Here is a 57,671-nt window from a genome sequence, read left to right on the forward strand (position 1 = left end):
AGGTATCCGGAGTTAGTACTGTTTCGTAAGTTAAACGATCCACTCTCCGGTTATCATGTATTATTACTGTTGAGCAACAGGCTATTATCACTGTGAAAATCCGGATACGGTGTGCGCTCCTTCTGGTATTGCGAATATCTCTGGCTTCGCAGTCCGCGTTCGGTAAAACCCCGGGGTTACAACCAAAAGCATTTCTGCCAGTGCGATACCGGTAGGAACATAACTGTCAAACAGACGGTATCACTGCCGGCTTCCCGGCAAGTTCAGGACGGGTAACCTCCCTGTAAAGAAGGGCCTGCCTCTGTCACGGGACCGGCATATCGTATCCCCGACCGGATAATCCGGGGCCGGTTTTTGCCATTTAAGGGATTGTGTATACACTGAACCAGGTTACGTTTGCGGCATAAATAATTACGTATGCAGCAAACAGGATCCCTTATGATTTCGTCCCCATCCCCTTAAGCGGTAAAGGTAACCTGGTAAACTGCTTAAGCAATTGCTTATGATATCACAAGCAACCCGGTAAGCGGTCAACGGAACTGCGTTTGTTGTAAACAGGATCCCCTACGATTTCATATCCATTACCCTAAGCCGTAAACACAACCCGGTTAGTTGCTTAAGCAATTGCGTGTGATTTCACAAGCTAGGGGGTAAACGGTCGACGCAACTGTGTATGCCGCAAACGAAATCCCTTAGGCCGCGTACCCATTTCCTTTAGCCGCAAACGAAACCCGGTTAGCCGCCTGAGCAATTGCGTATGATTTCACAGGCAACCCGGTAAACAGTCAACGGAACTGTGTATGCCGCAAACCGGATCTCTTAGGATTTCACACCCGTTCCCTTAAGCCGTAAATATAACCCGGTAAGCCGCTTAAGCAGTTGTATGTGATTTCATAAGCAAGCCGGTAAGCGGCAAAAGGGAACAGGTAAACCGCATACCGGACCCGGTTCGGCATATACACAATCCCTTAAATGACCGTTTTCCGGCCTTTAAAGCGGAAAGAAACGGAGTGTTTTTCTGTGGGTACTGACACAGGAGGGTATGGAAAAGAAATGCGCTTAGGATGAGTACCCCGGTCTTCCGAAGATAGGCAGAGTTTTGAAAACCTGTCCGTACCTGCCGGGGTAGCAGGGGGAGTGCCATTCATACCATTCAAATCGTCACGTCATAAAAAAGTGTGGAAAGCTATGGGGTACAAGGAGTTCAAAGAACGCATATTCATTTTTAACAGACATTAGTGAACTCTTATTTGAAATGATAACTACTTACCGATCCTGAAAACCAGGGATTCTTTATCCGTCTGCCCCGCAGTAATGAGGCAAGAGATAAGTCTTAAAACAGTTTTGCTATAATTGTGTGATTATTAATTTTCTGGCAGTAAAATCTTTTTCTGATTTTTATAGGGTGTAAAAATTACATTTAATTTTGTTTTAATAAATGTTTTATTTACATTTATAATCGATTAACCACGGGATTTTTTGAAAAGGCAACACACCATGCTTCGGGAAATCTGATAACCAAAACTTTTAACTTATGAGAGAATCAGAGAGCAAAAAAGGGGGATAGCGCTTCGCAGCTATCTGTGTGCCTTGGTATATGCGGTGAATATTAAAACCGATATTCCCGGTTAAATTTTCCATAACATTACCGGAAAAGTTGTTTCGGCCATTACGAACAAAGACAAAAATGCATTTGCGGTATCGGGAGTAAAGGATTCCGAAACGGGGGACATTATCATAAAAATAGTAAACGGGGAAGAAAAAGAACTCGGGGCGGATATCCGTCTTTCCGGACTGGATATTTCAAAGGCAAAAGCGGAGTGTATTCTTCTCACAGGGAATCCTGTGGCCGAAAATACCCTTGAAGCTCCGGAAACTGTGATCCCGGAAACCAGGTCCCTCCGGATCAGTGAAAATTTTACTTACCCGGCCCCGGCACATTCCCTGAGTGTGATACGAATTAAGTTATGAAGGATATATTACCTTTAATCAAAAATAGAGTTTAAACGAGTTCATTGTTACATTATTTATAAAACCAAACTAATGAAACTAAAGTATGGCCTGTTGGCGCTGAGCATATTATGTCTTACCGGGGTTCGGGGACAATCCCTCCGGAGTTTTGCACTTTCCGAAGTAAAACTCGCTCCGGGCCCGTTTTACCGGGCACAGCAAACCGATTTGCAGTATATCCTGGAACTGGATGCAGACAGGTTACTGGCACCCTTTCGTATAGATGCCGGGCTGGAACCCAGGGCAGAACGGTATGGCAACTGGGAAAATACCGGTCTGGACGGCCATATAGGAGGGCATTATCTTTCTGCTTTGGCTTTGATGTACGCATCTACCGGGAATGAAGAACTGAAAAACAGGCTGGCCTATATGCTCGATGAACTGGAAGAGTGCCAGGATGCCAATGCTAACGGTTATGTTGGGGGCATTCCCGGCGGAAATAAAATGTGGAAAGAGATTTCCGGTGGAAAAATAGAAGCAGCAAGTTTCTCGCTCAACAGTAAATGGGTGCCATTGTACAATATCCACAAATTGTTTGCGGGTTTACGCGATGCCTGGGAAATTGCCGGTAATCCCAAAGCAAAAGAAATACTGGTAAAACTTACCGATTGGCTTGTTGATATTACTTCCGGCCTTTCCGACGAACAGATACAGGAACTCCTGGTAAGCGAACACGGGGGGATGAATGAAGTCCTGGCCGACGTATCTGAAATTACCGGGAATAAAAAATATCTCGTACTCGCAGAAAAATTTTCACACCGGGAAATACTGGAACCCCTGTTACATCAAAAAGATGAATTAACCGGACTTCACGCCAACACGCAAATTCCCAAAGTCATAGGCTTTGAACGTATCGCAGAACTCAATAATAATCCGGATTGGGCAGAGGCTTCCGATTTTTTCTGGAATACGGTCGTGAAAGACCGGAGTGTGTCCATCGGGGGGAACAGCGTACGCGAACATTTTCATCCCGTGGGGGATTTTTCGGAAATGATAGCATCTAATCAGGGACCGGAGACCTGCAATACATATAATATGCTACGGCTTACCAAAATGCTTTTTCTGTCCCATCCCGAAGGAAAGTATATAGATTATTTTGAAAGGGGATTGTTCAATCATATTCTTTCGTCCCAAAATCCCGAAGGCGGTTTCGTCTATTTTACCCCGATGCGCCCCAGGCATTACCGGGTGTACTCCCAACCCCAGGAGGGATTCTGGTGCTGTGTGGGCTCCGGACTGGAAAATCACGGAAAATACGGTGAGTTGATATACGCACACAACGGTTCGGATATTTACGTTAATCTTTTTATCCCTTCGTCACTGGACTGGAAGGAAAAAGAACTCAAACTGGTTCAGCAGACAAAGTTCCCGGACGAAGAAGGATCACAGATCACATTACAATTAAAGAAACCCACCCGGTTTAAGTTATATGTACGGCATCCGGGTTGGGTAGAGGAGGGCGCATTTTCGATAAAAGTCAATGGAAAAGAACAAAAAATACAACCCGATGCTTCCGGTTATGTAGCTATAGACCGGAACTGGAAGAATGATGATAAAGTTTCCGTAAGCCTGCCTATGCATACTACTACGGAATACCTGGAAGCCGAAAAGACAGGTACCTCACGCTGGGCTTCATTTGTACACGGACCTATAGTACTGGCTGCGGTAACAGATACTACCGACCTGGATGGCCTGTTTGCCGATGACAGCAGAATGGGGCACGTGGCCAATGGTAAACTATATCCTATAGATGAAGCGCCATTGTTAGTAGCCGAAGGAAATGAGGACCCTGCGGCAAAAGTAAGTCCGGAAACCGGAAACCCAATGACCTTTACCACGTCCGGTTTAATGTATCCGGAGGAATACAAAGGCCTGAAACTAGTCCCTTTTTATAAGGTGCACAATGCGAGATATATGATTTACTGGCCCTTGATAGAGAAGGATGAGTTGGATGGAAAACTCGATGCTATAAGAGAGAAGGAGAAAAAACACCTGGAACTTGAAGCAAGAACTGTCGACCAGGTGGCTACGGGAGAACAACAACCCGAAACGGAGCATCATTTTCAGGGTAAAGAAACCAATACCGGAATGAACCACGGAAGTTTCTGGAGAGATTCAAAAGCCTGGTTCAGTTACGAACTGAACAATGCGAAAAAGCAGGGAAAAGTGCTCCGGATTACATATTCCGGCGGAGATAAGGACCGGGAGTTCGATATCCTGGTGAACGATCACCTGCTTGCCTCTGTAAAACCTGACGGGACAAAAGGAAATACTCTTTATGAGGAAGATTACCGTATCCCCGGAGAAATCCTCAAAGCAGGGGGAGATAATTATATAACCGTAAAATTTGCAGCGCATAAAAATTCAAGGACAGCAGGAATCTACCATATCCGCCTGTTAAAAGAATAGCTGATTTTTAGAATGTGTTTTTTACAGTGGGCCCGGCATATGTAATGATGCGGGCCCTTTTTTATGAAAGTCGATCTGTGTTTGTCCCGTCATCTTATATTCTTATGGATCTGTCTGTTTGGCCAGTACAGTTTTCGAAGGTGAAAAATATGTATTACAGAAAAAACGACACCTGCAATCATAATAGGAATGGCTTCCAGAAGTACCCCATAGGCAATATAAACCAGGTTGGATAAGAGGTGCCACACGCGGAAAGTCCGCATTTCCTTTTTAGTTATGGCAAAAAAACCGGTGCCAATAGCTATATATCCTATTATTTCAGTCATCATTAAGGTTTCTTAAAGTCCTTTCTTTATAGTTTTCCATATTTAATTTTTCTTCGATGTTCTTCAACTGTTCCACAAAATCCGGGCTGTCTTCCAGGAGGTCTTTTGTGGTTTGTATACCTGCTTCCCAATACGCTTCGAAAACCGGGAGTTTGTCCAGGGTTTTTTGCGACAGGCTGAGCAGTTGTTTCCTCGAATCCTCTTCATCCGTTTGGGTGTCTACATACCCTTTTTTCTTCATTTTGTTGATGATCTTTACAACCGCAGGATGCGAGAATTGCAACTTTTCCGATATTTCGGTTATGGTCATTGTCCCGTGCTTTTGCAGTAGCAGGAAAACCAGGTTCCAGTTCGGCTCGATGTCCAGTCCTTCGGACTTATAAAAATCTCTCGTGCTGTATAAGAGGGCATCACTCAATCGTTTAATGCGGCTATGCAGCCCGGCATATTCTATTTCAATTAAAAAATCATCCATAAGGTGTAAAATGTGTAACCAGTTACGCAAAAATATGAAAAAAAGTAACTGGTTACGTATTTGTAGAAAAATTATCAATAAAAAATTGATAAATGTTACATCACAATCATATTGTCAGTTATACTATATTGTTTTTTATATTTGTTAATCTAAGGTGAGTTCGATTTAAGACAAGACCAAATATGCTGGTTATAAGGTGCTTGAGTCAAAATAGTGCTGTCACCTCGAGAATTAACGTTTTGGCAACCGCATAAATTAATAATGACGTATCTGTCGGCCCGTCCCGATGGTTATCGGGAGTAGTCGAGGGGTTTTTAAGCCCGAATGATGTCTAAAAGAGGTCTCGACTACGCTCGACCTGACAGGGATTAAGGTAACCACCTGTTATTCTGCATGATATAAATCAAACTCACGTTAATCTAGTATATGACAAAATTCAATTCCGCAGGATTTTCCTCGTCCCGATATTCATCGGGATGAGGAAAATCAGGTTCCCCTGCCGGCCGGCCAGGCTTTAGGGCTAGGGTAAAACTGATTTTTCGACAAATAGTGCCAAAATTTAATTTTGTCATATACTGAGATTTGTTAATTATGTGATTTGCATTTGTATTTATTACATTTTATAATTAGTTTTCCTTTCAGATTTTTTAAAAACGAAAAAACAGGGGATGTTTTATGAAAAGTATCCTTTCGTTCAACAATAAACCGATCTTAATGAAAAACACCAGACGAAATTTTATCCGGACATCCGCCGCATTTACGGCAGCGGTAGGTATAGGCACTACAATGCCTTCCGCATTTTCCATGATTACGGACAAACCGAAGAAAAAAATAAGAATAGGGGCCATAGGCATCAAAGGAATGGGCTGGGCCGATCTCAATGCCATTCTGAAGCATCCGGATGCCGAGTGTACTGCACTGTGTGATGTAGACAAAAGCGTTTTGGATAACCGGATAAAAGAACTGGCCGACCGGGGAATAAAAGTTAAAGGCTATGACAACTATAAAGATTTACTGGCGTCAAAAGATGTGGATGCCGTAGTGATCGGTACGCCGGACCACTGGCATTGCCTGCAAATGATAGACGCTTGTGCTGCAGGTAAGGACGTTTATGTAGAGAAGCCGCTCGGTAATTCCATAACCGAATGTGAAGCTATGGTAAAAGCGGGCAGGAAATATGATCGTATAGTACAGGTAGGACAGTGGCAGCGCAGCCAGAAACATTTTCGGGATGCGGTCGATTTTGTTCATTCCGGGCAACTTGGGGAAATACGCCTGGTAAAAGCCTGGGCATACCAGGGCTGGATGAAAAGTATTCCCGTAAAGCCCGACGGACCCGTACCGGACGGCGTAGATTACAACAGCTGGCTGGGACCGGCAGAGAAAAGACCTTTTAATCCTAACCGTTTTCATTTTGAATTCCGCTGGTTCTGGGATTACGCGGGAGGGCTTATGACCGATTGGGGTGTACATATGCTGGATTATGCCCTGCTCGGAATGAAAGCTACCAAACCGAAATCCATTATGGCCTCCGGCGGGAAATTTGCATATCCCAACGATGCCGCCGAAACTCCGGATACCCTTACTACCGTATTCGAATTCGACGATTTTAACGTACAATGGGAACATGCCAATGGTATAGACGGTGGTCCTTACGGCCGCAACCACGGGGTAGCCTTTATCGGTAACAAAGGAACACTGGTGGTCAATCGCGATGGTTGGGAAGTAATCCCGGAAAAAGATCGCATGGAAGCCGTGCCGTTTCAGGCAAAAGTGGATGACGGCCTGGACCTGCACGCAGCTAATTTTATCGAAGCCGTCCGGAAAAGAGATAAATCCTTGTTAAATTGCCCCATTGAGGCGGGAGCACATATAGCCATATTCTCTCAAATGGGAAATATAGCCTACAGGACCGGTAAAAAGATCTACTGGGATGAAGCCAAAAAGAATTTTAATGACAGGGAAGCCGATAAGCTTATTACTGCTTCCTATCACAACGGATATTCTATTCCTGCTCTGTAATATGACAAGGAAAAGACGAGGAAATATGCTGTTATGAAATGAATCATAACAATTTGAGTTGATACCTCCCGATCCCGATAATCCCGATAACTATCGGGATCGGGACTATCGGGACGAAATGTTCAATGGCGAATTACATCAGACCAATTAAAAGCAAATAAAAAAGGAACAGATGAAACACGTTTTACTGTGTGTTTTTTTATGTGCCGGTATGCTTTCCTTCGGGCAGGATGCAAGGCGTTTCCGGACAGATATCGAAGCTTTCGGCCGGCAGGACGATACCCTGAATATAAATGATTACGATGCGTTGATCGTAGGGAGCTCTTCCGTGCGGATGTGGGCAGATCCGGATGCTTATTTTCCCGGTTACAGGTTTTTGAACCGGGGTTTCGGAGGATCGCAGATGAGCGATGTGCTTTATTATGCAGATGAACTCGTTTTCCGGCACGCCGTAAAAAGACTGTTCCTTTACGAAGGAGACAATGATATAGCGTGGGGCAAAAGTGTAGGGAAGGTAAAAAGGGACTTTAAGAAACTGTTTCGGGCTGTCCGCAGACGTACTCCGGGAACAGAGGTATACATTATTTCCGTAAAGCCTTCACTGGACAGAGAAAGGGTAGGCAGAAAAAAGAGATACCAGGCTTTTAACCGTTGGGTGGAAAAGTATTGTAACAGGAAGGAAAAATTCTATTTTATCGATGTCTGGTCTTCCATGCTAAGTGAAGAAGGCAAACCCCGCCCCGAACTTTTTATAACCGACGGTATACATATGACCGATGAAGGTTATGAGATATGGGCGGAAAGAATTACACCTTTTTTGAAGTAGACCTCCGCTTTTTGCGGAAAACCCTGGTCATTATAAAAATGACCAGGTGATCGTCCTTAAAAGCTTCCCGGATTTTCTGAAATGCAATTCGCATTTGTGACTCTACAGTTTTTATGGAAATATCCATTTGTACAGCGATATCCTTGTATTTTATTCCTTCCATTTTGTTAAGCCGGACAATCTCCCGGCATTTGGGAGGGAGGGATTCCATGACCTTTTTTATACGTTCTGCCCTTCTTTCCAGTTGCTCGCTGTCTTCGGTAATTCGTTCCCGCAAGGCCTTTTCCCATAATTCGTCCAGTAGCTTACTGTATTTCTTCTCTTTCTTAACACTGTCTATGTACCGGTTTCGGGCTATGGTGTAGAGGTAGTTTTTCGGAGATCGTTCCGGGTCCAGCTTCATCCGGTCTTCCCATAAATTAATAAAAGCCTGCTGTACAATGTCTTCCGACTGAATTTTGTCGTGAGTGTAAGTAGTAATATACGCCACCAGACGATCGTAATAGCACCGGAACAAATATCCGAAAGCCGCTTTGTCGTCCTTTTTTAACGCTCTGACCGCTTCTGATTCATTCATGGTACTTGTATTAATTTTCCGGCATGTTGATAATTATATGCTGTAAATATTAAAAAAAAATTAATTCTTTTAAGGGTTTTTTAATTATTTAAAGCATTAGGGATATAAGAATAAATTTTATAGCATTGAAAAACCTTGTCACAAAACTACTTACAGGGACAATTACCGAAGAGGAGAAAGGACAGCTTTACAAGCTGTTAAAAAATCCCGACAACCGGAAGGTCCTGGAAGAATATATACGCGATGATCACGATTTGAACCTGGCCGTTCAGAAAAATGATGTAAACACGGCTTTAACCCGGGTTATGAAGGAAATAGGACATAAACCAGGGCCCGTCAGAAAACTGTTCCCCGGAATACTGAAGTATGCAGCTTTGGCAGTCGTATTGCTGGGGCTCGGTTTTTTATGCAAACAGTATTTTCTTTCCGGAGAGAACAGGGAAGGACTGGTCCCTAAAAATGAGTTCATCACCATAGACCTGGGTAACGGACAGACCCGGACCATAGATCCCTCAAAAAACGGACAATTGACCGGCACAAAGGGTAACGTGGTGGCTATGCAGCAACAGGATTTGCTGAGTTATGCTTCGGACGGGACGGGAAAAGAAGAAGAGTACAATACGTTAAAAATACCCTACGGGAAACGCTTTAGTGTAGAACTTTCCGATGGTACCATAGTGCATCTTAATGCCGGTACGGAATTAAAATACCCGGTTCGCTTTTCGAAACAGGACCAGAGGAAAGTGTCCCTGAAAGGAGAAGCTTTTTTTGAAGTGAGCGAGGATAAGGAACACCCTTTTATTGTCAATGCGGAAACGCTGGATGTAAAAGTTCTGGGTACAAAATTTAATGTGTCTGTCTACCCTGAAGATGAGGTTACCGATGTTGTTCTGTTAGAAGGTGCCGTGGCCATGTCATTACAGGAAAGCGATTCGTCTTCGGCTACCATACTGGCCCCGGGAAATAAAGGGACACTGCATCATACAGGTAAAACCATAAGCGTAACGGAAGTAAGCACCGGTATTTACACGGCGTGGATGAACGGCGAACTTGTTTTCCGCAGTATGCCCTTTGACGATATCCTGAAAAAACTGGAGCGTCATTACAATGTGGAAATAGAGAACACCAATGCGTCGTTGGGGAAAGAACTGTTTAACGCCGCTTTCAATGAAGTCCCCATAGATAGCGTGCTGAGTTTTTTCAGCGATGTACATAAGATCAATTTTGAGATAAAGGACAATAAGGTCTTTATCCGTTGAGAAGAATATCGATCAATCTATTGTTTAACCCGTATAAATCCATTTCGCATGAAGTAAGAATCAATACTGCAGCACTTCAATAAAATAGGAAACCGGAAAATGGTGGCTCATTTCCCGGTCCTGGAATGTGTGATCAAACTAAAAAAATAGAGTAACCACAACCAAACGTTTAAATGTATGAAAAATCATCCGAATGGACGGAGGAGAATATTCCCTTTGTTTAAATTTGACTTAAAGATGAGGCTTACGGTACTGTTTTTTTTGGTTGTCCTGTGCGGATTACATGCCAACAACGGCTATTCGCAGAAGAACAGGATAACCCTGGACGCGGAACACATGACAGTACGCCATGTTATAGATCATATAGAATCTACCACGGACTATCGTTTTATTTACAAGACCAGGCATGTAGATCTGGAAAGGAAGGTCACCTTTAAAGTGGAGAAAGGTGCCATAGAGATGGTATTGGACCGTTTATTTTCCGATATACTCATCGGTTACAGAATAAGAGGAACCCATATTATACTCAAACCTGTCCCCGTAAAAAAATCATCGCTTCCGGAAGGAAAAGATTCCGGGGGTACGGAACAGGACCCCGTACAGGTAAGCGGAACCGTCACAGATGCGGAGGGCATTCCCCTTTTAGGAGCCAGTGTACTGGAAAAAGGGACGGATAACGGAACGCAGTCGGACTTTGACGGCAATTTTTCCATTACGGTAAAAGATGAAAATGCCGCACTCGTTATTTCGTATGTGGGATTCAAGTCGCTCGAGATCCCGGTGAACGGCAGGACTTCCATAGCGGTTACCCTACAGGAGGACGCGGCCATGCTCGACGAAGTAGTGGTCATAGGATACGGAACACAACGCAGATCGCAGGTAGTCGGTGCGGTAGACCAGGTGGCGGATGAAGCCTTCCAGGGCCGTTCGTCGGTCAATACCACGCAGGCCTTACAGGGGAAATCCCCTGCCCTGGTAATACAACAGACAAATTCCGAACCCGGAGCGGGACTCAATCTCAATATACGCGGGGTAAGTACGCTCGGAGATAATAGTCCTCTTGTAGTCATAGACGGAATAGTTGGTGGTGATATCAATGCCCTGAACCCTGCGGATATCGAAAGTATCTCCGTATTGAAGGATGCCGGTAGCGCAGCGATTTACGGTTCCAGGGCAAGTAACGGGGTGGTGCTTATAACCACTAAAAAAGGGAGTAAGGAATCTCCCCTTACCGTAGCCTATAACGGATTGGTAGGTTACAATTCCCCTCATTATTTTACACAGCCCGTTCACGGTTACGAAAATGCCATGTTGCGGAACGAAGCGGCGCTGAACTCCAACGAGACTTCGGCGGTCTTTACGGCCGAACAGATACGGCAATTCCGTGAAAACGGTGATGAAGAGTGGTTTGCCGACGAAATTATAAAGCCCGCGCTACAGCAAAATCACAATGTATCCGTATCCGGTGGAAATGAAAATTCCACATATCTCGTATCCCTGGGATATATGGACCAAAGAAGCAATTTCGTAGGACCCTCCAAGGGAATGGAAAGATATAACTACCGGATCAATCTTACCAACGATTACGGAAAATTTAAACTTACTTCCACGCTGGCCTATACCAAACAGAAGATTACAGATCATTCTTCCAGTACCGGTACGCTTATGGTAGATGCTTTCCGGGTACCTCTTTACTACAGGCAGAAAGATGAAGAAGGAAATTACCTGACCAATGATGTCCTGCGGGAATTCAACCCGCTCGGAATACTGGAACAGGGTGGCTTCCGGAAATACGATAACGATGACGTTTTCGGGAATATCAGCGCCGAATTACGAATCACCGATAATTTCAAACTCCGGGGTGTGTTCGGAGGGCGGTTATATTCCAATAACCTGTTCAGCCGGACAAAAGAGGTAGATTTCGTGCCTTCGGGGGTTTACGGAGCCACCAGGGAAACCAACGACGAAAGCTATAAAAGCCTCGATCTCAATACGCAGTTTATTGCTGAGTACACTAAGGTTTTTGCAGATCTGCACGATGTAAACGTTTTGTTAGGCGCCTCCAACGAAAATCATTCCGACAGAAAATCCCGTATCCTCAAACGCTATACCGATCCCGATCTGGGGACGCCTACGGGTGAAACGGTAATAGTGGATACCGACTCCTACAACTCTAACGACCAATCTGCAAAAAACAGTCTGAACTCCCTTTTCGGGCGTGCATCATATAATTACGACTATAAATATTTTGCCGAATTCAGTTTCCGTTATGACGGATCTTCCAAATTCCGAAAGGAAAAACGCTGGGGCTTCTTCCCGTCCATGACACTGGGATACCAGATTACCAGGGAAGATTTTATGCAGGAATACCGGGATAAGTTCGGGAATATCAAATTGAGGGCTTCTTATGGTATTCTCGGTAATCAGAATGTGGGGAATTACCAGTACCAGACTACCTATTTCACATTTTCCAATGCCTATGGTTTTAATAATGATGCCGTGGGAGGGGCAGGGTTTAACTTTGCGAACCCTGATATTCAGTGGGAAAGGGCTGCTACCTTTAATGCAGGGGTGGATATGGATTTTCTGGATGGTGCCCTGAGCCTTTCTTTTGATTATTTCGACAAGGTAACCTCGGATATACTGGTAGCTCCCGCAGTGCCGGGAGTATACGGTACGGGTCTTCCCGATTTCAACGCCGGGAAAGTAGGAAACCGCGGTTGGGAAATAAGTGCCACCTACCGGCACTACGGGGAGCTTTTCCGTCACAGCGTTACTTTCAATATCGGGGATTCCAAAAATAAGGTACTCGATTTTCAGGGAAAAGAGATACTGACCCAGGTAGAGGAATTACAGATATTGTTGCGGGAAGGGTTGCCTTTTAACTCGTATGTGGGACTTAAAAGGGACGGGTATTTTCAGAATTACGAAGAAATATCCGGAGCAGCAGTTCCGGAAGGACTTACCGTTGTTCCCGGAGATAACCGTTATGTAGATGTGAATAAGGACGGGGTTATCGATGATGATGACAAATTTGTCTTCGGCAATCCTTTCCCGAGGTATACTTACGGATTTACCTATAATCTCGGTTTCAAGAACCTTGATCTGAGCATTTTCCTCCAGGGCGTCGGAAAAAGAACTATGATGATACGAGGCGAACTGGTAGAACCTTTTCACTACAATTACGGCATGACCATGTATACCCATCAACTGGATTACTGGACACCGCAGAACACCGATGCCAGGTATCCCAGGCTGGCCAATAACGGTTCCCCCTCCAATACCAATAACTTCCGTCGCGGGTCCGATATGTACCTGTATGACGGGGCATACCTTCGCCTGAAAAACCTTCAGATAGGGTATACCCTGCCTGCGGAAATTGCGGAAAAACTGGGGATGAAGAGTTACCGCCTGTACTTTTCCGGACAAAACCTCTTTACGTTGTCCAAGGTGAAATTCGTAGACCCGGAACTCTCCGAATTCAACAACAGGCTCGAAAACTCCGGGGCTAACAGCGGAAGGGCCTATCCTACGCTGGTGTATTACGGACTTGGTATAGATATCAGTTTTTAAAAATCAGACCGATGAAAAAAATAATCCGACATAGAATAAAATATCTTGCAGTGTTACTGTTGTTTATGGTAAGCTGTGAAGATCTTGAACTGACTCCCGAAGATGAGTTTACGGATAAAAATTACTGGACAAGCGCCGCAAGGGCCGAAAGCATGCTCAATACGGCCTATTCACAGCTTTATACCAGCAGCCGGTTTTTCTATAACGAAGCGCTTTCCGACAATGCCTTTAACGGCAGGGGAGATAATGAAGGTGCCGCTTCCCTGGCGGCCGGGACCTACGACCCTTCCCTGGGAAGGATAAAAAGCGAGTGGAACGATCGTTATGCGGGCATAAAAAGTTGTAACCTTCTCCTGGAAAATGTAGACCGGGTAGAAGACATGGAGGAAAACCTGCGGAACAGGTATAAGGCCGAAGCCCGGTTTATCAGGGCATTTCAGCATTTTCAATTAATGACCTGGTTCGGGGATATACCCTTGGTTTCCAAAGATCTTACGCTTGAAGAAGCCCAGACCATCAGCAGAACACCCCGTTCCGAAGTACTCGCGTTTATTCTGGACGAACTGGATGCCACAGCCGGTGTATTACCATCCAATACCGAATACCCTGAAGCAGACAGGGGAAGGATCACTCGTGGAGCGGCTATGGCATTAAAGGCAAGAGTGTTGCTATACGAAGGACGTTGGGAAGAAGTGGTAACCGTCTGCGAGACCATCATAAATGGAGACGAATATGGTAGTTATGGCCTGTTTTCCTCGTATGAAGGACTATTCCTGCCCGAAAACCAATATAGTAGCGAAGATATGCTCAGTTTGCAGTATGTACCTGAATTCCGTACCTGGGGGGAATTCTTCGACATGGCACCCCTTTCCGCCGGCGCCAGGCTGAATGCCCTTGCGCCTACACAGGAGCTGGTGGACAGTTACCGGATGCTGAACGGTAAGGCTATAGAGGAAAGCGGTTCCGGCTATGATGAAGAAAACCCGTATGACAACAGAGATCCGAGACTTACCTATACGGTGGTATATCACGGTTATGAGTGGAAAGAACCGGGTGGCGGAAGTTACACTATTTATATTGAGCCCGGTTCGTCGGAAGGAAATAATTCGGATGAATACGTATCTGGCTCATCGGCAAGTCCCACAGGGTATTATACCCGGAAATACTTCGATCCGACCCACCTTTCGTCGTTGAGGTCAGGCCTTAATCTCATGCTGATACGCTATGCGGATGTGCTGCTGATGTATGCCGAAGCCAAAAACGAACTCGGACAAATGGATCAGGATACCTGGAACGAAACCATAGGAGCGCTACGGGCGCGTGCCGGGTTTGAGGAAAGTGCCGCATTGGAATTTAACAGTGCGCTCGGACAGAATGCCCTGAGACAGGTGATCCGGAACGAACGCCGGGTAGAACTCGGCATGGAAGGACTGCGCATTTTCGATATCCGCAGGTGGCGTATCGCCGAAGATGTCCTCAACGGATGGGCGCATGGAGCACAATTTGATCCGGCTTCACCCGATAACGGCTATATCCGTGCCAACCAAAGGCATTTCGACCCCGGTAAACATTACCTCTGGCCCGTACCGAGAGATGAACGGCTTATAAACGGGAACCTTTCGCAAAATCCCAACTGGTAATAAAGGGAGAATGCCACCCGAATATCAAAAATATTTTAGTACATGACAAAATTCAATTTCGCAAGATTTTCCTCAATTTTTGACCCCGTCCCTAAAGGGAGAAATCGAGGAAAATCGGATTCCCTTTAGGGCTAGGGTAAAACTGATTTTCCGACAAATAGTACCAAAATCTAATTTTGTCATGTGCTAAACAAAAATATACTTTAATGAGACCGGTATGTTTAAAATAACATCAAACCTGCCTGCCGGCAGGGGTTTCATCCGACCAATAAAAAACGATAAAAATAACCAGATGAAAACAATATTCACCAAACTGGCTTTCCTGGCGCTCATAGTATTTAGCGTTACAGGCTGTAGCGACGACGATAAACTTCCGGACGTAAAAGTGTCCGCTGTAAATGCCCTGTATGCTCCCGAAGATGATCTTTTGGTAAGGCTGGAAGGAAAAGGTTCCGTCTTTTTCGAATGGGAAGCAGCCAAATCAGAAGACAACGGGGTGGTCCTTTATGATGTACTTTTTGATACTGCAGAAGGAGATTTCTCGAACCCCGTTTATGTCACGACTTCCGAAGGAAAAGGCTTTCGGAATACATTGACCTTATCCTATGAAAACCTCACCGGAATAGCAGCTATGGCCGGGATAAAAGCGGAAGCCAGCGGAAAACTCAAATGGACGGTCCATTCCTCCAGGGGACTGGATATCGTTAAGTCCGATATATTCAGGACCATAGAACTCGAGCGTCCGGAAGAAATATACATACCCGAACAGCTTTTTCTTACCGGAACTGCTACCGAAGGAGGAGAGGACCTTGCTGCGGCTACCGGCCTGAAAAAAACGGGAACGGCGACATATGAGATATATGCAGCCCTTAAGTCCGGATCTTATCAGTTTACCGATGCAAAGACCGGGACGCCGCGAACCTATTTCATTGAGGGCGACCAACTTCAGGAGGATGGTACGGCAACATTTGAAGGGGAAGAAGGCGTATACAGGATAAAGCTGGATCTCAACGATAATTCGGTAGAAATTGCCCGCGTAGATAAAATGGAATTATGGTTTGCACCTCTCGGGGAATTTTTATTCGAATTACCGTACGCAGGAAACGGAAGCTGGCTGGCGGTAGATGAAATGATAGAATTTAAGCAGGAAGACTGGGGAAGGGATGAGCGATATAAATTCCGTATGACCCTTATGCAGAACGGCAATACTCTTGAGGAATGGTATGGCAGTGTAAATAATGACAATTCACCACCCGATAGTAATACCCCCGTATCGTACTGGTATATGGTGTCCGTTACGGACGATCGATGGAACAATTGCTTTAAGTTCGCCGGAGCAGTAGATATGCACACGGTAAATGTAGAGGTAATTTTTAATGCCGAAGTAACTGACTATACCCATGAGGTTACCATAACAGACTAAAAAAACAGAAACATGATGAGAAAGCACAAATCACTTCAAAATATTATCTTTGTCATGGCAGCCCTGGCCTTTGTCATGGCATGCGATGATGAGGCTATTCCGCTCCGGGATCCGTCAGACGGTGGAGAGGAAGCAGCTTTGACCTGGGAGGAAACAGCCGATTCGTTACAATCGGCAACCTATAATACCTATCTGGGGACCGAAGGGACCTTTGTACAGGACAACCAGGGGAATACCACATTTCATTACTGGTGGAATTCACATATGCTGGATGTCCTGGTAGACGGTTACCTGAGGACGGGGGACGAAAATTATGTTCCCCGTATGAAAGCCCTGGTGCAGGGAATAAAAACGAAGCACGGCGGTACGTATACCAACGATTTCAATGATGATATGCAGTGGTTGGGCAATGCCTGTGTGAGGGCATATAACGCTACGGGTGATGTGGAATTCAAAGAAGTTGCCGAATTCGTTTGGGAAGAGATCAAGAAAAGCTGGAGCGATCTTTACGGAGGCGGAATTACCTGGAAATCCAATGAGCCGCTCGGAAAAAATGCTACATCCAATGCACCGGCTGCCATACTGGCCATGCGGCTTTTTGAAGTGGACGGAAACGAGGAAAATCTGCAATGGGCAAAAGACATTTACCAATGGCAGAAAAATATGCTGGTAGACCCCACATCGGGTCTGGTATGGGATAATATAAATGAAGTGGATGGCCAGGTAGTGATCAATAAAGACTGGATTTTTACCTATAATATAGGAACATACATAGGTGCCGGACTTAAACTGTACAAAGAGACCGGGGAACAGATGTACCTCCGGGAAGCAGTAAAGACCGCAAAGTCCATGATGACGAGTTCCAAACTTACAACCGAAGGGTTGTTGAGAGATGAAGGAGAGGGAGACGGCGGACTTTTTAAAGGCATACTGGTCCGTTATTTTACATTGCTTATTCAGCAGCCGGACTTAAACGATAGCGACAGGAAGTCTTTTCTGGACTTCATGAAATTCAATGCTAAAACGTTTTATCAAAAAGGAATAAAACGTCCGGCTATGCTTGCAGGGCCCAACTGGAGAGAAATGCCGGGAGACCGCACGGATCTTTCTACGCAACTCAGCGGGGTAATGCTTATGGAAGCGGCCGCAAAGCTAAATGAAGAAGGGATGTTGGAATAGGAAAGGTATCGGGAAACAGTTATAGTAACAGAGATAATACCGTGGTATTTATCGCTAATACATGGTTTTGGGCACTTATGAAAGAAGATAATCAAATTCTAATTCATCTATAAATACTATAAACGAAAAATGCAAAGAAGAAAATTTATCCAAAACACGGCTCTTATGGGAAGCCTGGCAATGGTAGATCCTTTTCACCTGGCAGCGGGTACGTTGCACAAACAGCAATTTCCGGAAGTAAGGACCCCCAAAGGCAAGAGACATTTTGAAAGCAAGGCCATTGAAAAAGCGATAAAAGAGTTTCAGAAAAATGTAAAGGACGAGGAGCTGGCCTGGTTGTTCAACAACTGTTTCCCGAATACCCTCGACACTACGGTTACCTATACCGAAAAAAACGGAAAACCCGATACCTATGTAATTACGGGCGATATCGATGCCATGTGGCTGCGCGACAGTTCGGCCCAGGTATGGCCATATATGGCATTTGCAGATAAAGATGACAAACTGAAAAATCTTATAGCTGGTGTTATAAACAGGCAAACACAGTACATTCTCAAAGATCCGTATGCCAATGCCTTTTATAATGATCCGCAGAAAAAAGGAGAGTGGACAAGCGATTTTACCGATATGAAACCGGGAGTTCACGAACGTAAGTATGAAATAGATTCCCTTTGCTATCCCATAAGACTGGGATATAATTACTGGAAAACCACCGGAGATACGGCCCCGTTTGATGCAAACTGGAAAAAAGCAATAGAAGCCATACTTAAAGTTTTCAGAGATCAGCAGCAAAAAGACGGCCCCGGCCCGTATTCTTTCCAGAGGGAAACGGCTAATGCCACCGATACCAGGTCACTGAAAGGTTTCGGGTACCCGGTAAAACCTGTGGGATTAATATGTTCTGCTTTCCGCCCGAGTGACGATGCTACGGTATTCTCTTTCCTGGTGCCTTCCAACTTTTTTGCCGTGGTCAGCTTAAAACAGGCTGCGGAAATGGTGGAAACACTGGCAGGTGATGTCGCACTGGCAGCAGACCTGAAAGCGCTGGCCGCCGAAGTAGACGAAGCGCTGAAAACATACGCTGTGGTAAAACACCCGGAATACGGGGATATTTACGCTTTTGAGGTAGATGGTTACGGAAATCACCTGTTAATGGACGATGCTAACGTACCAAGCCTTCTGGCGCTGCCTTACCTGGATGCCGTTGATCTCAAAGACCCTGTTTACCAGAATACGCGAAAATTTGTATGGTCGCCGGACAATCCTTTCTTCTTTGAGGGAAAAGCAGCCGAAGGCATAGGCGGGCCACACGTAGGTATGGATATGGTATGGCCTATGTCCATTATCATGAAGGGACTGACCAGTACCGATCCCCGGGAAATAAAGAAATGTATAAAAATGCTGAAGTCCACTCACGGAGATACCGGCTTTATGCACGAATCCTTCCATAAGGACGATCCGAAGAATTTTACCAGGTCCTGGTTTGCCTGGACCAATACATTGTTTGGCGAACTCCTTTGGGATACTTATAAAAAACAACCGGAATTATTGCGTTAAAAATAGGTAACCCAGGGAGAAATATCCTATACTAAAAGTTTAGGGCGATGAAAGATTAAAGAGTTTTGGAGTTGATTAGTTCTGAGTTTGGGAGATGCTTTTTTATGTTAAAAGTTAAAACCCCGCAGGCTTATGTTTTCATTGCAGTTGCCCGGGTTTCTGTAAATTTTAGTCTGCTAAAAAGGCCTATGGCCTTGCGGTGGTTTAATTTCAATTCCGAACTAATCAACTCCAAAACTAAAAAACAACCGGCCGCAATTTTTCGAATTTTAAGAAATAGTTGTCCTGAAATATAAACCGATCAAAACCGTTTTACTATGAAATTTTTTTTGAAGAGCGGGATTACCTTGCTTATCCTGTCCCTTTTGTGTTTTAACTGCAAAGAAGGACATAAGGAAAAAAAGGTTCCTGTAAATAAAACAGCAAACGATGTCGCGCTTACATCATACGTTAATCCGTTCATAGGCACGGCGCCGCTTACCGACCCGGAGATGATAGGCTATACCCCTCCGGAAAACTGGCGGGTTTGGGCGGGGCTGGTATATCCCGGCTCCTCCCTTCCCAATGCCATGGTGCAATTAAGTCCTATTACCGAATACGGCAGCGGGGCAGGATATGAATATGAAGATAGTGAAATAGTGGGATTTACACATACCAATAAGGGACACTGGAACCTCTGTAATATCCCCGTACTCCCTGTTTCGGGCAATGCCCGGCATCCCTTCAGATCTTCATTCGATCATAAAGAAGAAGCTGCTTCCCCGGCCTATTACGAAGTCCTGCTGAAAGACTACAATGTAAAAGTCCGGTTGAGTTCAACCCTTCGTTGCGGGATTCACGAATATACCTATAAGGATACTACGGACCGTAAGGTGTTACTAGACCTGGGGAGGGCCAATAACCGGGTTTCGGACTGGGAAATACGGCTCATCGGAAAAAACAGGCTGGAAGGATTTCAGCAAATGGGAAAGGAGAAGATCTATTTTTCGGCTTTGATAAGTGACGAAATAAAAAATCTCGAAAAAAAGAATGAAGGTGAAAGCGGTGGTTATACCCTGGTACAACTCAAAGACGGAAACCAACCTGTGGTATTGAAAATCGGGCTGTCTTTTGTGAGTACGGACAATGCAAGGGAAAACCTGGAAAAAGAAATAGGAGACAAATCCCTCGACGATATCCGTAAAGAAGGTGTGGGAACATGGGAAAAACTATTGTCATCCATCAAAGTTTCCGGAGGGACCGACAGGCAGAAAGAACTTTTTTACACGTCTTTTTATCGCGCTTTTTTATGGCCCGCGCTCCGTAGTGACCATAACGGGGAGTTTACCGATGAAGCCGGTAACAAAAGAAAAGAAGATTTCGGTTACTACACCATTCCTTCATTGTGGGACACCTATCGAAACAAACTCGTATTATTGGCGCTGGTTTCTCCCGATGTTACCGAAGATGTTATAAAATCCCTTACGGACAGGGGAGAAATAAGAGGATTTATCCCTACCTTTTTTCACGGAGATCACGCCGCGGCTTTTATCACCGGTTCCTATCTGCGCGGAATAAAGGATTTCGATGTGAAAAAGGCTTATGAATTATTGCTGAACAATGCCTATAAAGAAGGAGGTACAAGGCCTTTCATAGCCGAATACATAGAAAAAGGATATATCTCCGATCCGCAGATCGATAATCCGAATGTGGAGAGCAAAGGAAAAGCCGGGGTTTCCAAAACCCTGGAATATGCCTATGACGATTATGCGTTGGCCCAACTGGCCAGGGAAATGGGAGATACGGAGCACTACCAGGACCTCCTGAAAAGATCGGGTAATTATGCCAATGTGTTTGATCCCTCCGTAAATTTTATGCGTGGAAGACTGGAAAACGGACAGTGGATAAAACCGTTTAACCCGCAGTATCCCTATTACGAATATATGTACCGCGAAGCCAACGCCTGGCAGGTGTCTTTCTATGCGCCGCATGATATGCCGGGGCTTGTGGAGCTGTACGGAGGGGAAAGAGAATTTGAAAACAAACTGGATTCACTCTTCGAAGTTCCCTGGAATCCTGATCACATAGCGAGAAATGTCTCCGGATTTATGGGGCAGTACTGTCACGGGAACCAGCCCGATCACGAAGCTCCGTTTGCTTATTACTTCGCGGATAAGCCACATAAATCACAACAGGTAATCGACAATATCCTGGAAAATTACTACGGAGTCGGGGAAGACGGACTGGCCCTGGTAGGGATGGACGATGCCGGGGAAATGTCGTCCTGGTACGTATTTGCCGCTATGGGACTTTACCCGCTGTCTCCTGCAGATCCGGAATACCTGGTAACTGTACCCGTTTTTGATAGGGTGGACTTTAATTTCAAGGGACATAAACCTGTTTCTCTGCAAAAAATATCAGAGGGAAGGAGCCTGGAGGAAATACGCATCGACGGAAAAAAGAGCAATTCCTTTTTTGTACCGCACCAATTGTTCCGGGAGGGAGGAAAACTGGAAATACTTACAGGAGAGCAGTAGATGATTGAGTAGTGTTTTTGTGAATTTTAAAAGGTTTTAAAATCAAATTTGCGAAAAAAACAGATAAAATTTTGTTAAAACACTAATTGTTGTTAAGTTTATACCGATGGATAAAAGTATAGTTCCGTTTCGGTGAAAAACCCCAAAATTCATATAATAGACGACACGTTGCTAAAAGGTTTTAGCCAAGGTAATCGTGCAGCTTTTCAAACCATATTTGAACTTATGGAAAAAAGGCTGCACGGTTTTGTTTTTTCCTATACCAAATCCGAATATATAGCCGAAGAGATTGTCCAGGAAGTGTTTATTAAAATATGGGAAAGGAGAGAAGAAATAAAGCTTAAAGGGTCTTTCAGTTCCCTGCTCTACACCATGGCAAAAAATCTTACCCTGAATTATTTACGCAATGCTTCACAACGAGCGGTTATCCGGGACGAGCTCTGGAGAAATATTTCCGAACTACAGGAAAACACGGAGTCGGAAGTGATATTTTCGGAGTACCGTGATATTCTCGATGATATTGTAAACCATCTGCCACAAAAAAAACGTTCCATATATATCATGTCGAGGGAAGAAGGGAAAACCAATGCGGAAATTGCCGATATCATGGGGATTTCCCAGAAAACCGTAAAAAACCATCTCTGGAAGATATTTGAAACGATAAAAGTACAATTACAGCCTCATTTCGAAAATACCATTAAATTTTTCTTTCTCCTGTCTGCTTATCATTTCTTCTGATTTTCAAGGCTTTATTTTTTATTTCCGGTAAGAATATTTTCTGTCGGATAAAAAAATGAAAAAGTGTTGGGACTTTACAATCACTTATGTGTGTTGTTTACAGGGAAGAAGCTTCCGTCAGTTGGGAAACTTTCTTTCGAATCAAATCAACCATTACAAATAATGAAACACCCATGATAAATTTTGCTTTAACATAAACAAGCATGAATATGGGTGTTCCATCCCTCAATGCTTCGGGACAGGTCGTGACCGCTGAAAAAAAATAAAAATATACACATGAAAAATATAATTACCTGTTTCGGCATTGTTCTGTTATTGTTGTCGTGTAAAGAAGACGAAAGAACTCCGGAAGTGAAGGAAAAAAAGGAGACAGTTTCTGCCAACTATTTACAGAACAGGAAACCCTTACAACCAAAACCATACCTGGAACTACCCCTGGGAGCTATCCGCGCCGAAGGATGGCTCAAAGAACAACTATACCGGATGGCTAACGGAATGACGGGGAAAATGGATTCCATCTATTCGGAAGTAGTCGGCGAAAGAAATGGCTGGCTCGGGGGCGATGGCGACGGATGGGAAAGAGGTCCGTACTGGATTGACGGCCTGCTCCCCCTTGCATATATACTCGATAACGATACACTCAGGGAAAAAGCAAAACCCTGGATCGAATGGACACTGAACAACCAGACTGACGACGGTTATCTCGGCCCGGTGCCTTTTGAGAAAGAACCCGAATATGAGCCCGGTTTGCAGCGAGGGGCACGCAGAGACTGGTGGCCCAAAATGATCATGCTTAAAATATTGAAACAGCATTACGAAGCTACGGGAGACGAAAGGGTGATTACTGCCCTTACCAGGTATTTTAAATACCAGTTAAAAGAACTTCCGGAAAGACCTCTGGATTACCTTTCGTTCTGGGGCAACCGCAGGGGAGGGGACAATCTGCAGGTGGTCTATTGGCTGTATAACATAACCGGTGATAAATTCCTCCTGGAACTCGGAGACCTCATACACGAACAGACATTTCCATGGACAACAGTATTTCTCAACGAAGTCAAAGATACCGATCCGGGACATCCGTGGTCTTTCGGGAGCACAAAAGGTTACCCTTTTGATTCCCTGGAAATAAGCAAAATCACCCTTTCCAAACCCGGAGGTATACATACCGTAAACCTGGCACAAGGGATCAAGGAGCCCGTAGTACGTTATCAGAAAGAAACCGACGATAAATATCTTCGCGCCGTTAAAAAAGCATTCCGGGATATAAAACAATTTCACGGTCAGCCCCAGGGAATGTACGGGGGAGACGAACCCTTACACGGAAACAATCCGGTTCGCGGTATTGAGTTCTGTTCCGTTTCCGAAATGATGTTTTCCCTGGAAAGTATGGTACAGATCACCGGGGATATGGAATTTGCCGATCTGCTGGAAAAGATCACCTATAATGCCCTGCCTACCCAGGCATCGGACGATTATATGGCCAAGCAGTATTTCCAGGCGGCCAACCAGGTGGAGATAAGCGATCGTATAGATGCTGCTTTCGAAACCCATAACCACCATTTTACCGATTTCGTATACGGTACGGTAACGGGTTATACCTGCTGTACAACCAATATGCACCAGTCCTGGCCCAAGTTTGTTCAAAACCTTTTTTACGGAACAAAGGACGGTGGTGTAGCTGCCTTGCAATACGCCCCCAGCCGGGCAAAACTCAAAGTTGCCGACGGGATAGATTTAGAACTCCATGAAACCACGGAATATCCTTTCCGGGATACGGTCCGTTTTAAACTGACATTATCCGGGTCAGCCTCCTTTCCGTTCCATCTGCGCATACCCGGATGGACGGACAATCCCGTTATTACCGTAAACGGGGAGAAAGTAAACACCGGTATTAAGGAGCATATAGCCGTGATAGACAGAAAATGGGAATCCGGAGATGAAGTGGTACTGCAATTACCTATGAAAATACGAACTTCCAGGTGGTATGAGTTTTCCACCGCTGTAGAACGGGGCCCTTTGGTGTATTCTCTTAAAATACCGCATCATGAGAAAAGAAAGGACCGAAAAGACGGTTACGGGGAGTTCCGGGAATTTTATCCTGCGGCAGACTGGAATTACGGCTTATTGGAGTCTGTTATAAACAATCCTGAAGAAAATATACAGGTTGTGGAGAAAGACTGGAAAGAAAACTATCCCTGGAACCTGGAAAACGCACCCGTGGAACTGCACCTTAAAGGAGTTAAAGCAGAAGAATGGAAAGACGTGAACGGTGTACCGGTTATGCCCGGCTTCTGGAATAACGGCAAAACTTCAGAGGATGTAAAGGATATTATTCTGATACCTTACGGATGTACAACCCTGAGAATAACAGAATTTCCGACCTATAACATACGAGAGTAAAACCTGTCCGGAAGACATTGACAGAAAAAGTTTAAAAAAAATATTTTAAAGTTGGGACTTTACACGGAGCTACGTGTGATGTATATGCGAGCACGGCGAAAAGTACAGGACACTGCTGACTGTACCCACCGTAAACCATAACAGGAATATGAACAGGGAGAAGGAAATAGAAATACTATTTAAAAAATTCCGGGATAATACCATAAGTGAGGAAGAGTACCATCGGTTGATGGATTGGATCAAGGAATCCGGTTCTGAAAGCAGGATGCAAAAATGGATGGACGAACATTGGGAAGGATTAAAAAAAAACCAGGATCATCCTGAAAGAGAAATCGTATCGGATACCCGCTTCGAACAAATGCTGGAAAAAGCGGATAAGAGACGCAGAATCCATAGGCCCGGAAACGGGAAAACGGGATATAGATATTACCAGGTTGCGGCAATACTGGTTTTATTGCTTTCCGTCTCCGGGATCTGGTATTATCAAAACAAGGAAGAACCTTTACCGCCCCCGGCTATGGTTACCCAGCATATATCATCCGGAGAAAAAGCAACAATTACCTTACCTGACGGTACGGTAGTGAGACTTAATTCCAACACCGAACTGGTTTTTCCCGATCGCTTTTCCGGCAATGCCAGGGAAGTGATGCTGCGCGGGGAAGCTTTTTTTGAAGTGGTGAAAGATAAAGAGCATCCTTTTCTTGTGAAAACAGGAGAGCTTACCACCCGGGTTTTGGGTACATCTTTTAATGTAAAAGCTTATGAAAATGAAGAAGAAGTAGAAGTTTCCGTAGCAACCGGGCTGGTAGAGGTGAGTAAAGGAAAAACCGGTAAAGAGAACGAGGAAAAGCAGCATGTACTGCTCAATCCCAGTCAACAGGCTGTTTATCGTGAAGATGACCAGGATTTTATCACGAGGGAAGTGGACATAGCAAGTATAGCCATATGGAAAGATGGCATTTTGTCCTTTAACAGGACACCTCTGGATCAAGCGGCAAAAATGCTCGAACGCTGGTATGGCGTAAAGGTAATACTTAAAAATCCCGGCCTTAAAAAATGTGTAATAACCGGAGATCATAAAAATCAGGGATTGTCCAGTGTGTTGCACAGCTTCCAATATTCCCTGGGAGTTTCATATGAAATAACAAAGGATACTGTCATTATAAACGGAAAAAATTGTACCAGATAAAAACACCGATATATGAATAAACCAACCGGATAGTAATGCACATATAAACCAAAAAAATCGGCCTCCTTACCACTGTTAGCGCAATTGATAGAAGGCCGGAAACCAAACGAAACCGAAGTTTCATTTAATCTTCACAAAATTATGAAAAATAATCTTGCCAAGGCTTGTATTACCATGACTTTACGCACTGTTATACTGAGCATCTGGACATTTTCCGGATTAGCTTTTGCATCTAAAGCCACCTCGCAGAACATTCGGGATGTCTATATCCATGTGGTGGTGAAGGATGTGTCCGTAGAACAGATTCTGAAGACTATAGAAAGCAAGACCGACTTTGTTTTCTTCTATGAGGAAGGAGCTGTAACGGATATACGCGAAAAAATCACACTCAATGCGCGTAATGAAAGTGTAGCGGAAATTTTAAGAAGCATCTCAAGAAAAGCCCATGTATCCTTCTTACAAAAAAGTAATACCATAGCCGTAAAAAAGATCAGGATACCACCTCCGGTAAAAAAAACAGAAGAAAAACCACAGGAAAAAACAGTGGAAGGGACGGTGATTGATGATAAAGGAACACCATTGCCCGGAGTGAATATACTGGTTAAGGGCAAGCCTAAAGGAACCTCTACGGATTTTGATGGTAATTACGAACTCAGCGTTACCGAAGATGACGTTATTACCTTTTCCTATGTAGGGTTTATTTCACAGGAAGTAGCAGTGTCCGGAAAAACACGGATCGACGTAACCATGCAGGAAGATGCCCAGCAACTGGATGAAGTGGTTATTACAGGGTATTCCGCACAGGACAAAAAATCACTGACGGGGGCAATTTCCACGATCACCAGTGAAGATATGGAAAATGTACACGGAGGCGCTACCGTAAGTTCCGGTCTTGCCGGAAAGATTCCGGGAGTCACCTTTCGGATGGCCGATGGCCGGCCGGGGGCAAGTGCCGCCGTACAGATCCGTAATATGGGCACCCCGTTATTTATAATAGACGGTGTCCCCCAGGATGAAGGGCAATTTAATAACCTTGCGCCCAATGACATTGAAAGCCTTACCGTTCTGAAAGATGCTTCCGCGGCCATTTACGGGGTCCGGGCAGCAAACGGGGTGGTGGTAGTCACCACCAAAAGAGGAAAGAAAGGCTCCAGGAACACTGTAAATATCAATGCGTATACCGGTTGGCAGAACTGGTCGAGGTTCCCGGAACCGGTAAACGATTCTTACCAATGGATGTTGATGAAAGCCGAAGCCGATGTCAACCAGTTCGGGCAGACGAACATTACTCCGGAAGAGCTGGAAAAATACCGGGTAGGTACGGAGTATGGCTATCAGTCCTTTAATTGGAAAGATTTTATTATCAAGAAAAATGCCCCGCTTACCAGTATCAATATTAATGCTTCCGGAGGGTCCGAAAAGATCAATTATTACCTTTCCGCCACCCGCTTAAAGCAGGAGTCCGTGCTGGGAGATGAATTTACTTTTGAACGGACCAATATTCAGAGTAATGTAGATGCCAATATCTCCGATCGTCTTCGTGTTGGTGTACAGATCAACGGCAGAATAGAGATACGGGACAATCCCGGAATTCCCGGGGCCGATGATTACTGGTTACCTCGTTTCGCTATTCTGAGGAACCGTCCTTTTGAGCGCCCCTATGCCAATGACAACCCGGATTATCTCAATGATATAGGGCATAATGAGACCAACTGGGCATTGCACAATAAGGAAATAGGAGGATATGCCCTGGATACATGGCGAGTGGTCCAGACTAATTTTACGGGAGAATACGATATTCCTTATATCGACGGGCTTACTTTAAAGGGAATGTACTCTTATTACTTTGCCGATCGCGTACTCGACGGCCATGAATATACCTACGAGGCCTATACATACCATCCGGATACGGATACTTACGAGGTTACAGGAGGAAGCACCAACCCTTGGCGGGAACGCGAAAACCGGAAAGTTATCCGCCAGCTGTACCAGGGGCAACTGCATTACAAAAATTCCTTTGGCAACCACAACATAGAGTCCTTTTTTGTAGTAGAGCGGAAAGAAGACAGGAATATGCGACAATGGGTACATTCCGTACCGGACAACAATGATCTTCCCCTGATCTATTTTAAGGATATGGATACATTCGATGACAGCGATAACGAAGAAGCAAGGATAGGTTATGTAGGGAGAATAAGTTACAATTATAAAAACCGGTATTACCTGGAACTGTCTGGAAGACGCGATGCTTCCTGGATGTTTGCTCCCGGAAAACGGACCGGTTTCTTTCCTTCAATATCCGGAGGATGGCGTATTACAGATGAACAGTTTATGCAAAACCTGCTAGGGGAAAACACGGTTTTAAATGATCTGAAATTCCGGGCTTCTTATGGTGTTTTGGGAGATGATAACCGGGATGTTACCGGACTGGGGGCCTATGATTACCTGAGCGGTTATAATTATAATGTTTCCCAGGTTATCCTGGACGGAGATGTAATAGTAGGTTCGCGCAACCGGGGAGTACCCATAACCAATTTTAGTTGGTTCAAAAGTAAGATAACCAACATCGGAGCGGATTTCTACCTGTTCGATAGTAAACTCAGCGGGTCTTTCGAATATTTCTACAGGAAACGTACCGGGCTAAGGGGACGAAAATACGATATTTTGATCCCCAGTGAAGTAGGTTACGGACTTCCGGATGAAAATGTAAACAGCGATGCCCGTTACGGTATAGAAGGAGCACTTGCTTATTCCGGTAATTTCGGAGAACTCACTTTTACGGTAAGCGGGAATGCCTCGGTTTCCAGGAGCAAGTTTCTGGATAGCTATAAACCCCGTTACGCCAATTCCCTTCAGGAGTACCGCAATCGCCCGGAAGGCAGGTACGATAATATCTTTTGGGGGCTTACGGCCATAGGACAGTTCCGGAGCCAGGAAGAAATCGATAACCACCCGGTGAATATAGACGGACAGGGAAATTCCACTTTGTTGCCCGGCGATATTATCTATAAGGATTTTAACGGTGACGGATATATTAACGGTAATGACGAGAGACCGATCGGATACACCTCGTTTAACCCTAATGTCAATTTCGGGTTCAGCCTTCGGATGGCGTACAAAGACTTTGATCTTACCGCAGATTTTTCCGGGGCTTCCGGGTATTCCTGGAATCAGGAGCATGAAACCAGGGTCCCTTACCAGAATGAAGGAGCGCTAAACAGTATACTTCTGGATCGCTGGCATCGTGCCGATCCTTTCGATACGGAGAGCGAATGGATATCCGGGAAATATCCGCCGCTTCGTTATAATCACGGGGGGCACAGCAGTTACAGGAATTCCACATTCTGGCTGCATAATGTAACCTACATAAGAGCCAGGACGCTTGAACTCGGGTATACGCTCCCTAAAGCACTCCTGGACAAATTCGGTGTTCAGAAAATGCGGTTCTATATAAACGGGTATAACCTGTTTTCCATAGATAACCTGTCCAAATTTGGAGTGGATCCGGAAATATCAGATACTAACGGGTTGCAGTACCCTCCGAATAAGTTTGTGAACTTAGGTGTGAATATTTCATTATAAAGCAAAAGAACAGAGATGAAAAAATATATATATACCCTGATAGCATTTACTTTATGGTTAGGTAGTTGTAATGACGATGATTTCCTGAACCGCGATCCCACACAGATTATCCCTACGGATAAAGCCTATAACAGTCCGGAACTTACCCTGTCTATTGTCGCCGATCTCTACAACAGGTATTACGACTTTGGAACCGTAGAGTCCTGGCAGTCTCTTTCCAGCTTTAATCTGGCTTTCTGGTCAGACAATGGCAGTTACGGGGCATTCCAGAACAATAGCTGGGGATATGGCGACTGGCGTACCTGGGATTACGGATATATCCGCGATATCAATATTTTTATACAGGGAGTTACGGATTCGGAAGGTCTGGAAGAAGAAGATAAAACCCGTTTTATTGCAGAAGCCAGGTTTTTAAGGGCTTCATATTACTTTACTATGGTAAAGCGTATGGGGGGAGTTCCTCTTATCCTCGAGCCTTTGGAATATGACTATAGCGGAGATCCTGTCTATCTGCAACACCCCAGGGAAACGGAAACCGCCATATATGATTTTGTTATTGCCGAGGCGGAAGAGATCATGGAAATGCTTCCGAATGACGTAAATTCCAAGTCACGGGCCAGCATGGGAGCGGCCCTTGCCATGCAGTGCAGGGCGGCATTGTATGCCGGTTCTATAGCCAGATACGGAGCTACAACCCCCCAGGTATCACTTCCGGGAGGAGAAGCAGGCATTCCGGCAGACCGGGCCAATGGTTATTACACTACCGCATTGCAGGCCGCTAAGAGAATTATTGATGGAGAAGCGGGAGCTTATGCATTGTATCAGAAGAAACCCGATCTGGCAGATAATTTTGCCAGTATTTTCTATGACAAAGCAAGTAACCCCGAAGCTATTTTCGTAGAAGATTACAAACTGCAGACCGGCAAAAGGCATGGTTTTACGATATCCAATCAACCCAGGTTTGGTGCTGAGGAAGAAGAAGGAGGACGTATAAATCCTTCGTTAAACCTCGTCCAATCTTTTGAGACCCTGCAAGGAGAGTTTGCGCCTTTAGCTAATAAAGATGCCTCCGGAGAATATATCGCCTACGATAATATAAGAGATATATTCGAAAACCGGGATGCGCGCCTGCAAGGTACCGTAATAGTCCCCGGTTCATCCTTTAAAGGCAGGGAAGTAGATATTTTTGCCGGGATACAAATGCCCGATGGCTCTGTTGTTAGCGGGGATTCCCGTGGACAAAGCAAGGATGTTGGCGGTACTTCCATGCAGGTTGTAGGCTTTGACGGACCTATAGACGGACTGGAACATGTGGCCCAATCCGGTTTTTATATCCGGAAATACCAGGACCCTAAAGACGGTTCGGGGCAGCGGGGTGTACAAAGTGACGTATGGTTTATCCGTTACCGCTTCGGAGAAGTGCTGCTAAATGCCGCCGAAGCTGCTTATGAACTCGGGCAAACCGATGTGGCCGCAGATTATATGAATATGGTCCGGGAAAGGGCCGGTATTACCGTACCACTTACGCCCGGCGATATGACTTTTGACAGAATAGCTCACGAACGTTATGTGGAACTGGCATTTGAAGGATTGTATTTCTTTGATCTGAAGCGCTGGAGGATCGCTCATCTTGTAATGGACGGTTCGGAGATTACCGAATCGGGTATCACGCAAAATATAGGAAGCGCCACCAAGCGGCAGACACAGCCCTATGGAATATGGCCTTATAAAGTGTACAATCCCGGAAATGCAGATCATGAGAAGTATATCTACAAGATTGTCAGACCAAGCCGTGTAACCGCTTCCGATCGCTTCCGGTTTGGTAATTACTATTCCGAGATCGCCCAGGATGTGCTGAACAACAACCCTAAGATCGTAAAAAACCCTAACCACTAAAACGGCAAAGATGAAAACACTAAAATTTAAATATTATTGGATATGTCTCTGTGTATGCGGGGTATTCACTTCCTGCGGCATCGATAATTTTGACGAACCGGATACTTTTTTCAGCGGACGGGTAGTCTATGAAGGAGAACCGGTACAGGTAAGGCACGGAGAGGTAAGATTTCAATTATGGCAGCCCGAATACGGGAACCCGGGACCTATTGAAGTCCCGTTAAACCAGGATGGTTCCTTCAGTATAAAGACGTTCCGTGGCGACTATAAACTGGTCTTTGTCAATAATGCGGGCCCTTTTCAGACGGAAATTATCAATGAAGAACAGCGGGATACCATTTTTTTTACTTTGGAAGGAGAACAAACACTGGATGTCAATGTAATGCCTTACTATATGATAGAAAATGCGGAGTTCTCCCTTTCCGGTAATACGGTAAATGCCGATTGCAGTGTAAGGCAGATCATAACAGGGGAGGGGAGCAGAGAAGTAGAGCGTGTAACACTTTATCTCAATAATACGGGGTTTGTTTCGGATAATGATCTGGAAAATTATGCGAATGCCAATGCCGATATGGCGGACCTTAATGCTGTTGAAGTTTCGGCGGAAATTCCCGATGACAATACCAGGAATTATGTATTTGCACGTATCGGGGTAAAGATCAGCGGAGTAGAAAGCCTTATCTTTTCACCGGTGGAAAAATTGGAATTCTGATGAATACTTTAAAACTGAATGAAACAGTACTCCCTGTAGAAAACAGCAATGAGGTGATTTAAACTTTTTCATAAACTTGTTTTTAGCTAAAGAGGGAAAAAATTAAAGAGTCAAAAACATCTATAGACCAAAAAACACAGGAATTATCTTAACTATTTCACTTTTTAGCTCTTTAACTTGTTTACTCATTTACTTTTTAACACAAACCGGAAAAAGTTTAAACGAATTCAATATCAATTCTATAATAAATATTTTAAGCATGAAGAAAATATATCCGTTAACACTATTACTATTCCTGAGCATGATATGCAGTGCTGTGGCACAGCAAAAAGGAGAACGATGGTCCATAGAGAAGGCCGAAGCGTGGTATAAACAACACGCCTGGATCAACGGAGCAAATTTTATTCCGAGCAATGCTATAAACCAGCTCGAAATGTGGCAGGAAGATACTTTCAGTCCCGAACTCATAGACCGTGAACTGGGATATGCCGAAAGCATAGGGATGAACGTTATGCGGGTCTATCTGCATAGCCTGGCCTACAAGGCCGACCCTGAAGGTTTTAAAAAGCGGGTGAACCGGTACCTGGATATTTCCGATAAACACGGTATAAAAACAATGTTTGTCATTTTTGATGATGTGTGGGACAAAACCCCGAAGATCGGCAAACAGCCCGAACCAAAAACAGGTACCCATAATTCCGGTTGGGTACAGGATCCCGGTGATCCCGCTTCCGGAGAAGAAAAGAATTTTCCGGAACTGGAAAAATACGTCAAGGATATTATCAACACCTTCAAGGATGATAAACGTATCCTGTTGTGGGACCTCTACAACGAACCGGGAAATGAAGGGAAAAGGAACGCATCGATGCCCTTGCTCAAAAATGTGTTTAAATGGGCACGTGAAGTTAATCCTTCCCAACCGGTATCGGCCGGTTTATGGTCGTGGGGTCTTACGGACCTCGGTGCTTTTCAGGCATTGCATTCCGATATTATTACCTATCACAATTACGGCGATCCCGAAGATCACCGAAGGGTTTTGGAATTACTGAAAAGCCACGGACGCCCGATGATCTGTACCGAATATATGGCCCGCACCAGGAACAGCAGGTTTGCCAATATTATGCCTATGCTGAAAGAGGAAAACATAGGTGCGATAAACTGGGGACTGGTTAACGGCAAAACCAATACCATTTATGCCTGGAATACCCCGATAGAAAGTGGAGAAGAACCCGTAGAGTGGTTTCACGATATATTCCGCAAAGATGGTACTCCGTATCGGCAGGATGAAGCAGACCTGATAAAAAAACTGAACAACAAAAAGTAAAACAATCCTCATGTACCAAAAATTATCCGTATTTCTCCTGTTTGTACTGGCTTGTGCAGGTTGCCAGACAAAAAAAGAAAAAGAGGAAGAGCCGAAAGAAACAAGACCCAATATTGTCCTCCAACCAAAGAAAAAACCATACAACTAACACCAGAAAAAGTCATGAAAAAAATTAATCTGTATATAGTATTAGCCCTTGCTATAACTTTAACAGCCTGCAAACAAACCAACAAAAAAGAAACCACTTCGAAAACACCGGAAAATACGGATCGCGCTGAATTACAGGAAAAAGCCTTCGACACGGTCCTGGATGGTAAGCAGGTTGGTCTGTACTGGATAAAAAACAGTAAAATAAAAGCTGCCTTTACCAATTACGGTGGGCGTTTGGTGGGGTTGTGGGTGCCGGATAAAAACGGGAAAATGACCGATGTAGTGGTAGGCTTTGACAATGTGGGTGATTTTATCAATTCCACGGAGCCCTATTTTGGCGCAACAATAGGGCGGGTAGGGAACCGTATTGCCAAAGGAAAATTCACACTGGAAGGTAAAGAGTACACTATTCCCGTAAATAACGGAGAAAATTCGTTACACGGTGGTAATAAGGGATTCCAGGACGTAGTCTGGAAAGCAGAACAACCGGATGACAAGACCCTGGTACTGCATTATACTTCTCCCGATATGGAAGAAGGTTTCGCGGGAAATCTTGAGGTGAAAGTTACTTATTCCGTTACTGCCGACAACAGTCTGAAAATGGAATATGAAGCGGCAACCGATAAGCCCACTCCCGTTAATCTTACGAATCATGCTTTTTTTAACCTCAATGGCGAGGGGAATGGTACTATTCTGGAACACCGTGTGAAATTTTATGCGGACGCATTTACTCCTGTAGATGAGGGTCTTATCCCTACAGGAGAGATAAAGGACGTAAATGGGACCCCTTTCGACTTTTCAGAATTTCACACTATTGGAGAGCGTATCGGAGAAGAAAATGAGCAATTAAAGAACGGGGACGGTTATGATCACAATTTTGTATTGAACGATACTAAAGCAAAAGGAATGAATCATGCCGCTACGATCATAGGGGACAAGACGGGTATTACCATGAATGTCTATACGGAAGAACCCGGCATACAGTTTTACAGTGGTAATTTCATGCAGGGAAAGAATACTTTCAAAAGCGGGGCCAAAGACGACTTCCGTACGGCATTCGCCCTGGAAACCCAGCACTTCCCCGATGCCCCGAACCAACCGGATTTTCCGTCGATAATATTAAATCCCGACGAGGAATATCATACCGTTTCCATATATAGTTTTTCAACAACCGATAATTAAAATAACCAGATAACTCTATCTAAAATCACCACGATGAAAAAATTAATTCAGATCCTGTTTACCATCTTGTTTTTCCAGGCTGGTTATGCCCAGCAAAGGCAGGCGCCTGCATATCCCCTTATAACTCACGACCCCTATTTTAGTATCTGGTCTTTTGCCGATGAGGTAAATTCCACACCCACCACACACTGGACAGGCACCGATCAATCCCTGCTGGGACTCGTAAAGGTAGACGGGAAAACATACCGCTTCCTGGGAAAAGAAGGTGTAAATTATAAGGATATACTTCCCGCTTCGGACAGTGAAGCCTATGCAGTAAAAAGCACGGAGAAGAACCCGGGAAAGGGCTGGGAAAAACCTGACTATAACGATGCGGACTGGTCTGTATCATCTGCCCCTTTCGGGGATAACGATCAGGCCGGGACTTCCTGGAAAAGCGAAGATCTCTGGTACAGGCGTGCATTCGACCTGGCAGAAGTTCCTTCGGGTGAAGTATTGTTAAAACTCCGCCATGATGACAACGTAGAAGTATACATCAACGGAGAGCCGGTATACGATTGCGAATGCTGGAACAACGAATTCAAATACTATGACATCCCGGAAAAGGTCCGGAAAAAGCTGAAGAAAAAAGGAAATGTGTTGGCTATTCATATACGGAATACAGCAGGCGGACAATGGTTGGATGCAGGCATCGTGGAAAAAATAGTTCCGAAAGACAAAGCCATTGCGGCCCGGCAAAAAGCTCTGAATCTTTCTGCAACACAAACCACATATACTTTGGAATGCGGTCCGGTAGACGTAGACCTCACGTTTACATCTCCCTTGCTTATGGACGATCTCACCCTTTTTGCCCGACCGGTATCCTATATTTCCGTAAAAACTACGCCTAAAGATGGCAAGGCTCATAAAGTGCAGGTATATTTCGGAGCTTCTTCCGCAGTAGCATCCAATGTACCCGGTCAGTTGATGACTACGGAAAAATCGGCTACGGAAAACCTCTCATACCTGAAAGCAGGTACCGCAGAGCAACCTGTTCTGGAGAAAAAAGGAGATAACCTGCGTATTGACTGGGGCTATATGTATGTTGCCGCCCCGGGTGCCGCAAAAACAACACAGTATGTTTCCCCTGCTACGGAAGCTACAAAAAACTTTATATCCGGCAATACGGTTTCCGGGGAGGTAAAAGAAGGAAAACAACTGATGCTGAACACCGTTTTTCCGGAAGAAGAGATCCGTTCCGAAAAGGAACACCTGATCCTGCTCGGCTATGACGATATCCATTCCATTCAGTATTTTGAACAGAATCTGCGCCCCTGGTGGAATAAAGACGGGAAAAATACCATTCAGAACGAATTGGAAAAAGCATACACTCAATACCACGACATAATGGAAAAATGTAATGTATTTGACAGCGATCTGCATCAGAAAGCCGTGGCGGCAGGGGGTGAGAAATACGCTGAGATATGCGAGATCGGTTACCGGCAGAGTATTGCTGCTCATAAGCTGGTGGAAAGTCCTGACGGTGAGGTGTTGTTCCTTTCCAAAGAGAATTTTAGTAACGGTTGTATCAATACCGTAGATGTAACCTACCCGTCCGCACCGTTGTATCTCCTGTACAATCCTGAACTTATGGAAGGTATGCTTACCGGGATCTTTTACTATTCCGAAAGCGGAAGGTATAAAGAGCCTTTCCCCGCCCATGATATAGGTACATATCCCAAAGCCAACGGGGTGGTATACGGAGAACCCATGCCCGTTGAAGAGTCCGGGAATATGATTATTCTTACGGCTGCCATAGCAAGAGCGGAAGGGAATGCCGGTTACGCCAAAAAGCACTGGGAAACCCTGACCACCTGGGCCAATTACCTGGCAGATAAAGGCTTTGACCCCGGAAACCAGTTGTGTACGGACGATTTTGCCGGGCACCTGGCAAGAAACGCCAACCTTTCCGTAAAAGCGATCGTAGCCCTCGGGTGTTACGGGTATCTTGCCGATCAATTGGGATATAAGGATGTAGCCGAAAAATATACGGCGATGGCCAAAGAAATGACAGGAAAATGGCAGAAACTCGCCGATGCGGGAGATCATTATGCGCTTACTTTTGACGACAGTAACACCTGGAGCCAGAAATACAATCTCGTCTGGGATAAAGTGCTGGACCTTGATTTGTTCCCGAAAGAAGTCTATCAGAAAGAAATAGCCTTTTACCTGAAGAACCAGAATAAGTACGGTCTGCCCCTGGACAGCAGGTCCGACTACACCAAATCGGACTGGATATTGTGGACGGCGGCTCTGACCGATTCGAAGTCCGAATTTATGAAACTCGCAGATCCTGTGTACGCTTTTGCCACAGAAAGTAAGGACAGGGTGCCCATGAGTGACTGGCATTTTACATCTAGCGGGGATGTCCGAGGATTCCAGGCCAGAAGCGTAGTAGGAGGCTATTTTATAAAACTGCTGGAAGAAGAATGGAAGAAATAATATAACACCGGATAGTTAGTCCCGGCCGGGAAACAGTTATCGGTGCTCATAAATCCTTTTTGCCCTCAAATTGTAAGAGTTTAAACAAGCTCTAAATTAACCAAACAAAAATGACACCATGAACAGAAAATTAACCTACAGCATTCTGGCCGGGATTTTATCGGTGCTATGTGCTGCGGCACAAACAGTGCCCCGTGTGGAAGGGAGTCCTTATCCATTCTCAGCCGTTCCGGATCATTTGTTCCTTACTTCTGAGAATTATGCTCCTTCAGAAATTATCGCCCTTCAAACTCTTATGGGCGTAACCGCTAAGGACAAACCGGAAATACTCAGAGATATTTACGGTCACAGGGGCCTTGTGGAGAATACGGGAATAACGGTAGATGATACGTATTACATGGACTTCCCCGGACTACTGGAACATTTTGCCGATAGGCTGGACGGATATATCCTTTGTAATCCGAAAGACAGGTCTACCAATGTAGCCATTTCCCTGGCCAGTGTAATGAATGCCGTGGCCATTCCGGCGGATATAGAGCAGACCGCCATAAATGCAGGTCTCGAAAAACTACTGGATGTAAGGGACAAGGATGAATCCTGGGCACTTGTCAATTATGGGGACCTTTTTAGCCGCACCATCGCATCCTATCAGCAGAGTTCTGACGACCGGGTATATCACCTGGGAGATTACAGCGCATTCACAGGAGCTTTCCAGTTCTGGGACGATTCCCCTTCCGGAACACTGGCCAATAGCGTATATACCCGGATGGATAAAGGAGCCACCTATTTCGGTTGGGGACCGCAGGAATATGAGACGGTAGAACAATTGTCCCTGAATTCCGCGGTGATTCATCCCTCCGATTGGGGACCTAATATGTCCACGCTTACCAATATTCCCCCCACAAAGGATACATTCCGTCAGAAGGAGCCGGTAAAAGCTTTTGAAGTAATTCCCGATGTGCATACGGTATGTTTTGTCATTTCCGACGGCGATAATGTCCAGTGGCTCCTCGGTTCGCATGACAGTCCTACAAGCTGGAACAATCCTAATCGTGCCCGGGTTAACCTGGGATGGACGATTTCTCCCGCACTTGCGGAACTCGCGCCTGTGGTCTATGAAAAATATGTGGATAACTGCCTTACCACATCCGAAGGCCGTAATGTACTTATCGCCGGGCCTTCCGGAAGAGGATACCACCTGCCGGGAAGATATCCGGATGCCGATCTTGAAGCGGAAAGTGAATTGCTTAATCGCTATATGAAAAAAGCAGACCTGAGGATCGTAAATATCATCGATGCGGATGATAGCGATAATGACCCGTCCGCCTATCTCAAACAGGATAATATAGACGCCCTCTTCTATTACAGCTATGGGGCCAATTACACCGGAAGGCAGGGAGAAATAGACTGGTATAACGGAAAACCGTCCATAGGCGGAAGGTATACCCTTTGGGGAACCCTGTCGTCTCCCGGGCCACTTGCCGAACAACTCAACCAGGCGTCTACCGATATTTATTCCGAGGACGGTTACAGTCTTATCCCCGTTCACGTCTGGTCCAGGGGAGTGGATGATGTACTGGAATGTATCGAGAACCTGGGGCCCAACGTACGGGTAGTGGCGCCGGACGAGTTCGTGTGGCTCGTGCGTAAAAATCTCGGCGGATTGGAAGCAGGTACCGGAAATGGGCTCAAAGCGGATTATTATGACGGATATAACCAGAATGAACTCAGGTACAGTCAGACCGATGCTAATGTCGATTTTGATTGGGGAACCGGTTCTCCCGATGCAACGCGCCTGGGGACCGATCAGTTTTCCGTAAAGTGGTCCGGACAAGTACAGGCGTTATATGACGAAGAATATACCTTTTATGTGCATTCGGACGATGGCGTGAAACTTACCGTAAACGGAGAGGTACTTATGGATGCCTACGATTCAAGGGGAGCACAGACCGGAAGCGGTACGATAACCCTGGCTGCCGGGGAAAAATACGATATCTTATTCGAATACGCTGAAGACAGCGACGATGCTTTCTGCCACCTGGAATGGGAAAGCGACTCCCAGATGCGGGAAATTGTTCCTAAAGGGCAACTCTACAGCCGTCCGGATAGTTCCGAAGGTCCGGTGACATTTTATGAAAAATGTGGTTTTAAAGGCTTTCATGCAGAACTCCTCATAGGAGAATATAAACTGGCCGACCTGGAACTCCGCGGATTTGGGGAAAAGGAGATCGCAGCACTGAAAATTGCCCGGGGATATAAAGTGATACTGTACGAAGAAGATAATTTCGGAGGAGCGTCCAAAGAGATCAATACCAACCGGGGATGCTTCGGCAACTGGAAAAATAAAGTGAGTTCCCTCAAGGTTATGGCCGACGGGGATACGGAACTGGAAGGTACCTATTCTATCAAAAACGTAAACAGCAATTTGTTTATGGATGTCCGGGGAGGGCTCGGAGGAATTTCTGACGGGGTGAATGTACAACTATGGCACGAAAATAATCAGGCCAACCAGACCTTTAACCTAAAACACCTGGGTAACGGAGTATACACCATTACGGCATACCACAGTGCCAAATGCCTGGATGTGGAACAATCGGGGCAGGACGATAATACCAATATTTCACAGCGAACCAACTATGAAGCCCGTAACCAGCAGTTTATTGCTGTTCGCGAGGGAACCAATTATAAATTTATTGCCGTACATAGCGGCAAAGTCATTGCCGCTGAAGGTGAAAGTACATCACCGGAAGCCAGCGTAGTTCAACATACCGATACCGGTCAGGCCTCTGCGGAGTGGGAACTTGTATCCGCTCCGACGGCAGGTAATGGCGACGGACTCACGGGAGATTATTACAATGGTATGGAGTTCGACACTTTCGTTTTTTCCAGGACAGACCCCGGGATCGATTTTGACTGGGGCGAAGGTTCCCCGGGAACAGGTGTGGATGTAGACGACTATTCCATACGATGGAGCGGAAAAGTAGAACCCAGGTATTCCGGGGAATACACATTCTACATCACCAGTGATAATGGCAGGAGACTATGGATTGACGGCGAGCTCATTATCGATGCCTGGATAGATGACTGGGATGTGGAATACTCCGGTACTATTGCCCTGGAAGCCGGACAGAAATACGACATACGACTGGAATATTTTGAAAATTACGGCGGGGCCAATTGCAGGCTTCGATGGTCGAGTGATTCCCAGCCCAAAGAGATCATACCGCGAAATCAGCTGTATGCTACAGGGCAAACAATTATTGTTCAAACCGAAAAGGCCGAAAAAAAGGAAGATGCGACTATACTTTATCCCAACCCTTCTTCGGAAGACCTGCGTCTGCAATTTGATTCCGAAAAGACCGAAGTAGCCATTTATAACATGGCCGGTCGCAAGGTCATGCCGGTTAAGACCGTAAGACCGGATGAAGCAGTGGATGTTTCATCATTGAAGAGTGGACAATATATCATCCGTTTTTATGTGAACGGAGAAGAAAAAACAAAACACTTTATTAAAGATTAAGGGACCTGTTTATCCCTTAAAACCGGAGTCTTCATGCTGAGCTGCCTTCCGAAGCCCTGTTAAGGGTGGGGGAAGGCAGTTTTTATGTGAGTATCAGAACTACCGGGAAATTGCCTGGTAAGTGAGTGTTTCAAATTCATCACCTATACGCCAGTAGGGGGACAGGTATTCCTGGGTAAAAAGTATCCCGATAAGATTTTCTTCGGGGTCTGCCCAGTAGTGTGTATTAAAAGCGCCTCCCCAGCTAAAAGTACCGATAGAAAATGGTGACAGGTAATCGTTCTTTTCGGTTTCCAGGGCAAATCCCAGTCCGAACTGAAAATCATCCGGTTGCGGAGGATACGGGGAAATACGCATTTCCGGGGTTAACTGGTTGGTAAGCATAAGCTCCACTGTTTTCGGACTTAACAACCTTTTTCCTTTATAAGTCCCTTTGTTCAGTAAAAGAGAAAGAAACCTGGCATAGTCCGAAGTAGTGGAGCTTAGTCCCGCGCCTCCTGAAAAATAAGTTCTTTTTTGATTGGGGAACAGGGGACTTACACCTTCATAAATAGGATGGGTCACTTTTTCCAGGCCATCGGGTGTACTTTCGTATAACGTAACCAGGCGGGACTGTTTTTCTTTCGGAATATGAAAATACGTGTCTTTCATTTCCAAAGGTTCAAAAATTCTTTTGCGAAGAAAATTGTCAAACGTTTGTCCGCTCCATAGTTCCACCAAATAGCCGAGGAGATCGGTGTTGATACCGTAGGTAAAGGCTTCGCCGGGCTGATGCTGTAATGGCACTTTGGCGAGGAGTTCCATTTTTTCTTTTAAAGTGGAACCAACAGACCCGATGCCGCTGGGAATCCCTGTCTTTTCGTAAATGGCCCACATCCTTTTGTCACTGAAAACAGCAGGGTAAGCAATACCCGATGTATGCCTCAGCAAGTCCCGGATAGTAATTTGTCTTTCCGCCGGAACGGTGGTGTAAGTGGTGTCCTTTTCATTATATGTGTTCAGGACCTCCGTATTTTTATAGGCCGGTATATACATGGAAACCGGGTCATCAAGCAAAAATTTCCCTTCTTCCCAGAGCAACATTACTGCCAGGCTGGTAATAGCCTTGCTTTGGGACGCGATACGAAAAATGTTATCGGTCTGCATCCTTTTCCCGCTTTCCACATCGGCATAACCAAAAGCTTTGTTATACACCACTTCATCATTCCGGATAATAAGTGCCGTTGCGCCGGGAATATGTTTGTCCCCGATATGCCTGTAAACAAAAGAATCGATTAGTTTCAGGCGCTCCATGTCAATTCCTTGTGTTTCCTGGGCATGTAAAACAGTAGTGAAAAGAATCAGGAAGAAAGCGACGAGTCTTGTGGCAGTATTTCTTTTTGAAGATGTTTTCATAATTTTTCGATTAGGAAGTTTGTACCTGTTTTTCGGTTTCTATGACGGAAGGATAGTCCGTATATCCCTTGGAACCACCGCCAAAATATGTGGCTGGATCTCCCTGAGAGAGAGGTATGTTGTGTTCGAGACGGTACGGAAGATCCGGATTGGCAATAAACGGCCGCCCGAAGCCGATCATATCTGCCCAACCATCGGCCAGGGCGGTTTCGGCTTTTTCCCGGGTATATTTTCCGGAATAGATCATGGAGCCGGCAAATACTTTGCGCAATGCTTGTTTGAAAGACACCGGCATTAAAGGCGCATCATCCCAGTCCGCTTCCGCTATATGTATATAAGCAACCCCCCTTTTATTCAGGATTTTTGCTGCTTCCGTATAGGTTTCTTCCGGGTTGTCATCTACTGCACCCTGTAAGGTAGTAAGGGGAGCAAGACGTACTCCTACCTTCTTTTTTCCTATGGCAGCGGTAACGGCCTGAACGGTTTCGTCCAGGAACCGCAACCTGTTTTCCAGGGAACCACCGTATATATCCGTTCGGTTATTGGCCTGTGAGTCTATGAACTGGTTAATGAGGTACCCGTTGGCCCCGTGAAGTTCCACGCCGTCAAAACCGGCTTCCACGGCATTTTTTGCAGCTTTTGCATAATCCTGTATGATTTCCCGGATTTCCGGAGTGGTAAGCGCTCTTGGCGTGGAATGCTGTACCATTTCACCTGCCCCGTTTTCAGCGCCTTTGCCTTCGGGATCGATAAAGACCTTAACACCTTCCGCAACCAGGGAAGATGAAGAAACAGGTGTTCCGTTATCGGGTTGCAGGGAAGTATGGGAAATACGGCCTACATGCCATAACTGGGCGAAGATCAGTCCGCCTGCATCATGTACGGCATCGGTAACCTTTCTCCAGCCTTTCACCTGTTCCGGTGTATATATTCCGGGAGTCCAGGCATAACCCTGTCCCTGTTTGCTGATCTGTGTACCTTCGGAAATGATAAGTCCCGCAGATGCCCTTTGGCTGTAGTATTCGGCCATGAGATCGGTGGCCACTTCACCTTTTGCCGCCCTGGACCTGGTCATTGGAGGCATAATGATCCTGTTTTTGGTGGTATATGGCCCCACCCTGTGACCTTTGAAAAGGGAAAGTTCTATATATTTCATGGTAATATATTTTAGGGTTGCAAATTATTTGTTTTCCATTGCGTATTTCAGTTTTTTGTTGCGCCTTAAAAACAACAGTGAAATGGCGATGCCCGCCGTCGCCATGGCAACGCCGACCCATTCCGGGGAAGTATAGCCATAGCCCATATCTATAGGAATGCCACCCAGGAATGCTCCCAGTGCATTTGCAATATTAAAACAAGCCGGCCCCAGGGAAGCCACCAGCATTTCCGCTTCGCTCTTTACCGAATTGAGCAGTAATACGGTAAGTGGTGGAACAATGGCAAAGGTGGCTACCCCGGTAAGAAATGTCATGGCCAGCGAGGCCCAGGAGTGGGATGCGGTATAATAGATCAGGACCATACACAGTATCTGGAAGCCCAGTACCGCGATAACGGTTGCGGAAGGGGAAAAGGCATCGGAGAGTTTCCCGCCGATCAGGTTCCCGACAAACATTCCGAATCCCGCGAGGATCATAATATAAGGCAGGTGCTTTTCGGCAATGCCCGATACCTCCGTCATCAGGGGAGCTATATAGCTGATCCAAGCAAAGAGCGCACCCGGTGCCACGGAAAATATCAATACCATAAACCAGACATTACCATCTTTAAAAATGGCAAAGTCTTTCCAGGGATTTCCCGCATTTTTCCTCGGTTCTGTTTTAGGCATCCATAACCGCAGTGCCAGGATGGTAACCAACCCTATAAAGGCGATCAGTAAAAAGGTATAGCGCCAGGAAAAGTGATGTCCTATATATGTGCCCAGCGGAACACCGAGCAGGTTGGCTACGGTAAGTCCGGAGAACATAAAGGCTACGGCTTGTGCTTCCCTGCCTTTATCCGCCAGTCTGTTGGCTACTACAGACCCTACCCCGAAGAAAGCGCCGTGCGGAAGCCCGGAGACAAACCTGGATAGCAGGAGAAGTTCATAGCTCGGGGCAATAATAGACAGCCCGTTGAACAGGGTAAACAGGACCATCAGCAACACCAGTGCTTTCTTCGGCGAAAACCTGTCCATACCTATAACCAGCAGCGGTGCGCCGATCACTACTCCCAGCGCATAGGCTGAAATAAGGTAGCCCGCTACCGGGATGGAAATATCGAAATCTTTGGCCAGATCGGGCAACATCCCCATAATGGTAAATTCGGTAACGCCGATACCAAGACCTCCCAATGCCAGGGACAATAAGCTTTTTTTCATAAGACGATAGATATTTACGGTATTGTTATGCTAAACGCTTCTGTCCCGAAATTACCGGGGAAAATACTTTTTCGAGGTGAGCCTTGTATACGGCCACATCCCTTTCCATATTTCCGTTCTTGACAATATCATGGAAGTGGATCCCTTCCAGTGGCTCCAGCCCGATGAAGGCGTTCATCCGGTGAAACCCGAACAAAATGCCTTCGTCCACGCTTTTTTGCTGAAAGAATTCCCCCGGAAGGGTAAAGGCTTCCTTAGGCGCGTTCCAGCTGGTGGTAGCCATGTATTTTTTTCCTTTGAGCAATCCGCCCGTACCGTAATTGATAGCAGGATTTGCAGAAGAACGGCCGTCGCCATTGTATATTTCTCCTCTTTCGAAAACATGGTCTATGTATTCCTTTAATTTATGGGGAAGTTGAAACCACCAGATCGGCATGTGATAAATGACCGCATCTGCCCAGGCGAATTTCCCGGCTTCTTCTTTCGGAATATAGTTCTCGTTAATATTAGTGGTCTTTACTTCAAACCCTTCCCGTGTTTTAAAGAAATCATGAGTTATGTTTGCCAGGGTTTCATTAAACCGGCCCTGCGATTGTGCAAATTTTTGTCCGCCGTTAATAATGAATATCTTTTGCATAGGTATGTTTTTTAAGATTACAGGACAAAATTATAGCTACTTTATGTATTATTAAAATAATATAAATCATATATTTGTATCATAATTATAATAGTTGTAAAAATGGTAAATCTGGAGTGGTACAGGACTTTTAAGGCTATTTATGAAACGGGAACCCTTACCGGCGCTGCCCAGGCGCTTTATGCTTCCCAGCCCGGGGTAAGTCTGCATCTCGGTTCGCTGGAGTCCTATACAGGGTATAAATTATTTGATCGTTCTTCGAGAAAAATGGTGCCTACGGAGAGAGGAAAGGTATTGTATAATCACATTAAGGAAGCTATAGCCAAACTGGAGGATGCCGAACAGTGTTTCCGGAAAAGTACGGAAAAGGACAAACCTACCATTAGCATAGGGATGTGTATGGAAACCTTCCAGTATACTGTAGAGCCGTTTATTTCCACTTTACCTTTTGATGTCATTATCAAATTTGTGGAATACAAGGATGCCCTTAACGACCTGGATAAGGGAATACTCGACCTGGTGATAAGTTCCCGTAAAGGACAGGATAAAAACATAGATTACCGGGCCTTTTCCAAAGAAAAAATAGTGCTTGTGGCCGGGAGGGATACAGATCTGAACGGTTTTGAAGAGTTGCTGAAAGGAGATAGTGACGGCCTGCAGGGGTGGCTGAAATGCCAGACCTGGTACGGGACTACAGGCGATATGGAAAATTTACAAAAGTTCTGGAATGTGAATTTCAATAGACATCCCGATTTTAAGTGCAATTACATTGTTCCGAACAAGACGTCTATCGTACGTTGCCTGAGCAGGGCAAAGGGCCTTGCCGTACTTCCCGATTTTCTGTGTACGGATGAGATAGAAAAAGGGAATATACAATTGCTTTGGGAAGGGGAAACACCCATAGAGAACACACTTTACTTTGCTATGCGTAAAAAGACGATCTATGCCGATGAAATAAAATGTATAGAAGACATTTTCGAAAGGAAAATGCCTTCTTATGAGCCTGTGGAAAAAGAAAATATAGCCGGATAAAAACGTTTTTACCGTACCATTAAGGCCGATATCCTTTCCCTGCTTATAACGGGATTGGCGCCTTCGCTTTCCGCTACCAATGCACCCATGGCACATGCAAAATGTATGGCCTCCTGCGGATGGGATTTGTGATGGAACAAGTGGGTAAGTAATGTGGCAAGAAAAGAATCGCCTGCGCCTACCGTATCTTTTACCCTGATGTTATAACCACTGTTATAGTACCACTTTCCTTCGTGAAGTAATACCGCACCGTGTCTGCCTTTGGTTACACATACGGACGGTGTATTGGTTTTTTCCGCCATATACTCCATATTCTGCTCCAGGGATTTGTAGGGAGAACCCAATGCTTCCGAGATCTCGTAGAGTTCGTCATCATTGAATTTTATAAAATCGGCTTTGTCCATCAGGTCTTTTAAGGTGTCCATAGTATAATGCGGACTCCTTAAATTGGCATCGAATACTTTACGGATGTTTCCGGACAGTAATTTATGTAAGGTATTCCTGGCTACCTCGTCACGACATGCAAGGCTGCCATATACCAGAAGGTCGGAAGTATTGACCAGTTTTTCTGCCGTATCGGTAAATGGTATTTTATCCCAGGCCGAGGGGTAGGTGATCTCATAAGTGGCGGAGCCACGATCATTGAGGGTAACCTGTACCGTACCGGTGGAGTGGTTTTCTATTTCGGCAATTCCTTTGGTATTGACCCCGTTCTTTTCGAGGTATGATTTTATTTCTTTACCGTCATCATCACGGCCTATGCCACTTATCATGCTTACATCGCATCCGAGGGACTGCATACGCATAGCCACATTAAGCGGTGCTCCGCCGATGTTTTTGTGATCCGGAAAACAATCCCACAACACTTCACCGTAAGATATTACCCTGAGTTTTTTTTCTTTATTCACTTTTATGGATTTCAGGCTGGTTTGCCGTTACAAATTACGAAAAATTAAATATGGGAAGTCTGAATTCGATCTCCCTGTTTTAATAGTCATTCCGAGAACTAACGTTTTAGCAACCGTATAAATTAATAATGACGTATCTGTCGGCCCGAGCGTAGTCGAGGGGGTTTTAGTTCGAATGGTCTCTCAAAGAGGTCTCGACTACGCTCGACCTGACAGTTGTTTATGTGTTTGAAATTCAATTTTTTACAAAAAAACGTCTTCGGTAGCGCAGCCGAGAGGTTCCGGTCGTGAAAGACATCCCGACTGCGCCCGATGTGACAGTTGTATTAATACCCCGGATTTTGTTTGTACAATCCACCCCCGGTAAAATCGATCTCCCGTTGCGGGATCGGGTAATATTCGTCTCTTCCCGCGGTGAAACGGGCATTGGCCAGGAAGTCCCGTTTGGTTTTTTCTTCATCCAGGTAAGCATTTAATACTTCGGCAGCTTCACCCCACCGTACCAGGTCGAAGAACCGGTGCCCTTCCATGGCAAATTCCAGTCTTCTCTCGAATTTCAGTGCTTTCAGAGCTTCTTCTTTGGAAGAAAAAGAGGGATACGGTTCTATATTGTATATATCGCTTGCCCCGGCTTCCAGCGGGCGGACCGTACTTGCTGCAGCTCTCTGCCGTACCTCATTGATGATAGGCAGTGCCTCATTGTACCTGCCCAGTTGTATCAGGGCCTCGGCCTTAAAAAGCAATACATCGGCATAGCGTATAAAGTCCACATTTTTGGAGGTACCTATAAAGGGACCTTCTTTTACAAAACAGGAGCAGTCCGGGGCCTGTTGCTCTTTCATATTTCCGAAAAAACCGTACACGCCGGGGTCCCTGGCCCAGCTTGCGCGGTAAATCATATCGCCCTCTTCACTTACCGTATTCCGGTATTTAAAAGGACGCCCGGGTACGCCTATGGTATGGTCGAGCCGGGGGTCGACACTTGTAAAATCTGCGGGATCGATCATATCCGAAGTATTGAAACCGTCGGTTAGGGGCAGCCCATCCTCATCGGTTTTAAAAGCATTGACCATGTTCTGACTTGGCAGGTGAAAACCGCAGCAACCGTACAGTGAAGTACCGTGCGGTGAGTTCAGCCCGGTTACATAGCTTGCCCGGCCTACTTCCGTACCGTCATTGACTGAAAACTGTGCGGCCCATATCGATTCGGTACCGTTGTCATGGCCGTCAAGAAAATTATTCGCAAAATCCGGTTCCAGGCTGCCGGACACTTCGTCTGCATAAGTAATAACTTCTTCCAGTCGCGAGGTATTGATATTTACAACCTGGTGATTTTCATCCTGTTCGTAAGCCTGGTATAATCTTAGTTTGGCCAGATAAGCGGCCGCGGCATTTTTATCCGCACGTCCGGGCTGTTCGCGGGTTTCGGGAAGGTTTTCCAAAGCAAAGAGAAAATCCTCAGCGATCTTGTTCCAGAGTTCGTCATTGTCCACATCATTGGAGATCTGTAGTATCTCCTCATCACTGAGGCCTTCCGTAACATAAGGGATCTTTTTGAAAAGCAGTTTCAGCATAAAGTGGGAATGCCCTCTTAGAAAGCGAAGTTCTGCCATCCGGGTGGTTTTTAGTGGGAATTCTTCTTCGGAAAGTTCCCCGATTACCGACAGTGCAAAATTGGCCCGGGAAATAGCTTTGTAAAAATTGGTCCAGGTACGCGGTATCATCTGGTCGCCATCATCGGCCTGGGTAAGGTTATACTGCTCGTAGTGGTCTACTACAGCGACATCGCCCCTTCCGCCTCCACCTTTATAGGCATCGTCCGAACGCACACTTCCGTACACCCACAAATGGGTGAGGGGGCCTATCATTTCATCGTTAGCAATACCGGCATAAGCCGTGGTCACCAGGCTTTCGGCATTTTCAACAGTGGCAATATCCTCTTCGGGAACCTGCCCTTTAGGATCGTATTCCAGGAAATCCTTGCTGCAGGACATCAATAAGAATGCCCCGGCAAGGAAAGTATAGTATATGGTGTGAATTGCTTTCATGTGTTTATTTTTATTACAAGTTTAAAGTCATCGGTATATCATCCAATTATCTATTGGCACATTATCCCATTTTAAAACCCGATATTGACTCCAAGTGAAAAAGTGGTAGGAACGGGAATGGTATTGACATTAGTTCTTTCCGGGTCGGCCCCCACGAAGTTTTTCGGGGTTAGCCAGAACAGGTTTTCTCCCTGTACATAAAACCGGAGATTGGTCATCCCTCCCCATTTTGCGATGAGTTCCTTCGGCAGATTATATCCCAGCTGGGCATTCCTGAGTTTAAAATAGGAATTGTTGCGATACAAATAATCGGAGTCCTGTGTGTCATTATTTACCAGGGAGAGGGAAGGGATATCCGTATTGGTATTTTCGGGGGTCCAGGCATTGAGGACACCCAGTCCGGCATTTTCCCGTCCCTGTACAAAATTGTTCCAGAAAATATAGGGATCAAGCCCAATACGCCCGGTGACTCCGGAACCAAATACCGATAGATCAAAGTTCTTATACCCGAGATCGATACGGATACCATATTCCAGATCGGGGAGAGTAGTACCCAGGAAGTCGCGGTCGTCCGCATTGATAATACCATCTTCGTTGAGGTCCATGAATTTGATTCCGCCCGGTCTGGCGCCTACCTGGGTGGCGTGTGCCTCTACTTCTTCCCGGCTTTGGAACAGCCCGTCCGTTTTATACCCGTAAATAGAGAACTGGGAATGCCCGATGATGGAGTTTTCCGCAGTTCCTGGGTAAGCGGTCCTTACTTCTTCGGGGAGTTCGGTTATTTTGTCCCTGAAGGCTCCGAAGTTGGTGGATACGGCAAAATACAGCCCGTTTTCATAGGTGTCGGAATAGGCTACGGACAACTCCCATCCCTTGGTACGGGTAGAAGCCCCGTTGAGAAAGCGTTGCCGGCCTTCGCCCAGTACCGAGGCGACAGGAGGCTGTATTAGGATACCTTCCGTATTTCTCACAAAATAATCGAAAGAACCGGCTATCTTGTTTTGGAACAGCCCGAAATCCAGCCCGATATTTACTTCGCTGGTCTCTTCCCATCTCAGTCCGCTGTTGGCCGCCTGTATGGAAACGAACCCGGAAGGCAGGTTCCCGGTATTATTACCGTTGAGGTCATAGGCCGTTCCTACATTGTAATAAATATTGAAGAAATCCGGCACATATACATTCTGATTGGGGCCGTACCGTGCTTCGTATAACCCGAAGCGAGCCACATCGCCTATAGATTGGTTACCAACCTCACCATAACCTGCACGTATTTTGAGATCGGATATGATGTTGCTCTCCTTCAGAAAGTCTTCTCGATTGATACGCCATCCTGCGGTTGCTGCCGGGAAATACCCGTAACGGCTATCTTCCCCGAAACGTGAAGAACCGTCCCGCCTAAGGGTAAAGGAAGCCAGGTATTTATCGGCAAAGGCATAACTAAGTTTACCGAACTGCGACCATAAACGGCTTCCTGTTGTGGTACCGTCTGTGGTACGGTTCCCCGAAGCAGCGCCAAGGGTAAAATAATCTTCGGTTTCTATGGCAAAGCCCTGGCCGGAGGATATGATGGAATTAAAATCCGTCCTTATCGCTTCGGTACCGAGCAAGACCCCGATCCTGTGATTACCAAGTTCCAACTCATAGTTCAGGGTGTTGGTAAAGGTAAAACTGGTATAGTCGTTGGTATCATGGGTCAGTTTGTTGACACTCCTGGTTATAAAACCATTCTGTACGGTGGTTTCTATATCTTTCCGGTGAAAGCGGTTGTGATCTATTCCCACAGAGGTACGGAAGGTCAGGTTGTCGAAGATATCGGCTTCGGCAAATATATTTCCGAAAAGAGTGGTCCTTTCGGTATTGTCCCATCGGTTGATGTATTGCATATACACGGGATTGTTCCTGTCGGAGTATCCGGACCCGATGGGCCCTGCATATTCTCCCGTAGCCGTAAAGACGGGGATAGTCGGTGCCATCGTAATGGCCAGCCCGGGAGTGGGAGCGCTTCCCACATCGGGAGAGGCGAGGGTTTCGGTCGAAGTAAAAAGCTGGGTATTCACTCCTACCCGTACCTTGTCATTAAATAGTTTTACGTTTCCGTTAAACTTGGCCGAATAACGTTCGTAACCCGTGTATTTCAGGATTCCCGTATTCTTCAGGTACCCCAGGTTGAGCAGCATGAAGGATTTGTCGGTCCCCCCGGAAATACTCACATCATTATTGTATACATACCCGGTTTCGTAGGTCTCTTTCTGCCAGTCCGTATCTCCTGCGGGAACATTGGTATTTCCGCCTACGTAGGGCTGTACGGATACGCTGTTCAGCACCGGACTATTAAAGTCGCCGTTCCAGTTAAAATCGTAGATTTCCCCGTAAGCATTGTTAGGATCGGCCCCGTCGTTTACCGAAGCCCGCCATAATGCTTCACCTCTCTGTTGTGCGTTCAGCATGTCGTAGCGTTGTTTCTTTTCGGAAAGTACCGAGATGTTGGAGTTTATGCTGACACTGAATTTTTCACCTTCTCCCTTTGCGCGGTTTTTGGTGCTGACAACGATAACACCATTGGCTGCTCTTGCTCCATATATGGAAGAAGCCGAAGCATCCTTGAGTACCTGAACGGATTCTATGGTACTCGGATTGATACTGGCAAAGACTTCCGGACGAATGGTAGGCACCCCGTCTATAACGTAAAGGGGATTATTGTCCCCCAGCGTGCTCACTCCCCGGATAAGGATACGGCTGCTTGCCCCCGTAGGGTCTCCCGATTTCTCTACGAATAGCCCGGGAACACGGCCCTGGAGGGCCTGCATCGTACTTCCGGAGCTCATGCTTTGTCCTTCCAGAGGGGCCATGTCTACTACGGAAATAGCACCTGTCATTTCCACTTTTCGTTCCCTGGTATATCCTACAATGACCACTTCATCCAGTTGCTGCGAATCTGTATCCAGGGCAATGTTGATCTGTGTTTTTCCGCCTAAAGGAACCTCCTTTGTCACAAATCCCACGTAGCTGAATACCAGTATGGCATCGGCGGGGATATCGGCGAGACTGTAATTGCCATCAAAATCGGTCACGGTACCTTTGGTAGTTCCCTTTACCAGGATAGAGGCCCCTGGCAGGGGAAACCCGTCTTCCGACGAGGTCACCGTACCGCTTACTCCGGTTTCCTGTGCATACAGGTAGCCCTGTGCCAGAAGCAGAAGGCAGAACAATAATCGTTTCATATGTTTTGGTTTTTCTGGTTAATTGAATCTTAATTGATGAATAGCTACCTCTTTTAGGATAGCTTCTGAATCTGCTGCAGTAAGGCCAAAAGTGTCAAAAGGGGCTTTCGGGAAAAATATTTCTGTCATGACCACGCTACCGTTATCGTAAAATATCTCGATGGAAGTTTTGTCCAGTACAATATGTACATCCAGCGTATCCGAACCGGAAAACCTGGGAGCAACAGCTGTTTTTCCGGCGAACTTTTCGGAAAAATCCGTTTGTCCGGCCTGCTTCCGGTCGATAAAGAACTCCTTTTTTGCATTGTCGAGACCAAAGGAAAGCGTATCTCCGACGGTGTTGTACAGTTGGAATGTAAAGGTCTGCTTACCGAGTTTTTCCAGGCTCAGGTGGATTTCTGTGCTGCTGAGTCCTGGGCCATCCTTTTTGTTATACACGAAGGGAGCATCCAGGGGAATATCCTGTTTTCGGAATGCTTTCGAACGGAAGTCTTTTAATTCCTTTACCGGTTTTGACGAGAGTTGATAGGAAGTACCGTTTTTAGCCAGAAGGAGTTCCCTGGGAACAGTCATAGCGCTTCGCCAGGCGGTGGTGGGGACCTGCTGGGCATACTCCCAGTTGGACATCCACCCGATAAAGAGTTTCCTGCCGTCACTATCCGGAATGCCGGACCAGGTGACCCCGGCATAGTTGTCTTTGCCGTAGTCGATCCAAAAGGCTTTTCTTTTATTTAATTCCGTTTCAAATCCGGGGTCTAAAACAAAAGCAGTACCGTCAAAATCACCTATAAAATACTGGGTAGCCGAACCGCCATTGGGTCCTCCGGGGTTCAGGCTTTGAAGCAATACCCATTTGGTTTCGCCCGTATCTTCTGCAATCATCGGGAAAAAGTCCGGGCATTCCCAAACGCCACCGTGAGCGCCCGTTTCCACTCCGAAATCCGAAAGGAATTCCCAGTCTTTCAGGTTTTCGGAACGGTAAAATTTAGCCCGGTCCTGGGCGGCAAGAACCATAACCCATTGATTGCGTATGGTATCACGTACTATTTTAGGGTCGCGAAAATCCCTTATACCCGGGTTTTCAATGACCGGGTTGCCCTGGTATTTCGTCCAGGTCATCCCTTCGTCCGTACTGTAGGCGATACCCTGGGATTCTACATCGATCTGGTCGTTATCCCTTTTTTCCGGGTTGTGAATGGTGTACATGGCTATTACGGGAGGGGCACTGTTTTCTCCGAAGCCGGAAGTGTTTTCATGGTCTACCACGGCACTTCCCGAAAAGATATAGCCCGATTCGTCAGGGTAGAGAGCTATCGGAAGTTCTTTCCAGTTCAGCAGGTCCGTACTTACCGCATGTCCCCAATGCATGGGGCCCCAGACGGTAGAGTCCGGATAGTGCTGAAAGAACAAGTGATAATATCCGTTGTGATAGAACATGCCGTTAGGGTCGTTCATCCACTTTTCTTTGGGCGTGAAATGGAAGTCAGGTCTGTAGATCTCTTCTTCGCTGAGAACCGGACCTTCGGGATCTGTTTTTCCCTTTTCCCTGTTTTTCTGACCACAGGCGATGAGAATGAACAGGGAAGCTGTCAGTATCATCGCTTGGTTTTTTAGTGTGTTTTTCATAATTACTGGGATTGATTATTTAAAGCGTTATTTTAGTATTGTATCCAGGGTTTATAATGCACGATCATTCCCGGGAATGTTTGAGGTTTATCGCCGGGGTTTTGTCTTTAATTTTCAGCCGGGATTGTATTTTCTCCAGCGAAATCCCCTTGGTTTCGGGCATGACAAACCATACGAACAGGAGTTGCAGGACCATCATTACCGTAAAGAACATAAAAACCGGCCATGAGCCCACACTGGCAAAAAGCATGGGGATCAGGGAGGGGATGATTGCCGCGAGTATCCAGTGCACGGACGATCCGAATGCCTGTCCGGCCGGACGCAGGTGATTGGGGAATATTTCGGATATATACACCCATATTACCGCCCCTTGTCCAATGGCATGCGATGCTATAAAGACAAAGAGGGAGAGAGGAACCGATAGTCCGCCCCAGTTGAAATAAAAGGAGGCGGTTACCATGGAGAGGGAAAAAATATAGCCGAATGAGCCGTATAATAATAAGGTCTTTCTGCCCAGTTTGTCTATGAGCATTACCCCGGCCAGTGTGAACAACAGGTTTACCACACCTATCCCCACACTGCTGAGCAGGGCGGTGTTCTGTTCAAGGCCGGCTTCTTCGAATATCCGCGGGGCGTAATAAAGAAAAGCGTTAATGCCGGAGAATTGGTTAAACATGGCAATAAGGAAGGCAAGGATAAGGGGAAACCTGTATTTTTTCATGAATATGGTCTCGCCGGAACTGGTGGTTGCCGCTCCTTCCTGTATTTTTTTAACCAAACGGTCCGGGTCGCTGTCGGGATCAATGAGTTTCAGGATGGCTTTTGCACGTTCTGTTTGTTTCCTGGAAATGAGCCATCTCGGGCTTTTGGGCAGGTTAAAGGCAAAGAGCAGATATATCAGCGAAGGAAAGGCTTCGACACCCATCATCCAGCGCCATGAATTCTCACCGGCATCGCTGAGCAGGTAATTGGAAATAAAGGCGATGAGTATGCCCAGTACAATATTGAATTGGTACAGGGACACTAATTGGCCCCTTTTCCTGGCCGGGGCAATTTCCGATACGTAAGCGGGTGCGGCAATAGTGGAGGCTCCTACACCCAGTCCGCCTATGAAACGGAAAAATGCAAAAGTATGAGGATCGTAGGCCAGGGCGGATCCTACTGAAGATATCAAATAAAGGAAACCTATTAATATAAGGGTGTCTTTTCTTCCTATCCGGTTCGTGGGAATCCCGCCGAACAATGCGCCGACTACCGTACCCCACAAAGCCATGGCCATGACTACGGAACCGTGAAAAGCATCGGAAGAGTTCCACAGTAATTGCAATTGCTTATCCGCGCCGGAGATAACTACCGTATCGAAACCGAATAAAAAACCGGCCAATGCTGCCGTAATCGACCAAAGAATAATTTTATTCATCTTTTAATTTATTGTGATGAATGCTAAACTATTCTTAAAAACCGGTGTTTTATTTTAGTGATGTTTCAAATCATTTCGTTTTTGATTTTCTTGTGCTTTATTTTTTTAAGATGTTGCAAATCAATGGGTTTGTTTTTTGCAAATTCTTTACGATAACGATATAGTTATACTCAGGTAACAAAAATTACACTGAGGTTACATGGTTTTAACACCGGGTTAACAGTATGGTTCTCCAACAAAACGCTGCCCCGGATGATAAGAAAGTAAATCCGCGGGCAAAAAGGTGGTAATAAAGGGATATTACCAATCCGGTCTGCTATTTTTACAGGAGTATCTCGGGTATAATCAGACTCCCTTTAGGTGTTGCATTGAGCCCGATAAATATCGGGACAGTCGAAATGGTTGGGGTAAAACTGATTTTCCGAAAAATATGGTTAAAACAATTTTTGTCAAGTACTAATTATAATCGTCTTATGCACCCTGACTCAAGATATTATTTATCGTGATATAAGCTTTTGGGCTCTCTTTCCTTATAAACATTCGGGAATTGCCCGGGTTTTAAAGGCTGTTCTTATATTCTTTCGGGGTGATACCGTACTTGTTCTTAAATGAAGTGGAGAAATAATTGGGAGAGGAAAACCCGCAGGCATAGGCTATTTCGGCTATGTTCAGGGAGGTCTGGCGGAGCATCTCCCTGGATTTTTCAAGTCTTATACTACTGATATATTCATTGACACTCACGCCGAACATCCCTTTTATTTTGCGGTAGAGTTGTACGCGGGACAGGTTTAATCTGCGGGCCAGCTCTTCTACTGTAAATTGCGGATTATCCAGATGTTGTTCTATGATGGTGTCCAGCCTGGTACGGAATTCCTGCCCGACGATCTTTTCTATTTCGTTTTGTTGCAGGGTGATCTTTTCACTTTGCAGTTCCAGCAGCTTTTTCTTTTTACTGATAACATAGGTAGAATAAATACTGTAAAGGGCCAGGGAAAGAATAAGCACCAGGAAAAAAGTCAGTATTTTGATGAGATTGGTCTGGGTGGCGTATTTCTTTTCCTGTTCCGAGAGTTTTTGCAACTGGTTTTCAATACTTGCCTGCTGTCGGCCGATCTTGTCCAACTGGTTTTTCATAATGTCCGCGTTTACGGAATCTATGACTGTGGTACTAAGTATGTTGTTCTTGGAAACAGGTTCGTTCCGGAGGACTTTAAGGGCGAGTTTTATGGCTTCGTTCCCACCCGTAGGATAAAAAATGGTGGCTTGTAATACCTTGTCCTGAACGAGTTGTATACCGCCGTTGAGGGTGTTGAGCCCGTCGACCCCTATAAATTTTATTTTGTTCTCCACACCTTTTTCTCTGGCCACTTCCCAGGCACTGAGGGCCATGCGGTCGTTGTGGGAGAATACATAATCGATATCTTTATGCGCTTCCAGGATATTTCGCAAGGGTTCTTTTACCGATTCGCTTTCCCAATTGCCGTCTATAGCAGCAACGATCTCCAGTTTTTCAAAACGGTTTATGATTTGCCCGAATCCCAGGCTTCTCTCGTGGGCCGGGGAAGATCCTTTAAGCCCTTTTATCTCAACGATTTTTATTTTTCCTTCTTTATATGGGATCCCGGAGGCTATGTACCGGCCCGCGTTCCTTCCCACCTCTATATTGTCCGCGCCGAGATATGCGGTATAGCTTTCGTTCTCTATCTTCCGGTCTATAACGATAACCGGGATACCGGCTTTTACGGACCGCTCCACCACCGCGGTAAGGGGCTGGGATTGTATGGGGGAAACAATGATAATGTCCGATTGGTCGCGGATAAGCGCTTCGATATCTGTTACCTGTTTTTCCGCATTGTCATCGGCATCCAGTATGGTCAGCTCCACGTTGTCGTGCAGAGAAGCTTCCAGCTGCATGGATTTGTTCATCTGTTTCCTCCAGTCGTCGGTGGTCATACCCTGGGAGAAACCGATCTTTACCGTTTTTTTTTCCTTAAAACCGGAACAGGAGAAAACAATGCCTGTTAGAAGGATACAGGCAAAAATGTGACAATAGCGGATTATA

The 57,671-nt window shown here is 45.6% G+C and carries 36 protein-coding genes (1 of these 36 running past the window's edge); 23 read left to right on the top strand and 13 right to left on the bottom strand.

The annotated features are described in order from the left end of the window. Positions 1 to 1,668 precede the first annotated feature (1,668 nt). Positions 1,669 to 1,971 carry an alpha-L-arabinofuranosidase C-terminal domain-containing protein gene (locus ACVBDU_RS06285; protein WP_447178993.1) on the top strand — a complete coding sequence of 101 codons (303 nt, stop codon included), beginning with the start codon at positions 1,669 to 1,671 and terminating at the stop codon, positions 1,969 to 1,971. A gap of 72 nt (positions 1,972 to 2,043) precedes the next feature. Continuing rightward, positions 2,044 to 4,419 (top strand): beta-L-arabinofuranosidase domain-containing protein, encoded by a 2,376-nt coding sequence (locus ACVBDU_RS06290; protein ID WP_447178911.1) that lies wholly within the window; start codon positions 2,044 to 2,046, stop codon positions 4,417 to 4,419. A gap of 89 nt (positions 4,420 to 4,508) precedes the next feature. Here the strand turns inward: ACVBDU_RS06290 and ACVBDU_RS06295 are convergent, their stop codons facing one another. Further along, complete coding sequence (locus tag ACVBDU_RS06295) at positions 4,509 to 4,748, bottom strand: hypothetical protein (RefSeq protein WP_447178912.1); 240 nt, start codon at positions 4,746 to 4,748, stop codon at positions 4,509 to 4,511. Further along, positions 4,738 to 5,220 carry a MarR family winged helix-turn-helix transcriptional regulator gene (locus ACVBDU_RS06300; RefSeq protein ID WP_447178913.1) on the bottom strand — a complete coding sequence of 161 codons (483 nt, stop codon included), beginning with the start codon at positions 5,218 to 5,220 and terminating at the stop codon, positions 4,738 to 4,740. The genes ACVBDU_RS06295 and ACVBDU_RS06300 overlap by 11 nt, the downstream gene beginning before the upstream one ends. 714 nt (positions 5,221 to 5,934) lie before the next feature. On the opposite strand from ACVBDU_RS06300, the gene ACVBDU_RS06305 reads away from it, so the two are divergent. After that, the gene (locus tag ACVBDU_RS06305) at positions 5,935 to 7,242 is read left to right on the top strand and encodes a Gfo/Idh/MocA family protein (protein WP_447178914.1); all 1,308 of its coding nucleotides are present in this window, start codon (positions 5,935 to 5,937) and stop codon (positions 7,240 to 7,242) included. Positions 7,243 to 7,414: 172 nt separating this feature from the next. Continuing rightward, positions 7,415 to 8,068, top strand: a complete 654-nt coding sequence (locus ACVBDU_RS06310) for a GDSL-type esterase/lipase family protein (protein WP_447178915.1) — start codon at positions 7,415 to 7,417, stop codon at positions 8,066 to 8,068. On the opposite strand, the gene ACVBDU_RS06315 is transcribed toward ACVBDU_RS06310, so the two are convergent. Next, on the bottom strand, positions 8,049 to 8,645 hold the full coding sequence (locus tag ACVBDU_RS06315) for an RNA polymerase sigma factor (RefSeq protein ID WP_447178916.1): 597 nt from the start codon (positions 8,643 to 8,645) through the stop codon (positions 8,049 to 8,051). The genes ACVBDU_RS06310 and ACVBDU_RS06315 overlap by 20 nt on opposite strands. 125 nt (positions 8,646 to 8,770) lie before the next feature. Between ACVBDU_RS06315 and ACVBDU_RS06320 the strand changes: the two genes are divergently transcribed. The 18 genes from ACVBDU_RS06320 (at position 8,771) to ACVBDU_RS06405 (ending at position 40,966) form a co-directional block, all read left to right on the top strand. Then, entirely contained in the window at positions 8,771 to 9,904 is a 1,134-nt protein-coding gene (locus ACVBDU_RS06320; protein WP_447178917.1) for a FecR family protein, read from the top strand. Between the two features lie 237 nt (positions 9,905 to 10,141). Then, positions 10,142 to 13,477, top strand: a complete 3,336-nt coding sequence (locus ACVBDU_RS06325) for a SusC/RagA family TonB-linked outer membrane protein (protein ID WP_447178918.1) — start codon at positions 10,142 to 10,144, stop codon at positions 13,475 to 13,477. Between the two features lie 11 nt (positions 13,478 to 13,488). Beyond that, positions 13,489 to 15,117: a RagB/SusD family nutrient uptake outer membrane protein gene (locus ACVBDU_RS06330; RefSeq protein WP_447178919.1), complete on the top strand. Its 1,629-nt coding sequence runs from the start codon at positions 13,489 to 13,491 to the stop codon at positions 15,115 to 15,117. A 292-nt stretch (positions 15,118 to 15,409) separates the two neighbouring features. Continuing rightward, complete coding sequence (locus ACVBDU_RS06335; protein WP_447178920.1) at positions 15,410 to 16,540, top strand: SusE domain-containing protein; 1,131 nt, start codon at positions 15,410 to 15,412, stop codon at positions 16,538 to 16,540. Positions 16,541 to 16,552: 12 nt separating this feature from the next. Then, on the top strand, positions 16,553 to 17,719 hold the full coding sequence (locus ACVBDU_RS06340) for a glycoside hydrolase family 76 protein (RefSeq protein ID WP_447178921.1): 1,167 nt from the start codon (positions 16,553 to 16,555) through the stop codon (positions 17,717 to 17,719). Positions 17,720 to 17,848: 129 nt separating this feature from the next. Beyond that, positions 17,849 to 19,276 (top strand): glycoside hydrolase family 125 protein, encoded by a 1,428-nt coding sequence (locus ACVBDU_RS06345; protein WP_447178922.1) that lies wholly within the window; start codon positions 17,849 to 17,851, stop codon positions 19,274 to 19,276. A 317-nt stretch (positions 19,277 to 19,593) separates the two neighbouring features. After that, positions 19,594 to 21,792: a GH92 family glycosyl hydrolase gene (locus ACVBDU_RS06350; RefSeq protein WP_447178923.1), complete on the top strand. Its 2,199-nt coding sequence runs from the start codon at positions 19,594 to 19,596 to the stop codon at positions 21,790 to 21,792. Positions 21,793 to 21,924: 132 nt separating this feature from the next. Further along, positions 21,925 to 22,530: an RNA polymerase sigma factor gene (locus tag ACVBDU_RS06355; protein ID WP_447178924.1), complete on the top strand. Its 606-nt coding sequence runs from the start codon at positions 21,925 to 21,927 to the stop codon at positions 22,528 to 22,530. Between the two features lie 276 nt (positions 22,531 to 22,806). Next, entirely contained in the window at positions 22,807 to 24,930 is a 2,124-nt protein-coding gene (locus ACVBDU_RS06360; protein WP_447178925.1) for a beta-L-arabinofuranosidase domain-containing protein, read from the top strand. Between the two features lie 148 nt (positions 24,931 to 25,078). Further along, the gene (locus tag ACVBDU_RS06365) at positions 25,079 to 26,119 is read left to right on the top strand and encodes a FecR family protein (RefSeq protein ID WP_447178926.1); all 1,041 of its coding nucleotides are present in this window, start codon (positions 25,079 to 25,081) and stop codon (positions 26,117 to 26,119) included. Positions 26,120 to 26,260: 141 nt separating this feature from the next. Further along, positions 26,261 to 29,701: a SusC/RagA family TonB-linked outer membrane protein gene (locus tag ACVBDU_RS06370; RefSeq protein ID WP_447178927.1), complete on the top strand. Its 3,441-nt coding sequence runs from the start codon at positions 26,261 to 26,263 to the stop codon at positions 29,699 to 29,701. Between the two features lie 15 nt (positions 29,702 to 29,716). Beyond that, a complete protein-coding gene (locus ACVBDU_RS06375; protein ID WP_447178928.1) occupies positions 29,717 to 31,597 on the top strand; it encodes a RagB/SusD family nutrient uptake outer membrane protein in 1,881 nt (626 codons plus the stop codon). A 10-nt stretch (positions 31,598 to 31,607) separates the two neighbouring features. Continuing rightward, complete coding sequence (locus tag ACVBDU_RS06380; protein WP_447178929.1) at positions 31,608 to 32,309, top strand: DUF3823 domain-containing protein; 702 nt, start codon at positions 31,608 to 31,610, stop codon at positions 32,307 to 32,309. 259 nt (positions 32,310 to 32,568) lie between these two features. Next, positions 32,569 to 33,633 carry a glycoside hydrolase family 2 TIM barrel-domain containing protein gene (locus tag ACVBDU_RS06385; RefSeq protein WP_447178930.1) on the top strand — a complete coding sequence of 355 codons (1,065 nt, stop codon included), beginning with the start codon at positions 32,569 to 32,571 and terminating at the stop codon, positions 33,631 to 33,633. A gap of 10 nt (positions 33,634 to 33,643) precedes the next feature. Then, positions 33,644 to 33,781: a hypothetical protein gene (locus ACVBDU_RS06390; RefSeq protein WP_447178931.1), complete on the top strand. Its 138-nt coding sequence runs from the start codon at positions 33,644 to 33,646 to the stop codon at positions 33,779 to 33,781. A gap of 14 nt (positions 33,782 to 33,795) precedes the next feature. Then, a complete protein-coding gene (locus ACVBDU_RS06395) occupies positions 33,796 to 34,965 on the top strand; it encodes an aldose epimerase family protein (RefSeq protein WP_447178932.1) in 1,170 nt (389 codons plus the stop codon). 33 nt (positions 34,966 to 34,998) lie between these two features. Beyond that, entirely contained in the window at positions 34,999 to 37,446 is a 2,448-nt protein-coding gene (locus ACVBDU_RS06400; RefSeq protein WP_447178933.1) for a glutaminase family protein, read from the top strand. 118 nt (positions 37,447 to 37,564) lie between these two features. Beyond that, on the top strand, positions 37,565 to 40,966 hold the full coding sequence (locus ACVBDU_RS06405) for a PA14 domain-containing protein (RefSeq protein WP_447178934.1): 3,402 nt from the start codon (positions 37,565 to 37,567) through the stop codon (positions 40,964 to 40,966). A gap of 99 nt (positions 40,967 to 41,065) precedes the next feature. On the opposite strand, the gene ACVBDU_RS06410 is transcribed toward ACVBDU_RS06405, so the two are convergent. From ACVBDU_RS06410 to ACVBDU_RS06425, 4 genes are read right to left on the bottom strand one after another with little or no spacing between them, the layout of a single operon-like run. Continuing rightward, positions 41,066 to 42,361 carry a serine hydrolase domain-containing protein gene (locus ACVBDU_RS06410; RefSeq protein WP_447178935.1) on the bottom strand — a complete coding sequence of 432 codons (1,296 nt, stop codon included), beginning with the start codon at positions 42,359 to 42,361 and terminating at the stop codon, positions 41,066 to 41,068. 10 nt (positions 42,362 to 42,371) lie between these two features. Next, positions 42,372 to 43,517, bottom strand: coding sequence for an alkene reductase (locus ACVBDU_RS06415; protein WP_447178936.1), 1,146 nt, complete (start codon positions 43,515 to 43,517; stop codon positions 42,372 to 42,374). 24 nt (positions 43,518 to 43,541) lie between these two features. Then, the gene (locus ACVBDU_RS06420; protein ID WP_447178937.1) at positions 43,542 to 44,717 is read right to left on the bottom strand and encodes an MFS transporter; all 1,176 of its coding nucleotides are present in this window, start codon (positions 44,715 to 44,717) and stop codon (positions 43,542 to 43,544) included. A gap of 25 nt (positions 44,718 to 44,742) precedes the next feature. Continuing rightward, positions 44,743 to 45,354 (bottom strand): NAD(P)H-dependent oxidoreductase, encoded by a 612-nt coding sequence (locus ACVBDU_RS06425; protein ID WP_447178938.1) that lies wholly within the window; start codon positions 45,352 to 45,354, stop codon positions 44,743 to 44,745. 102 nt (positions 45,355 to 45,456) lie between these two features. Between ACVBDU_RS06425 and ACVBDU_RS06430 the strand changes: the two genes are divergently transcribed. Further along, positions 45,457 to 46,386 (top strand): LysR family transcriptional regulator, encoded by a 930-nt coding sequence (locus ACVBDU_RS06430; protein WP_447178939.1) that lies wholly within the window; start codon positions 45,457 to 45,459, stop codon positions 46,384 to 46,386. 8 nt (positions 46,387 to 46,394) lie between these two features. On the opposite strand, the gene ACVBDU_RS06435 is transcribed toward ACVBDU_RS06430, so the two are convergent. From ACVBDU_RS06435 to ACVBDU_RS06460, 6 genes are all read right to left on the bottom strand, one after another. Beyond that, a complete protein-coding gene (locus tag ACVBDU_RS06435; RefSeq protein WP_447178940.1) occupies positions 46,395 to 47,294 on the bottom strand; it encodes a carbohydrate kinase family protein in 900 nt (299 codons plus the stop codon). 326 nt (positions 47,295 to 47,620) lie between these two features. Then, positions 47,621 to 49,342, bottom strand: coding sequence for a RagB/SusD family nutrient uptake outer membrane protein (locus ACVBDU_RS06440; RefSeq protein WP_447178941.1), 1,722 nt, complete (start codon positions 49,340 to 49,342; stop codon positions 47,621 to 47,623). 71 nt (positions 49,343 to 49,413) lie between these two features. Next, positions 49,414 to 52,563 (bottom strand): SusC/RagA family TonB-linked outer membrane protein, encoded by a 3,150-nt coding sequence (locus ACVBDU_RS06445; RefSeq protein WP_447178942.1) that lies wholly within the window; start codon positions 52,561 to 52,563, stop codon positions 49,414 to 49,416. A gap of 18 nt (positions 52,564 to 52,581) precedes the next feature. Then, a complete protein-coding gene (locus ACVBDU_RS06450; protein ID WP_447178943.1) occupies positions 52,582 to 54,189 on the bottom strand; it encodes a glycoside hydrolase family 32 protein in 1,608 nt (535 codons plus the stop codon). Positions 54,190 to 54,253: 64 nt separating this feature from the next. Next, a complete protein-coding gene (locus tag ACVBDU_RS06455; RefSeq protein WP_447178944.1) occupies positions 54,254 to 55,609 on the bottom strand; it encodes a sugar porter family MFS transporter in 1,356 nt (451 codons plus the stop codon). A 558-nt stretch (positions 55,610 to 56,167) separates the two neighbouring features. Beyond that, positions 56,168 to 57,671, bottom strand: partial view of an AraC family transcriptional regulator gene (locus tag ACVBDU_RS06460; RefSeq protein ID WP_447178945.1) — the 3' portion only. 23 nt of this gene lie beyond the right edge of the window; 1,504 of the gene's 1,527 nt are visible here — the last part of the coding sequence; its start codon lies off the right edge, out of view — the gene reads right to left on this strand; the stop codon is at positions 56,168 to 56,170.

This window comes from Sinomicrobium endophyticum (genome assembly GCF_052983315.1).

Bases quoted from the DNA above. Each gene is read 5' to 3' on its own strand.
- ACVBDU_RS06445 (WP_447178942.1), bottom strand. From the start codon at position 52,563: ATGAAACGATTATTGTTCTGCCTTCTGCTTCTGGCACAGGGCTACCTG.
- ACVBDU_RS06365 (WP_447178926.1), top strand. From the start codon at position 25,079: ATGAACAGGGAGAAGGAAATAGAAATACTATTTAAAAAATTCCGGGAT.
- ACVBDU_RS06330 (WP_447178919.1), top strand. From the start codon at position 13,489: ATGAAAAAAATAATCCGACATAGAATAAAATATCTTGCAGTGTTACTG.
- ACVBDU_RS06325 (WP_447178918.1), top strand. From the start codon at position 10,142: ATGAGGCTTACGGTACTGTTTTTTTTGGTTGTCCTGTGCGGATTACAT.
- ACVBDU_RS06305 (WP_447178914.1), top strand. From the start codon at position 5,935: ATGAAAAACACCAGACGAAATTTTATCCGGACATCCGCCGCATTTACG.
- ACVBDU_RS06440 (WP_447178941.1), bottom strand. From the start codon at position 49,342: ATGAAAGCAATTCACACCATATACTATACTTTCCTTGCCGGGGCATTC.
- ACVBDU_RS06455 (WP_447178944.1), bottom strand. From the start codon at position 55,609: ATGAATAAAATTATTCTTTGGTCGATTACGGCAGCATTGGCCGGTTTT.
- ACVBDU_RS06345 (WP_447178922.1), top strand. From the start codon at position 17,849: ATGCAAAGAAGAAAATTTATCCAAAACACGGCTCTTATGGGAAGCCTG.
- ACVBDU_RS06450 (WP_447178943.1), bottom strand. From the start codon at position 54,189: ATGAAAAACACACTAAAAAACCAAGCGATGATACTGACAGCTTCCCTG.
- ACVBDU_RS06340 (WP_447178921.1), top strand. From the start codon at position 16,553: ATGATGAGAAAGCACAAATCACTTCAAAATATTATCTTTGTCATGGCA.
- ACVBDU_RS06380 (WP_447178929.1), top strand. From the start codon at position 31,608: ATGAAAACACTAAAATTTAAATATTATTGGATATGTCTCTGTGTATGC.
- ACVBDU_RS06310 (WP_447178915.1), top strand. From the start codon at position 7,415: ATGAAACACGTTTTACTGTGTGTTTTTTTATGTGCCGGTATGCTTTCC.
- ACVBDU_RS06370 (WP_447178927.1), top strand. From the start codon at position 26,261: ATGAAAAATAATCTTGCCAAGGCTTGTATTACCATGACTTTACGCACT.
- ACVBDU_RS06405 (WP_447178934.1), top strand. From the start codon at position 37,565: ATGAACAGAAAATTAACCTACAGCATTCTGGCCGGGATTTTATCGGTG.
- ACVBDU_RS06295 (WP_447178912.1), bottom strand. From the start codon at position 4,748: ATGATGACTGAAATAATAGGATATATAGCTATTGGCACCGGTTTTTTT.
- ACVBDU_RS06335 (WP_447178920.1), top strand. From the start codon at position 15,410: ATGAAAACAATATTCACCAAACTGGCTTTCCTGGCGCTCATAGTATTT.
- ACVBDU_RS06385 (WP_447178930.1), top strand. From the start codon at position 32,569: ATGAAGAAAATATATCCGTTAACACTATTACTATTCCTGAGCATGATA.
- ACVBDU_RS06315 (WP_447178916.1), bottom strand. From the start codon at position 8,645: ATGAATGAATCAGAAGCGGTCAGAGCGTTAAAAAAGGACGACAAAGCG.
- ACVBDU_RS06390 (WP_447178931.1), top strand. From the start codon at position 33,644: ATGTACCAAAAATTATCCGTATTTCTCCTGTTTGTACTGGCTTGTGCA.
- ACVBDU_RS06350 (WP_447178923.1), top strand. From the start codon at position 19,594: ATGAAATTTTTTTTGAAGAGCGGGATTACCTTGCTTATCCTGTCCCTT.
- ACVBDU_RS06420 (WP_447178937.1), bottom strand. From the start codon at position 44,717: ATGAAAAAAAGCTTATTGTCCCTGGCATTGGGAGGTCTTGGTATCGGC.
- ACVBDU_RS06360 (WP_447178925.1), top strand. From the start codon at position 22,807: ATGAAAAATATAATTACCTGTTTCGGCATTGTTCTGTTATTGTTGTCG.
- ACVBDU_RS06425 (WP_447178938.1), bottom strand. From the start codon at position 45,354: ATGCAAAAGATATTCATTATTAACGGCGGACAAAAATTTGCACAATCG.
- ACVBDU_RS06415 (WP_447178936.1), bottom strand. From the start codon at position 43,517: ATGAAATATATAGAACTTTCCCTTTTCAAAGGTCACAGGGTGGGGCCA.
- ACVBDU_RS06400 (WP_447178933.1), top strand. From the start codon at position 34,999: ATGAAAAAATTAATTCAGATCCTGTTTACCATCTTGTTTTTCCAGGCT.
- ACVBDU_RS06300 (WP_447178913.1), bottom strand. From the start codon at position 5,220: ATGGATGATTTTTTAATTGAAATAGAATATGCCGGGCTGCATAGCCGC.
- ACVBDU_RS06410 (WP_447178935.1), bottom strand. From the start codon at position 42,361: ATGAAAACATCTTCAAAAAGAAATACTGCCACAAGACTCGTCGCTTTC.
- ACVBDU_RS06290 (WP_447178911.1), top strand. From the start codon at position 2,044: ATGAAACTAAAGTATGGCCTGTTGGCGCTGAGCATATTATGTCTTACC.
- ACVBDU_RS06395 (WP_447178932.1), top strand. From the start codon at position 33,796: ATGAAAAAAATTAATCTGTATATAGTATTAGCCCTTGCTATAACTTTA.
- ACVBDU_RS06375 (WP_447178928.1), top strand. From the start codon at position 29,717: ATGAAAAAATATATATATACCCTGATAGCATTTACTTTATGGTTAGGT.
- ACVBDU_RS06430 (WP_447178939.1), top strand. From the start codon at position 45,457: ATGGTAAATCTGGAGTGGTACAGGACTTTTAAGGCTATTTATGAAACG.